The sequence below is a fragment of the Oxalobacteraceae sp. CFBP 8761 genome (assembly GCA_014841595.1).
GTDB lineage: Bacteria > Pseudomonadota > Gammaproteobacteria > Burkholderiales > Burkholderiaceae_D > Telluria.
The window spans coordinates 1205610-1263280 of record JACYUE010000001.1; the positions used below are offsets into that span (position 1 = coordinate 1205610).

General features: G+C 64.4%; 50 protein-coding genes (2 of these 50 cut by a window edge). 28 read left to right on the forward strand and 22 right to left on the reverse strand.

Features of this window, described 5'->3' with window-relative positions; all coding sequences use genetic code 11:
• The 7 genes from IFU00_05285 to IFU00_05315 form a co-directional block, all read right to left on the reverse strand.
• On the reverse strand, window positions 1-1064 hold the 5' portion of the coding sequence (locus IFU00_05285) for a response regulator (GenBank protein MBD8541698.1). 1045 nt of this gene lie to the left of the window's left edge; the window shows 1064 of its 2109 coding nt (coding positions 1-1064); it begins with the start codon at window positions 1062-1064; its stop codon lies beyond the left edge, outside the window.
• 210 nt (window positions 1065-1274) lie between these two features.
• Entirely contained in the window at window positions 1275-1826 is a 552-nt protein-coding gene (locus tag IFU00_05290) for a response regulator (protein ID MBD8541699.1), read from the reverse strand.
• A 154-nt stretch (window positions 1827-1980) separates the two neighbouring features.
• Window positions 1981-2526: a GNAT family N-acetyltransferase gene (locus tag IFU00_05295; GenBank protein MBD8541700.1), complete on the reverse strand. Its 546-nt coding sequence runs from the start codon at window positions 2524-2526 to the stop codon at window positions 1981-1983.
• Between the two features lie 51 nt (window positions 2527-2577).
• On the reverse strand, window positions 2578-3696 hold the full coding sequence (locus tag IFU00_05300; GenBank protein MBD8541701.1) for a HAMP domain-containing histidine kinase: 1119 nt from the start codon (window positions 3694-3696) through the stop codon (window positions 2578-2580).
• A 145-nt stretch (window positions 3697-3841) separates the two neighbouring features.
• Window positions 3842-6673, reverse strand: a complete 2832-nt coding sequence (locus IFU00_05305) for a PAS domain S-box protein (protein ID MBD8541702.1) — start codon at window positions 6671-6673, stop codon at window positions 3842-3844.
• 89 nt (window positions 6674-6762) lie between these two features.
• Complete coding sequence (locus tag IFU00_05310; GenBank protein MBD8541703.1) at window positions 6763-7737, reverse strand: IS1595 family transposase; 975 nt, start codon at window positions 7735-7737, stop codon at window positions 6763-6765.
• Window positions 7738-7827: 90 nt separating this feature from the next.
• Window positions 7828-8886: a transporter gene (locus IFU00_05315; GenBank protein ID MBD8541704.1), complete on the reverse strand. Its 1059-nt coding sequence runs from the start codon at window positions 8884-8886 to the stop codon at window positions 7828-7830.
• A gap of 231 nt (window positions 8887-9117) precedes the next feature.
• Between IFU00_05315 and IFU00_05320 the strand changes: the two genes are divergently transcribed.
• A complete protein-coding gene (locus IFU00_05320; GenBank protein ID MBD8541705.1) occupies window positions 9118-9357 on the forward strand; it encodes a hypothetical protein in 240 nt (79 codons plus the stop codon).
• A 30-nt stretch (window positions 9358-9387) separates the two neighbouring features.
• On the opposite strand, the gene cadR is transcribed toward IFU00_05320, so the two are convergent.
• Window positions 9388-9789 carry a Cd(II)/Pb(II)-responsive transcriptional regulator gene (gene cadR / locus IFU00_05325; GenBank protein MBD8541706.1) on the reverse strand — a complete coding sequence of 134 codons (402 nt, stop codon included), beginning with the start codon at window positions 9787-9789 and terminating at the stop codon, window positions 9388-9390.
• Between the two features lie 73 nt (window positions 9790-9862).
• Here cadR and IFU00_05330 point away from each other — a divergent pair, with 73 nt between their 5' ends.
• Window positions 9863-10504: a cation transporter gene (locus tag IFU00_05330; protein MBD8541707.1), complete on the forward strand. Its 642-nt coding sequence runs from the start codon at window positions 9863-9865 to the stop codon at window positions 10502-10504.
• On the opposite strand, the gene IFU00_05335 is transcribed toward IFU00_05330, so the two are convergent.
• The 3 genes from IFU00_05335 to IFU00_05345 all read right to left on the reverse strand — a co-directional run bounded on the left by IFU00_05335 (window position 10501) and on the right by IFU00_05345 (window position 12744).
• A complete protein-coding gene (locus tag IFU00_05335; protein MBD8541708.1) occupies window positions 10501-11064 on the reverse strand; it encodes an HAD family hydrolase in 564 nt (187 codons plus the stop codon). The two genes, IFU00_05330 and IFU00_05335, sit on opposite strands and share 4 nt — an antisense overlap.
• Before the next feature lie 28 nt (window positions 11065-11092).
• Complete coding sequence (locus tag IFU00_05340; GenBank protein ID MBD8541709.1) at window positions 11093-11686, reverse strand: hypothetical protein; 594 nt, start codon at window positions 11684-11686, stop codon at window positions 11093-11095.
• 233 nt (window positions 11687-11919) lie between these two features.
• Window positions 11920-12744 (reverse strand): hypothetical protein, encoded by an 825-nt coding sequence (locus IFU00_05345; GenBank protein ID MBD8541710.1) that lies wholly within the window; start codon window positions 12742-12744, stop codon window positions 11920-11922.
• A gap of 334 nt (window positions 12745-13078) precedes the next feature.
• On the opposite strand from IFU00_05345, the gene IFU00_05350 reads away from it, so the two are divergent.
• The 6 genes from IFU00_05350 (at window position 13079) to glf (ending at window position 18264) form a co-directional block, all read left to right on the forward strand.
• Window positions 13079-13393: a hypothetical protein gene (locus tag IFU00_05350; GenBank protein MBD8541711.1), complete on the forward strand. Its 315-nt coding sequence runs from the start codon at window positions 13079-13081 to the stop codon at window positions 13391-13393.
• 191 nt (window positions 13394-13584) lie between these two features.
• The gene (locus IFU00_05355) at window positions 13585-13950 is read left to right on the forward strand and encodes a hypothetical protein (protein ID MBD8541712.1); all 366 of its coding nucleotides are present in this window, start codon (window positions 13585-13587) and stop codon (window positions 13948-13950) included.
• Between the two features lie 90 nt (window positions 13951-14040).
• Window positions 14041-15162 (forward strand): hypothetical protein, encoded by a 1122-nt coding sequence (locus tag IFU00_05360; protein MBD8541713.1) that lies wholly within the window; start codon window positions 14041-14043, stop codon window positions 15160-15162.
• Between the two features lie 4 nt (window positions 15163-15166).
• Window positions 15167-15646: a CYTH domain-containing protein gene (locus IFU00_05365; GenBank protein MBD8541714.1), complete on the forward strand. Its 480-nt coding sequence runs from the start codon at window positions 15167-15169 to the stop codon at window positions 15644-15646.
• Window positions 15643-16800: a serine hydrolase gene (locus tag IFU00_05370; GenBank protein ID MBD8541715.1), complete on the forward strand. Its 1158-nt coding sequence runs from the start codon at window positions 15643-15645 to the stop codon at window positions 16798-16800. The genes IFU00_05365 and IFU00_05370 overlap by 4 nt, the downstream gene beginning before the upstream one ends.
• A 309-nt stretch (window positions 16801-17109) precedes the next feature.
• Window positions 17110-18264: a UDP-galactopyranose mutase gene (gene glf / locus IFU00_05375; GenBank protein ID MBD8541716.1), complete on the forward strand. Its 1155-nt coding sequence runs from the start codon at window positions 17110-17112 to the stop codon at window positions 18262-18264.
• A 359-nt stretch (window positions 18265-18623) separates the two neighbouring features.
• Here glf and IFU00_05380 read toward each other — a convergent pair whose 3' ends face one another.
• Complete coding sequence (locus IFU00_05380; GenBank protein MBD8541717.1) at window positions 18624-19877, reverse strand: DUF2863 family protein; 1254 nt, start codon at window positions 19875-19877, stop codon at window positions 18624-18626.
• Window positions 19878-20289: 412 nt separating this feature from the next.
• On the opposite strand from IFU00_05380, the gene IFU00_05385 reads away from it, so the two are divergent.
• Window positions 20290-20973 carry a Fe2+-dependent dioxygenase gene (locus tag IFU00_05385; protein ID MBD8541718.1) on the forward strand — a complete coding sequence of 228 codons (684 nt, stop codon included), beginning with the start codon at window positions 20290-20292 and terminating at the stop codon, window positions 20971-20973.
• Between the two features lie 141 nt (window positions 20974-21114).
• Here IFU00_05385 and acnA read toward each other — a convergent pair whose 3' ends face one another.
• From acnA to IFU00_05405, 4 genes are all read right to left on the reverse strand, one after another.
• Window positions 21115-23820, reverse strand: a complete 2706-nt coding sequence (gene acnA / locus IFU00_05390) for an aconitate hydratase AcnA (GenBank protein MBD8541719.1) — start codon at window positions 23818-23820, stop codon at window positions 21115-21117.
• A gap of 107 nt (window positions 23821-23927) precedes the next feature.
• On the reverse strand, window positions 23928-24479 hold the full coding sequence (locus tag IFU00_05395; GenBank protein ID MBD8541720.1) for a hypothetical protein: 552 nt from the start codon (window positions 24477-24479) through the stop codon (window positions 23928-23930).
• Between the two features lie 8 nt (window positions 24480-24487).
• The gene (locus IFU00_05400; protein ID MBD8541721.1) at window positions 24488-25477 is read right to left on the reverse strand and encodes a CoA ester lyase; all 990 of its coding nucleotides are present in this window, start codon (window positions 25475-25477) and stop codon (window positions 24488-24490) included.
• Between the two features lie 93 nt (window positions 25478-25570).
• The gene (locus IFU00_05405; protein MBD8541722.1) at window positions 25571-26560 is read right to left on the reverse strand and encodes a malate dehydrogenase; all 990 of its coding nucleotides are present in this window, start codon (window positions 26558-26560) and stop codon (window positions 25571-25573) included.
• 314 nt (window positions 26561-26874) lie between these two features.
• Here IFU00_05405 and IFU00_05410 point away from each other — a divergent pair, with 314 nt between their 5' ends.
• The 10 genes from IFU00_05410 to gluQRS all read left to right on the forward strand — a co-directional run bounded on the left by IFU00_05410 (window position 26875) and on the right by gluQRS (window position 35237).
• Window positions 26875-27639, forward strand: coding sequence for a GntR family transcriptional regulator (locus IFU00_05410; protein ID MBD8541723.1), 765 nt, complete (start codon window positions 26875-26877; stop codon window positions 27637-27639).
• Between the two features lie 228 nt (window positions 27640-27867).
• Window positions 27868-28293, forward strand: a complete 426-nt coding sequence (gene sdhC, locus IFU00_05415) for a succinate dehydrogenase, cytochrome b556 subunit (protein MBD8541724.1) — start codon at window positions 27868-27870, stop codon at window positions 28291-28293.
• 2 nt (window positions 28294-28295) lie between these two features.
• A complete protein-coding gene (sdhD, locus tag IFU00_05420) occupies window positions 28296-28664 on the forward strand; it encodes a succinate dehydrogenase, hydrophobic membrane anchor protein (GenBank protein ID MBD8541725.1) in 369 nt (122 codons plus the stop codon).
• Between the two features lie 2 nt (window positions 28665-28666).
• Window positions 28667-30445, forward strand: coding sequence for a succinate dehydrogenase flavoprotein subunit (locus IFU00_05425; protein MBD8541726.1), 1779 nt, complete (start codon window positions 28667-28669; stop codon window positions 30443-30445).
• A gap of 58 nt (window positions 30446-30503) precedes the next feature.
• Entirely contained in the window at window positions 30504-31214 is a 711-nt protein-coding gene (locus tag IFU00_05430) for a succinate dehydrogenase iron-sulfur subunit (protein ID MBD8541727.1), read from the forward strand.
• A 162-nt stretch (window positions 31215-31376) separates the two neighbouring features.
• Complete coding sequence (locus tag IFU00_05435) at window positions 31377-31643, forward strand: succinate dehydrogenase assembly factor 2 (protein MBD8541728.1); 267 nt, start codon at window positions 31377-31379, stop codon at window positions 31641-31643.
• 96 nt (window positions 31644-31739) lie between these two features.
• Complete coding sequence (gene gltA, locus IFU00_05440) at window positions 31740-33041, forward strand: citrate (Si)-synthase (protein MBD8541729.1); 1302 nt, start codon at window positions 31740-31742, stop codon at window positions 33039-33041.
• A 319-nt stretch (window positions 33042-33360) separates the two neighbouring features.
• A complete protein-coding gene (rnk, locus tag IFU00_05445; GenBank protein ID MBD8541730.1) occupies window positions 33361-33756 on the forward strand; it encodes a nucleoside diphosphate kinase regulator in 396 nt (131 codons plus the stop codon).
• Window positions 33757-33820: 64 nt separating this feature from the next.
• Complete coding sequence (locus tag IFU00_05450; protein MBD8541731.1) at window positions 33821-34324, forward strand: nuclear transport factor 2 family protein; 504 nt, start codon at window positions 33821-33823, stop codon at window positions 34322-34324.
• Window positions 34263-35237: a tRNA glutamyl-Q(34) synthetase GluQRS gene (gluQRS, locus tag IFU00_05455; GenBank protein ID MBD8541732.1), complete on the forward strand. Its 975-nt coding sequence runs from the start codon at window positions 34263-34265 to the stop codon at window positions 35235-35237. Before IFU00_05450 ends, gluQRS begins: the two co-directional genes overlap by 62 nt.
• Window position 35238: 1 nt before the next feature.
• Here the strand turns inward: gluQRS and IFU00_05460 are convergent, their stop codons facing one another.
• The 3 genes from IFU00_05460 to IFU00_05470 all read right to left on the reverse strand — a co-directional run bounded on the left by IFU00_05460 (window position 35239) and on the right by IFU00_05470 (window position 37904).
• On the reverse strand, window positions 35239-35703 hold the full coding sequence (locus IFU00_05460; GenBank protein MBD8541733.1) for a DUF421 domain-containing protein: 465 nt from the start codon (window positions 35701-35703) through the stop codon (window positions 35239-35241).
• 79 nt (window positions 35704-35782) lie between these two features.
• The gene (locus tag IFU00_05465) at window positions 35783-37273 is read right to left on the reverse strand and encodes a SulP family inorganic anion transporter (GenBank protein ID MBD8541734.1); all 1491 of its coding nucleotides are present in this window, start codon (window positions 37271-37273) and stop codon (window positions 35783-35785) included.
• A gap of 376 nt (window positions 37274-37649) precedes the next feature.
• Complete coding sequence (locus tag IFU00_05470) at window positions 37650-37904, reverse strand: hypothetical protein (GenBank protein MBD8541735.1); 255 nt, start codon at window positions 37902-37904, stop codon at window positions 37650-37652.
• Window positions 37905-38538: 634 nt separating this feature from the next.
• On the opposite strand from IFU00_05470, the gene IFU00_05475 reads away from it, so the two are divergent.
• The 8 genes from IFU00_05475 (at window position 38539) to IFU00_05510 (ending at window position 54871) form a co-directional block, all read left to right on the forward strand.
• Window positions 38539-41637 (forward strand): TonB-dependent receptor, encoded by a 3099-nt coding sequence (locus tag IFU00_05475; GenBank protein ID MBD8541736.1) that lies wholly within the window; start codon window positions 38539-38541, stop codon window positions 41635-41637.
• 61 nt (window positions 41638-41698) lie between these two features.
• Window positions 41699-44398, forward strand: a complete 2700-nt coding sequence (locus tag IFU00_05480; protein MBD8541737.1) for a glycoside hydrolase family 2 protein — start codon at window positions 41699-41701, stop codon at window positions 44396-44398.
• A complete protein-coding gene (locus IFU00_05485; GenBank protein ID MBD8541738.1) occupies window positions 44395-47712 on the forward strand; it encodes a GH92 family glycosyl hydrolase in 3318 nt (1105 codons plus the stop codon). Before IFU00_05480 ends, IFU00_05485 begins: the two co-directional genes overlap by 4 nt.
• Window positions 47713-47946: 234 nt before the next feature.
• Window positions 47947-48978: a LacI family DNA-binding transcriptional regulator gene (locus tag IFU00_05490; GenBank protein MBD8541739.1), complete on the forward strand. Its 1032-nt coding sequence runs from the start codon at window positions 47947-47949 to the stop codon at window positions 48976-48978.
• A 22-nt stretch (window positions 48979-49000) separates the two neighbouring features.
• Entirely contained in the window at window positions 49001-50218 is a 1218-nt protein-coding gene (locus tag IFU00_05495; protein MBD8541740.1) for an AGE family epimerase/isomerase, read from the forward strand.
• A complete protein-coding gene (locus IFU00_05500; protein ID MBD8541741.1) occupies window positions 50211-51134 on the forward strand; it encodes a carbohydrate kinase in 924 nt (307 codons plus the stop codon). Before IFU00_05495 ends, IFU00_05500 begins: the two co-directional genes overlap by 8 nt.
• Window positions 51134-53557, forward strand: a complete 2424-nt coding sequence (locus IFU00_05505; GenBank protein ID MBD8541742.1) for a GH92 family glycosyl hydrolase — start codon at window positions 51134-51136, stop codon at window positions 53555-53557. The genes IFU00_05500 and IFU00_05505 overlap by 1 nt, the downstream gene beginning before the upstream one ends.
• 36 nt (window positions 53558-53593) lie before the next feature.
• Window positions 53594-54871 carry a sugar MFS transporter gene (locus tag IFU00_05510; protein ID MBD8541743.1) on the forward strand — a complete coding sequence of 426 codons (1278 nt, stop codon included), beginning with the start codon at window positions 53594-53596 and terminating at the stop codon, window positions 54869-54871.
• Window positions 54872-54874: 3 nt separating this feature from the next.
• On the opposite strand, the gene IFU00_05515 is transcribed toward IFU00_05510, so the two are convergent.
• Both IFU00_05515 and IFU00_05520 read right to left on the reverse strand, forming a co-directional pair.
• The gene (locus IFU00_05515; GenBank protein ID MBD8541744.1) at window positions 54875-55540 is read right to left on the reverse strand and encodes a response regulator; all 666 of its coding nucleotides are present in this window, start codon (window positions 55538-55540) and stop codon (window positions 54875-54877) included.
• Window positions 55537-57099 carry a HAMP domain-containing protein gene (locus IFU00_05520; GenBank protein ID MBD8541745.1) on the reverse strand — a complete coding sequence of 521 codons (1563 nt, stop codon included), beginning with the start codon at window positions 57097-57099 and terminating at the stop codon, window positions 55537-55539. The genes IFU00_05515 and IFU00_05520 overlap by 4 nt, the downstream gene beginning before the upstream one ends.
• A gap of 161 nt (window positions 57100-57260) precedes the next feature.
• Here IFU00_05520 and IFU00_05525 point away from each other — a divergent pair, with 161 nt between their 5' ends.
• Window positions 57261-57542: a DUF427 domain-containing protein gene (locus tag IFU00_05525; protein MBD8541746.1), complete on the forward strand. Its 282-nt coding sequence runs from the start codon at window positions 57261-57263 to the stop codon at window positions 57540-57542.
• Window positions 57543-57608: 66 nt separating this feature from the next.
• Here IFU00_05525 and IFU00_05530 read toward each other — a convergent pair whose 3' ends face one another.
• Window positions 57609-57671 carry the 3' end of a LysR family transcriptional regulator gene (locus IFU00_05530; protein MBD8541747.1) on the reverse strand. It continues 834 nt past the right edge of the window, so only the last 63 of its 897 coding nucleotides appear in the window; its start codon lies beyond the right edge, outside the window — the gene reads right to left on this strand; the stop codon is at window positions 57609-57611.

Here is a 57671-nt window from a genome sequence, read left to right on the forward strand (position 1 = left end):
GCGCCGAACAGCAGTTCGGACATGCCGACAATCCCGTTCATCGGGGTGCGGATCTCGTGGCTCATCATCGCCAGGAAACGCGACTTGGCCTGGTTGGCCGCATCGGCTTGGGCCTTGAGCGCAAGCGCCTCAACTGCATCGCGCTCGCGCTGGCGCACGATGCGCAGCACCGTGCCAAAGGCCAGCGCCACGCCCAGCATGCCGGTCATCGCAATGGCGCCCAGCGGACGCAGATTGCGCCACCAGTCGCTGGTCAACAACGCTTCGGGCACGGATGCCTCGATCACCAGCGGATGGTTGCGTACGGGACGCTGCGCCACCATGCGCGCCTCGGCATCCGTGGCAGCGGCTGCTGGCGGCCGGCCGATGGCGGCGTCACGCTGCGGCCAGGAGGCCAGCAGAACCTGGTCGCTCGACAACAGCGAGATCGCCGCCTGCTGCCCGGGGCTGACGGAACGGAAGAAGTCGGTGAACGAGGCGCACGAGATGCCTACCACCGCCACGCCCGCGAAGCGGCCATCGGGCGTTTCGCGACGGCGGCTCAGGTAGAACGTCCAGGCCCCGTTGATCTTGTTGCGTACCGGACGGCTGACGTAGGGGGCGGGGTCGCGGTGCGCGCGGTGATAGACGAAATAATCGCGCTCGGCCAGGTTGATGACCGGCGTTGGCCAGGCGCGTGTGGAACTGAGCAGCGCGCCGTCGGCGCCGATGATGCTGGCCACGGCCACCTGGGGCAGGCCGCTGATCTTGTCGCTCATGGTGCGATAGAGCGCTTCGCTCCCCAGCGCCGGATCGCCGTCGTCGGCCGGCAGCGCGGCCAGGATGCTGTCGAGCGCCAGGCTGGACGAGGCCATCGATTGCGCGGTGCTCTCGGCCAGCGCCAGCGTCAGGTTGTCGAGATCGCTGGCCCAATCGTCGATTTCGCGAAAGTGCAATACCCAGGCTGAACCGGCCAGCGCGAGTGTGAGCAGCAGAACCAGGCCCGCGCAGATCATGGCGCTGACGGTACGTGTGTCCAGGCGCTGCAGTCGCTGCAGGCGCCCCCACCGTGGCACGTCGTTCATTGATGTGTCCGCACTCACCCATGCCCTCCGTCGGAATTGGTCGGCAGCCTGCGCGGGGTTCAGCGTGTGGCATGGAAAACGGCGGATCACGCGCTCGTGCCGGCTCGCCTGACAGACAACGAGTCTACATCAAAACCTTAAAATTCGTTAATTTAATTTATTTGAATTTAAAGTAATGAATATGGGGATTGCGAGGCGGGCGGGTGTCCTTTACACCGGCGCCGGCTTGCGGACGCGCTGCGCGACGTTCGCGCGCAGATAGCCGCGCAGCTCGTCGTAATTGATTGGTTTGGGGAAGAACACGCCGCCTGCCGGGACGCCGCCGCGGGCTGCAAGCTCGTCGGCAGGCAGCCCGGACAGGATGGCAATGCTGACGTCGGCCAGTTCCGGGTCGGTCATGACGGTGCGCACCACTTCGAAGCCGTCGATGCCCTCCATGACGATGTCGGCCAGCAGGATGTCGGGCGGGCGGCGGGCGATCTGCAGGAGCGCCTGGTAGCCGTTTTCGCAGAAGATGAAATCCGCTGGCAAGTCCCAGGCCGTAAACTGACGCTGGTACAGGGCGCGTTGGATGGCGTTATCCTCGATCACGAGAATGGTCGCGCGCCCGCTGGCTTCGCGCCCCATGCTTCCGGCCAGCTTGTTCTTGTAGTCCAGTACTGCCTTGAGTGGAATCCGGCGGTGCCCGCCCTGGGTCTTCCAGGCATCCAGCACGCCTGTTTCCACCAGCTGCTGCACTAGCGACACCGAGATACCGAGCATCTGCGCCGCCACCTGCGTGGTGCATACCTCGTCGGACGTTACCGCACTTTGCTTAGTTGCCACCTGAACCGCTCCCGCACTATCCGTTGCTTCAATGAGAATTCATTGAATTCGTTTTAATTGCTTGTATTGTATCGTACCGGCGCATGACCCATCAGCGCCCAAGTGCACTGGCAGGCGCGCAGTGCTTATAGAAGAAGGTCGTTGCACACAGCGGGCCGTCGGGCAGACAGGCGAAGTCAGGGACGCTGCCGGCGCGCTGCCAGCCCGACCGTGCATACAGGCGTTCGGCGGTGCTGTCAGCCGTGTCGAGTACCAGCACGCTGCGCCCTTGCGTACGCGCGGCTTCTTCGACTGCCTCCATCAACCGTCGGCCGATGCCTGCGCCACGTGCCTGGCGCCGCACCAGCAGCTTGGCCACATCCGCCCGATGTTGCTGATTGTCCGGCATGGCGGTAATCAGCTGGACGGTGCCGAGAATGCCAGCCTTGTCCTGCGCCACGATCAGCGTGCGCTCGCCGCGCTCCACGCCGCCTGCGATGTCGTGCCAGTAGTCCAGCGCCGTCGTGCGCGACAGCGGCAGCATGAAGCTGACCGATGCGCCGCCTTCGACGCAGTCGATCAGGACATCGGCCAGTTGCTCGCTGCAGGCGTGGGCGTCGGCATGTGAAAGGGTGCGCAGCGTGATGTCATGGGGCATGAGGGTTCTCCTGGAGATCGTTGTGATGTGCCGGCCAGGTCCGGCAGTGATTCAGTCGATCGTTGTCGCTCCCGGCGCCTGCCCGGCAACCAGTGTACGTGACCCGGCATGGGGACGGCCATCAATCGGGATATTGATGAAGAACGTCGTCCCGCGGTCGCTGTTGCTGTCGAGGCCGATACTGCCGCCGTGGCTTTCGGCCACAGCGCGCACATAGGGCAGGCCGATCCCCCAGCCTTGCGGATCGCCGCGCTGGGCCAGTTCGGCGCGGCGGTACATCTGGAAGATGCATTCCTGCTCGTGCGGCGGAATCGGCGGGCCGTCGTTGTGCACCGACACGAGCAGGCGTTCGTGGAGCTGGTCGACCTTGACGCTGATCGGCGTGGCAGGCGCCCCGTATTTCACGGCGTTGGAGACCAGATTCTCGAGCGCCCGCTTGAATACCTGACGATCCCACCAGCCATCGACAGGATGCGCATGCAGCTCGAAACGGGACCCGTGCGCGGTGCGTGCGTCGGCCAGCACCTCGGCCACGAGTTCGTCCATCGGAAAGGTCGTGATGGTCAGCGGAATGCTTTCGCCACTGTGAAACGCCATCGTATCGAGCAATTCGTCGACCATGCTGCTCATGCGCCGGGTATTGGCCAGCGCTCTGGCGGCCACCTTCTTGATCTGGTCCGGGTCATCGCTGCGCAGAATGAGTTCGAGTGCACTGACCGTGGCGCCCAGCGGGCCGCGCATATCGTGCGTGAGTGCTGCGGCGAAGCGTTCCCGGAAGCCGCTGTGCACGAGAGAGAACGCTTCGACGGCCTCTTGAATGCCGGAATCGATCGATGAGTGGATCGTGTGGACTTCACGGTGATCGAGCACGACTTGTTCGCGGTGCAGCACATCGAAGATGGCCCAGCGGAAGATCTGGTACTCCTCGATCAGCGCATTGTGATCGTACGACGTGATGCGCGCGCGCTCGCCGCCATGCTCGGCCGCGACCGTGGTGCCGTCGACGGCGGAGGTACGCGGATAGTCGGGGCTGATGCTCTGGACGATATTGTCGTAGAACACCGGCAGCGTATCGATCAGGATCGGATGCTGGACATTGCGCGCCTGCGCAACGCGTTCGCGCACGCGTGCTTCCCATGTCGCGAAAACCGCCCCGCGCAGGCCCAGCATCCGCTGTGCATTGGCCGAGAGATGCTCGGAACCGGCTTGCTGGTCGGTGGCGAAACTCACTGGATGCTGTCCCTTCCATGGTGGCGTGCGTCTTGACGTCCGGCCATCTTACGCCGGGGCACGGACACATGCCGTACGATTGTGGTCAAGCCGGCATGGCTCCCGGGTCCGGCGCGAGTGTGTCGAGCAGCGCCAGCAAATAGGGAATGTCGACCGGCTTGACCAGGTGGCGCGAAAACCCGGCGGCCTGCGAGGCGGCCACGTCCTGCGGCTGTCCATAGCCGCTGAGCGCCACCATGACCGCGCCCGCCAGACGCGGCGCGGCGCGCAGCCGGCGCGCAAGCTGGTAGCCGTCCATGTCGGGCAGGCCGATATCGAGCAGGCAGACATCGAACGCCTCGGATTCGGCCCGCAGCAGCGCGCCATGGGGCGACTCCTCGACCTGCACTGTGTGGCCCACGGCCGCGAGCACCATGCCCAGCGACTCGGCGGCGTCGCGGTTGTCGTCGACGATCAGGATGCGCAGCGCCGTGTGCGAAGCCAGTGCGCTGTCATCGTGCGTGGCGGCCACGGGACCGGCCCCGCCCGGGCCCACCGGCAAGGTAACGGCAAAGCAGCTGCCGCGGCCAGGACCGTCGCTGTGCGCCTCGACCCTGCCGCCGTGCAGCGTCACCATGCTGCGCACCAGGGCCAGCCCCAGGCCCAGGCCGCCCTGTGCCCGGTCCGGCGTGCGCCGGGCTTGCGTGAACAGATCGAAGATGTCGGGCAGCAGGCTGGCGTCGATGCCGATGCCGTTGTCCCTGACCGAGAGGGTCACGCAGTCGGTAGCGGCGTCGGCCTGGGCAAACACGGTGATCTCGCCGCCATCTGGCGTGTACTTGGCCGCGTTGCCCAGCAGGTTGGTCATCACCTGCACCAGCCGCTTGCGGTCGCCCGTGACGGTGACATTGGCCTCACCCAGGCGTGTGGCGAGCGTGTGGCCCTTTTTTTCGATGAGCGGGCGCGCCTGCTCGATGGCGCTGTGGATGACAGTCTTGAGATCGACCGGCAGGCGCTCGAGTTCGACCAGGCCGCGCGTGACGCGTGAGACGTCGAGCAGATCGTCCACCAGCTCGACCATGTGCCGCACCTGGCGGCCGATCACGTCGGCCGCATGCGCGGTGCGCTTCGGATCGAGGCTTGAGAGCTTGAGCATCTGGGCAGCGGTGCTGATCGGGGCCAGCGGATTGCGCAGCTCATGCGCGAGCATCGCCAGGAATTCATCCTTGCGCGCACTGGCGGCCTTGAGCTCTTCGGCGGCCAGCCGGTGGTCGTGCATGTCGGTGACCGTGCCCATCCAGCGGATGATGGCCCCGGCCTCGTCGCGCACCGGCAGCGCGCGGTTGAGCACCCAGCGGTAGTCGCCGCTGTGGTGGCGCAGCCGGTGCTCGATCTCGAACAGCGCGCCGCTGGCCAGGCTGGCCATCCACTGCGTCCGCAGCGCCGACAAGTCATCGGGATGGATGGCGCGGGTCCAGCCGCTGCCGGCCAGCGCCTGGCCCGACATTCCCGTGAATTCGCACCAGCGCCGGTTGGCGTAATCGTTGGTGCCATCGGGCAGGCCCGACCACACCATCTGCGGCATCGCTTCGGTCATCGTGCGGAACTTGTTTTCGCTCTCGCGCAGCGCGCGCTGCACCTGCACCTGCGCCGTCATGTCCATCGACGCGGCCACGGCGCCGGTGATATTGCCGGCATCGTCACGGATCGGTGCGGCCCGGGTGAGCAGGGTATGCCGCTCATGCGGCCGGCCGAATGGTTCGATCTCGACGAGGTCGGCGTCGACCTGCTCGCCGCGCAGCGCGCGCACCAGCGACCAGTCGCGGGCCTGGACTTGCTGGCCATGGCGCGGCGAACCGTCGGCCCACCAGCCGCGCCAGTCGCCATAGCCTTCGGGACTGGTGGTCATGGGATGCTCGCCCCACAGCACGTGCATCATCGGATTGGCCGACGAGAGCGCACCGTGGGCGTCGGCGTAGACGATGCCCACGGGTGCCGAACTGAGCAGGGCATCGAGACGCCGCCGGTCGGCCTCGGCCTGGGCGAGGGCGGCGCGCGCGGCCGCTTCGCTCGCCTGCAGGGCGCGCTCGGCATTCTTCTGGTTGCTGATGTCGGTAAATAGCAGCGCCACACGGCGCCGGGTCGGGTGCGCGATGCGGCTGGCGTAGACGGTGAACCAGCGCTCCATTGCTTCGGAGCCTTGCTCAAAGCGGCGTGGCACGCCGCTGCGGGCAATATCGTCATAGATGTCGATCCAGCTCTGTTCGATGCCGGGTACCAGCGCGCGCGCCGTCTGGCCGACACTGTCGACCAGACCGGTGTGGCGCGCAAAGGCGGGGTTGGCTTCGACGAACAGATAATCGACTGCCTTGCCGTTGGCATCGTCGATCATCTCGATCATGCCGAAGCCTTCGTCCATCGTGTCGAACAGCGCGTGGTGGGTTTGCTCGAGGCGCTGGCGCAGCAGGTGGTTGTGCGTGACGTCGTTGACGATGGCGAGCACGCCGCGCACGCCGCCTTCGTCCTCGATCGGGCTGTAGCCATAGGTCCACCAGATATCTTCACGCCGGCCATGGCGCGTGAGCGGGATCAGCCGGTCGTCATGCCAGGCTGCGGGGCCACCAGCCATGATGCGCTCGATCTCAGGGCCGATCAGGTCCCAGGCTTCTGCCCAGCAGATCCGGCCAGGCTGAGCCAGCGCGGATGGATGGCGTTCGGGGCCGAGGGTCTGGCGGTAGCTGTCGTTGTAGAACTGGATCAGCTCGTCGCCCCACCAGATGAACATCGGGTGATTGCTCGACAACATGACGCGGACCATGGTCTTGAGCGCCATGGGCCAGGTGTCGGGCGGCCCCAGCGGGGTCGTCTGCCAGTCGTGAGCGCGCATCAGGGTGCCCATCTCGCCGCCGCCGGCCAGGAAGCTGAAAGGTGAATTCAAGGGGTTCGATGGTGGCATGTACGAACAGACAAGATACGGGCTGGCTGCGCAATCCGCAATGCCAATGGCGCGCGGCAATCATGGCGCAGTCAACGTAATCTGTTGATGACGCCGATAGCAATGCTTAGCAATTGTTCTGCGGAACTAATTCGCCCGCCGTCCAATGCCCAGCGCCAACCCAGATAATTGGGCAAATAGCGTGACGCAACACCATGAAAGCCCGATAGCCAGTCCTTGAAGCGCTGGTGATAGGCATTCACGTTCTGGACGTGGATGGCGCGGCTGCCCGAATGCCTGACCCTGACGCCGGCGCGCAGGTTGACCGCCTCGTGTGCAATCTGGTGCTTGCGTGCAAAGGCGCGATAGGCAGCATGGCTGTCGCTGACCAGCAGCGCTTGCGGATCGAGCCTGGGGAGCAAATCGCGCTCGAGTTGGGCGGCGGTCAGTGCACCGCGGCCGGTGACGGCATCGATTGTGCGGCCATTGCGATCGCGCGCTACCAGGATGCAATCGAGCTGCGTTGAAATGCCACGCTGGGTGGCGTGGCTGCCGCGCCGGCGTGGCGGGCGATCGAGCGTGCGCGATCCTTTTTGTGATTCGAGCAGGAACGTCTCGTCAGCCTCAACGATGCCATTCAGGGATGCGGGCCGGTCGAACTTGACCCAGTCGAGGAAGCGGTGGCGCCACCGGAAGGCGGTATTGCGGTGCACGCCAACCCGGTCTGCACCCTTGCGCACCGACAGTGAGTCGAGCAGCACCTGGGAATACGCGAGCCACTTGGCCTTGAGCCTGAGCCGTGCCAGCGGTGTGCCGCTCAGGTCGTTGAATGTGCGCCCGCAAGCGCAGCAGCGAAAGCGCTGCAGATCGTTGGCGAAGCCATGCCGGTGGCAGCGCCCGTTGCCACAGCTGGGACAGCAGCGGCCAGGCGCTCTGGCCTGGGCGATCAGCGCCACCACCTGGGCGAGGCCGGCCGCAGGATGCAAGGCGTCGAGCACTCGCCGGCGCTGTGGCTGGTTCAGCGATGGCAGCCTGGCGAACCAGCGTTTGAAACGTGGCGCTTTCATGATCGACTCCTGGCGTTGGGAACAGGAGTTCGACCACCGGGCTGCTCATCAGTTCAAAGCTCCCCTCTATTTAACGTTGACTGCGCCCAATCATGTGGTGCGTTGAAGGCGCAGCAGCAACCACGCCGCCACCGTTGTGAAGGTCGCAATCAGACCGCACACGATCCAGAAGCCATGGCCGTTTTCAGCCAGCGGCACGCCGCCCACGTTCATGCCGAGCAGACCCGCGATCAGGTTGATCGGCAGCGCCATCACCGTCACGATCGTGAGCAGGTACAGGCTGCGCGCATTGTCTTCGTTGACGCGCGCGGCGATTTCTTCCTGCAGCAGCTTGATGCGTTCCTGCAGTGCAGCCAGGTCGCTCAGCACCACGGTGAATTCTTCGGTGGCCTGGCGCAGGTCTTGCCGGTCGTCGCCATCGACCCAGACCGGCGGGCGCTGCAGCAGCCGGAACAGCGCGGCCGGTTCCGGCGCCAGCAGGCGCTGCAGCCGTACCAGCACGCGCCGCAAGGTGCCCAGGTCTTCGCGCTGGCGTGTCAGGCGTCCGGCCAGCAGGCGGTCTTCGATGGTGTCGACGCGCGTCACTGCATCGCGCACGATGTTCACCAGCACGTCGGCCTGGTCGCGCAGCAGGTGCACCAGCAACTCGCTCGACGAGCGCAGCGGCGCGCCCTGCAAGACATCCTGGCGCAGGCGCTCGATCGAGGCCAGCGGCTTGCGGCGCGCGCTGATGACGGCATGCGGCGTGACGTGGGCCCACAGGGTCGAGATCTCGGCGCTGTCGAGCGAAAAGCCGTGCAGCACATCATTGACGACGGCGATCAGCGCGTTATCGGCGATCTCGATGCGCGTCGAGCGCGAGCCCTGGTGCAGCGTGGCGAAGAACTCGTCGGCCAGGCCGGCATGCTGGCGCAGCCACCGTTCGCTGGCCGTGTTCGACAGGTTGAAGTGCAGCCAGATGAACTGGCCAGGCTGCGGCGCGGCCATCCAGCGCAGGGCGTCGGCTGCGCCGATGGGGATGGCGGTGGGCGCGGCGGCAGGCACGGCGGCAGGCACGGCGGTTGCGCCCGGGTCGATCAGGAATCCCCACACCAGGCCCGAGTTGTCGGAGCCGTAATTGAAGCCAGATACCGCGTCAGATACCGCCATCTGCTGTCCAGGTTGAATCAACAATGGGCAATTGTAGAGCCATCGGCGTGCGCCATGTGCAACATCCGACGCCATGCGGGCCCGGTGCTGCGATGTCATCAAGCTGAAATACAGGGTCGCTAAGATCGGCGCTGTGTCTCTCTCTCGCGTGATCCCGAAGGATTTTGCGTTGTTCCGTCGGCGTAGGTGTCGACGGAGTTTTTTGTGCTGGTGCCCAACGAAAGAAATCAGATGCAAGCTTCAAAGATTGATCGCCGCTATGCGGGCCTGCCGTACATGCAGTCGAACCCCTACGCGGACGCCACCCACATCGTGCGCCAGGGCATGCAGATCCAGGCCAGCCTGGGCACACTCAGTGCCGTCGAATTTCTCAAGCAGCACGGCGTGCATGGCGCCGTGATCCACCGCGTGCTGATGGGCGAGCACGTGCGCATGGACGACCAGCTCGTGATCGAGGATCCACGCATGTAATTGATGGACGGTGGCGACTGCCGCGCGCTCTCACGCGGGGTCGGTCAGCTCGCGCAGGATTGCGCACTGGCCAGCGGTCTGCACCGAGTCGCAACGTGCGCGCACGGTCGACAGGGCGGTGCGCAGCTGCTGCAGCTCGGTGATCTGGCGATCGATTTCGGATAGCTGATGGTCGACCAGCGCGTTGACGCCGCTGCATGAGCGCTCCGGCTGGTCCTGGTAGCCCAGCAGCGTGGCGATTTCTGCCAGAGACATGCCCAGCGCCCGGCAGCGCCGGATGAAATGCAGCCGCTCGGCGTGGCTCGCATCGTAGACCCGGTAGTTCGCCTGCGAACGCACCGGTGGCGGCAACAGCCCCTTCAGTTCATAGAACCGCACCGTTTCAGACTGACACCCCGTCAGTTTCGCCAGTTCACCAATTCGCATCTTCATCCACCTTGACGTTTGCATTGACCTTGTAGTTACTACAGGGATTCTAATGCATCCATTGTCTTTGGAGGTGCGTATGTCGTCATGCTGTTCAGGATCGTGCAGTTCTGCTGCCCCGCCGCCCGACGGGCGCTACCGCAAGGTGCTGTGGGCGGCCCTTGTCATCAACTTCATCATGTTTGGCGTCGAGATCGTCAGCAGCCTGGCGGCCGGTTCGGTGTCGCTGCTGGCGGACTCCGTCGACTTTCTGGGCGATGCCGCCAACTACGGTGTTTCGCTGTTCGTGCTGGGGCTGGCGGTCGTGTGGCGCTCGCGCGCGGCGTATGCCAAGGGCCTCGTGATGGGCGCGTTTGGCCTCCTGGTGCTGGGCCGGGCATTGTGGCTCGGCACGGGTGGACAGGTGCCGCACGCCCAGACCATGGGCGTGGTCAGCGTGCTGGCGTTCGCGGCCAATGGCGCGGTGGCGGCATTGCTGTACGCGTTTCGGAACGGTGACGCGAACATGCGCTCGGTCTGGCTGTGCACGCGCAACGACATGATCGGCAACGTGGCTGTCATGCTCGCGGCCCTCGGTGTGTTCGGCACCGGGGCCGGCTGGCCCGACATCGCGGTGGCGTCGATCATGGCGCTGCTGGGGCTGCATGCGGCGCGCGACATCATCCTGCAGGCGCGGGGCGAGTTGCGCCAGGGCGCAGGCGCTGGTGTGCCCGCCCGCTAGCACGGGTCGCCATGCCCGGCGATCAGCATAGCCGCGTGGTACAGGTCGGGTGCGATGCGCGTGGGCAGCCGGCGCGGACCCAGGCGCCATTCGGTTTCGTTGCCGTTGTCGATCAACAGCGTGCGGCAACCGGCGCGGTTGCCGGCTTCGACATCGTGCAGGATGTCGCCGATCATCCACGATGCGCGCAGGTCGATGTCATGCTCGTGCGCGGCGCGCAGCAGCATGCCCGGCGACGGTTTGCGACAGGTGCAGGCATGGGCATAGTTGCTGACGGTGCCCAGCGGATGGTGCGGGCAATAATAAAAACCGTCGAGCGTGAGCTGCTCGCGAAACAGCAGGTCGCGCAAGCGGTCGGACATCGGCGTCATTGCGTCTTCGCCAAAGCAGCCGTGCGCAATGCCGGACTGGTTGGCAACGACGAACAGCCGGTAGTCCAGGCCGGCCAGCAGCCGCAGCGCGGGCCCGGCGCCGTTGACCAGGCGGATGCGGCGCGGCTCTGCAGCAAAGGGCATGTCGTCGACCAGCGTGCCGTCATTGTCGAGGAAGATGGCTTTCATGCGGGCGCCTTTCACGGTGCGGTGATGGTCATTGGAACGCCGGCTTGTGTAGCGTGGCCAAGTCAGCAAGGTGTGCGAGAGCGGCGTCAACCGTCACCAGCGCCAGGCGAGGAGAGCGTTGCAGCCGGGCCAGGCATGCCGCCAGCGCTTCGGCGTCATGTGGCGGGAGGATGGCGCCGGTAAGACCGTTGCATACCGCGCCGCGCCCGTTGCTGCCGGCGCTGCCGGCGCTCCCGGCATTTGCCGCGCGCCACGGCGTGCTGACCAGCACATTGGCCGCCGCATGGCAGTCGCGCAGGACGTTCATTGGCGCGGCAGTCAGAAAGCGCACATGCGGTTTCATGGCCAGTGCGCGCACCAATTCGCGTAGTCGGGCATGTTCGGCATCTGCTGCGGCATCGACATCGGCCACAGCGCCCGCGGCGACGAGCAGCATTACATCGACACCATGTCGCTGACGCAGCCTGGCAACGCCCAGGATCACGGTATCGATGCCGACGCAAGGTGTGAGGCGAGGCGCATCCAGCGTGAGGGCGAGCACAACAAAGCATGTCGGACCGATGGCCAACTGGCGCCGCGCGAGGTCGCGGCCCGTGTCGTTGTCAAAGGGATGCAGCGTCATGCGCGCGCCAACGAGTGGCGCGGCGGCAGGCAGGAAGCGTCGTGCATCGCTGACATGGCAGGTCTCCGCTGGTGATGCGCCACCGCGCAAGGGCGGCGATGGCGAGCGGTTCGACTGCTGTTTGAATGGTCCGGTTCCAGCGGGGCCGGGCGCATTGGAGCTGCGTCAAGCGCAATGCAAAACGGGGCACCGAAGGCGCCCCGTTGGGTTTTTATTGACCTGAACTTACGCGATTACTGTCGCGAAAAGCCCGTGTCGTCATCCATCTTGCGATCGCCTGCAAGCTTGTTGGCGCCGCCCGGGCTGCGCGGATAGCCGCCTGCTGCGTCGTTCGATTCATGTACCGGATTCGGTTCAGCGTTCATGCTGCCGCCGGTCTGGTAACCCTCGCCCTCGGTGCGCGGGCCGCTGTTGCCGCCACTGCGCGGCAGGCCACCGGCCAGATCGTTGGACTGGTGGAACTCATCAGCTGGCACCTCGCGGCGGGTCTCGCCCGTTTGCGAGCCTTGGCGGTCGGTGCTTTCCTGGATCTTGCTCGAGCTGGCGTCCTGGGTATCGGCGCGGTTTTCACCGTTGGCATTGTCCACGCTCTGGCGGTTGCCATAGATGTCGCCATGCTGCACACCGGGCACGCCGGCTTCGGTACCGCGGGCATGACGATCTTCGGTGCCAGTGCCGGGGACGATGCCGGTGTCCACGCCCGTGCCAATGGTGGTACCGCCGGCATGCGCTGGCTGGACCGACGCCGGTGCGTTCGGGTTATCGGTATTGCGCGTCTCTCCCTGGCGGTTGCCCACTGGCTCGTTCAACTGACCCCACTCAGCGGAATGCGCTTCCATCGCGCGCTGGTGGCTGTCGATCGTGCCCTGTTGCGCGCCGGTGGTGGCCAACTGGCCTTGCGATGCGCTCGGCAGGTCAGGTTGCGCCATGCCGGTGCCCGATGGGGTGCGCTGTTCGCTGGCACCGTCGCGCGTGTTGCCCTTGGCGTCCTGATTCCACTTTTCGTTGGCGCCATTGTTGGTCTGGTTATTCACTTCGCTACGCTGGTTCGCATCCATGGTCGTCTCCTGTGCATTGGTGAACTGGCAGGTCGGTGCCTGCCACATGCGTCTATCATGCGCGCATCGGGAGATGCACAGAATAGGAAGACGTAGGGGGTGCGTGTAGGACTGCTGCTGACCGTGAAATTTATTACCGAAACTTTAATTTCGTAACTGCACTAATTCTCACGTGTTGTCCTACAAAGTCATCTGGACTACTCCTATAGCGGTCGTCGGATTGCATGCCTATCATGGGATTTGGGCTCATCGTCGCCATTCTGGTGTCGGCAGGCCTCAGCCTGCCGCAGGACGCGGCGGTTTCCAACAGTGTACGTATGGGAGCAACCTCATCATGGCCTCAAACAATCAAGGGAACAAGCAATCGGGCGCGGCCGGCAATAGTCAGAGCGCCGGTGGCACGCGCAACCGTGGCTTCGCATCGATGGATCCGGCACGCCAGCGCGAAATCGCCAGCCAGGGTGGCAAGGCCGCCCATGCCAAGGGGACGGCGCATGAATTCACGTCCGAAGAAGCCCGCCGCGCAGGCAGCCTGAGCCATGGCAACCGCCAGTCGGCCAGCGCCAGCGACATGGTGCGCACGTCATCCACGGCCGGCAACCGCCAGAGCGTCGGGAGCGGCAGCCGCAGCGGCGGCGCCAAGGAATAATCTGCAGGTTGCCGCCGGCGCGCCGGCGCAGTCATCGACGGGGAGCCACATGCTCCCCGTTTTGCTGTCCGGTGGCGCAAACTGCCCAAAAGGCCGGGGGGATGCGGTAGAATCGCAGCGCCTTTTTCAACCTTCCCCCAAGGATCAACGTCGTGAAACCAGCGGTCATTCGTCAAGTCAAGAGCCTGTCCATGTCCTGCGACCGGGTTGGTAACCTGTTGCTGACCAAGTTCTCCACCATCGGTGCGAGCGATGTCGCCGTCCACATTCCGGCCAACGTCGTGTTCTGGCTGCTCAAGCACCTGCCGGTCAACCAGGATCCGCAACTCAAGGCGCCGCCGGCCGGCCCCGCGATCGGTGAGGCCGACTGGCAAAACCCGACCACGCCGCGCGTCCAGTACGTCAATTGCAAAGAGCTGCCAGGCATGATCCGCATGACCTTCGCCCTCGAGACCAAGCCGGACCTGACCGTCGTGCTCGATCGCGGCAATGTCGAGCTGATGCGTCAGATCATGGCGATGTACACGAAGGACCTGATCGACCTCGACGCGCAGTAAACAACCATCTGTCCGGGGGTCTTGCCGGGCTGGTGCCCGGCGCTCCGTCACCCAGCGCCGCCTTCCACGGCGGGCCATGAAAGGATCACCATGTCCATCAAGATCAGCACGATGTTCGACGCCGGATCGATCGATGTCGTCAACGCCGAGCATCCGTCCCGGATCGACCTGAACCTGCGCGCCGACTCGCACGCCGACATCCACCAGTGGTTTCATTTTCGCCTGCAGGGCGCGCGCGACCAGGCGGTGACGATGCGCTTTTTGAATGCCGGCCAGGCCACGTACCCAAAGGGGTTCGAGGATTACCAGGCGGTGGCCAGCTATGACCTCGACAACTGGTTCCGCGTGCCGACCACGTTCGATGGCCAGGTGATGACGATCGAGCACACGCCGGAAACGGACAGCATCTACTACGCCTACTTCGAGCCATACAGCTGGGAGCGCCATCTGCGCCTGCTGGGCGAAGTGGCCGAGAACCCGATCGCGCGCGTGGTCGACCTCGGCAGCACGGTCGAAGGGCGCGACATGAACCTGGTCGTGATCGGCAATCCGCAGGCCGAGAAAAAGATCTGGGTCATCGCGCGCCAGCACCCGGGAGAATCGATGGCCGAATGGTTCGTCGAAGGCATGATGGATGCGCTGCTCGACAGCGCCAACCCCGTCTCGCGCACGCTGCTGCAGCGCGCCGTGTTCTACATCGTGCCGAACATGAATCCGGACGGTTCGGTGCGCGGCAACCTGCGCACGAATGCCGCCGGCGCCAACCTGAATCGCGAGTGGATGAACCCGTCGCTCGAGCGCAGCCCCGAAGTATTGTGCGTGAAGCAGAAGATCGAAGAAGTCGGCATCGACATGTTCTTCGACATCCATGGCGACGAAGCGCTGCCGTACAACTTCGTGGCTGGCTGCGAAATGCTGGCCGACTTCACGGCCGAACGGGCAATGGAGCAAACCGCCTTCATCGACCGCTACATCGCCTGCAGCCCGGACTTCCAGAAAGAATTCGGTTACGCCGCCAGCAAGTACAACGACGAACTGCTCACGCTGGCGTCGAAGTATGTTGGCCACCACTACAAATGCCTGTCCCTGACGCTGGAAATGCCGTTCAAGGACAATGCCAACCTGCCCGACGCGCACACTGGCTGGAACGGCGCGCGCAGCGCGGGCCTGGGCGCCGCCATGCTGCAGCCAATCCTGCAAGCGCTGGGCTGACGCGATGGGTATCGAGATCGAACGCAAGTTCCTGCTGGCAGGCGACGGCTGGCGCACGCTGGGCACGGCCACGCTGCTGCGCCAGGGCTATCTGTGCGCCGATCCGACGCGCACGGTGCGCGTGCGCATCGAGGGCGAGCAGGGCGTCCTGACCATCAAGAGCAAGAGCGAGGGCGCCTCGCGCGGCGAGTGGGAATATCCGATCCCGCTGATTGAAGCCGCCGAACTGCTCGAGCGCCTGTGCGAGCGGCCCCTGGTCGAAAAGACCCGGCGCCGCATCGAACATGCTGGTTTTACCTGGGAAGTCGATGAATTCCTGGGCGAGAACGCGGGCCTGGTTGTGGCCGAAATCGAACTGCCGTCAGAGGACGCCGTGTTCGACAAGCCCGACTGGATCGGTCAGGAAGTCACTGGCGAAAAACGCTATTACAACTCGAGCCTGATCAAGGCGCCATATTCCACCTGGACCGATACCCCGACATGACCCATCGCGCGCGCCGCAGCGTTCTCGCACTCTCCATTGTCACCGCATTGAGCCTGGCGCTGCCGGCCACGCCGACGCTTGCAGCCGACGCCGCTTATTTCCCGCCCGCCGGGGAGTGGGCGCGCAAGGACCCCGCCGCGCTGGGCATGGATCCGGTGGCGCTGGCAGCTGCCATCGCGTTCGCACAATCGCGCGAGACCGAGCGGCCGCTCGACCTGTCCGACCAGGAAGCCATTTTCGGCACGCGCCTGGGTTCGATGCCGACCCGGCGCGCTGCGACCAATGGCGTGGTGATCTACAAGGGTTACGTCGTGGCCGAGTTCGGTGACACGCGCTTTGTCGATCCGACCTATTCGGTGGCCAAGAGCATGCTGGCCACGGTGGCGGGCGTGGCAGTGCGGGAAGGGCGCTTGCAGGTCGACGAGCCGGTGGCGCAGCGCGTCGCCGACGGCGGCTACGCGACGCCGCACAATGCGGCCGTGACGTGGAAACAGCATCTGCAGCAAGAGTCCGAATGGGACGGCGAGCTGTGGGGCAAGCACAGCAACTTCATCGGCAAGGCTGCCTTTGGCAAGGGTGAAAAGAAGCCGCGCGCCATCAAGACGCCCGGCACGTTCTACGAATACAACGACACGCGCGTGAACCGTCTGGCGCTGTCGCTGCTGCGCGTGTTTGGCCAGTCGGTGCCGGACGTGTTCCAGCAGCAGGTCATGGACCCGATCGGCGCCTCGTCGACTTGGAAATGGGTCCCGTACCACAACAGCTACGTCGAACTGAACGGCAAGCAGGTGGCCTCGGTCAGCGGTGGCACGCGCTGGGGTGGCGGCATGTGGATCGACAGCTGGGACATGGCGCGCTTCGGCTACTTGTGGCTGCGCCAGGGCAACTGGGCCGGCAAGCAGATCCTGCCGCCTGCCTACGTCACGGCGGCGCTCACGCCGAGCGCAAACGGTCCGGACTATGGTTACCTGTGGTGGCTCAATACCAAGGGCAAGAATCTGCCGGGCATGCCGGCCACGACGTTTGCTGCGCTGGGTGCGGGCAGCAACGATATCGTCGTCTCGCCCGAGCACGACCTGGTCATCGTCTGGCGCTGGCATGCAGGCAATGCCGCCGAATTCGCCACGCGCGTGGTGGGGGCGATCCGAAAATAGAGGTTTGCCCGGCTGCCGATCAGCATCAAAGCAGCATGAATTTAGTCGTGAATCCGTAGTAACCCAGCAGTAACCCGGCAGTCATGCGAAGGTCTTTCAACCGCGTGGCTGCATCCCTATTTTCGTACAAACACCGTTGTCCAATTGTGCGGGGCAAAAGGGGGTTTGAGTGATATTCTTTTGCCACTAAATACAATCGCGATGCGGCGACGCGTGTCCCGACTGTGATGTGAAGGTGATGATGTCATCTTCCCGTCCAGTCAAGCTCAAGCCTCCCCCCGGCATTGCCAATATCACCAGGACACAGGAATGAAAAAGAACATCGCCATCGTTGGCGCAGGCTTCTCCGGGGCAGTGATCGCCAACCAGCTGGCACAGGCCGGCTACACCGTCGACGTTTTCGAGTCGCGCCCGCACGTGGCCGGCAATTGCTATTCCGAGCGTGATGCCGAGACCGGCGTCATGGTCCACGTTTATGGCCCGCACATTTTCCACACCGACAATGAGCGCGCGTGGGAATTCGTCAACCGCTTCGCTGAATTCAAGCCATACGTCAATCGCGTCAAGGCCATCACCGACGGCAAAGTCTTCACCTTGCCGATCAACCTCTTGACTATCAACCAGTTCTTCAACAAGACCATGGGCCCGGCCGAAGCGCAGGAATTCCTCGCGAACCTGGGCGACAAGACCATCGAGAACCCGACCACCTTCGAAGAGCAGGCACTGCGCTTCGTGGGCCGCGACCTGTACGAAGCGTTCTTCAAGACGTACACGATCAAGCAGTGGGGCCTGGAGCCGAGTGAGCTGCCGGCGAGCATCCTCAAGCGCCTGCCAGTGCGTTTCAACTACGACGACAACTACTTCAACCACAAATACCAGGGCATGCCAGCCGAAGGCTACACGCAACTGGTGCAGAACATCATCGATACGCCAGGCGTGACGGTGCACCTGAACACCACGTTCGATCCGGCCACCAAGGGCGAGTACGAGCACGTGTTCTACAGCGGCCCGATCGATGCGTGGTTCAAGCACACCGAAGGCCGCCTGCCTTACCGCACGCTGGACTTCGAAGTCTTCCGCGCCGACGGCGACTTCCAGGGCAACGCTGTCATCAATTACTGCGACAACGAGAAGAAATACACCCGCATCACCGAGCACAAACACTTCTCGCCGTGGGAAAAGCACGAAAAGACGATCTGCTACGCCGAATACAGCCGCCAGTGCGAAGAAAAGGATATTCCGTACTATCCGATCCGCCAGAACCGCGAAAAAGCCATGCTCGAGCTCTACGTGAACAAGGCGCAAAACGAGCCAAACGTCACGTTCGTCGGCCGCCTCGGCACCTACCGCTACCTAGACATGGACGTCACGATCGCCGAAGCACTGGCCACGTCCGACAAGTTCCTGGAAAGCGCCCGCACCAACGCACGCATGCCAGCATTCACCATCGACCCGATGGCGTAATGCACTAACGCAGTCGTAAAAAAAGGCCGGCCACGATCAACGTGGCCGGCCTTTTTACATTAATGCGTAGCGCCCGTGAATATCCCACCGCCGTAAAAAAGCGGGGGTCATAAAAAAAGCGGGGGTCAGGTCTGACATTCGGACACGATCTCAACCAAAAAGCGAGGGTCAGGTCTGACATTCGGACACGATCTCGACAGTCGGGTAGTTGGAAGCAGGCATGCTAATGCTGAGCATGGCACCATTGGCGGTGGATAAGCCTGAGGTCGTGTCCGAATGTCAGACCTGACCCCGGCTGTGGAGGTGGCTAGGGCTGAGGTCGTGTCCGAATGTCAGACCTGACCCCCGGCTGTGGAAGTTCAGTGGAAGTGCTCGCTGCCTGTCGGCGTGTCGTCCGGCATTTCGGCATGCACCAGTTCGCCGGTGGGGTCGGCGAAGAGTGGGGAGCCGCAATCGTCGCAGTACTCGGCGGCGTAGCGTTCGTTGATGCGCTTGATGTGGGCGATGCCGGCTTCGTTCAGGTGCGCGACGATTTCGTTCAGCGGGCTGAGCGCATCGTGCGTGATGGCCAGCGGGCCTTCCACTGGCGTGCCGGACTCGTCTTCCTGGCCGTACAGCGGCCAGACGATGCCATACACGACATCGGCGCTCTGGCGCATCGTGAATGCCACGCGGTATTCGTCGATCTGGATGTCCGGTGCTTCTTCGCCAAAGCCGGCCACGACGGCGCGCAGGTCGGACGGTTCCACGCCCAGCGTGTTCGTCAGGTAGTGCACGGCGGCGCGGATCGAAATCGGGCGGATCAGCTTATCGGCTTCGCGGCAGGCCACGTAATACGCTTCCGGCAGCAGCAGCTCGATCCCGCAGCCGGGCATCAGGCGCGCGACGTTGGCGGTGGCTTGCGTGCGCCACTGTTCCAGGCTGCGCTCGCGCTCTTGCACGACGTGCAGCTGGTGCTGCGGCTCTTGCCAGCGGAACAGTGGATCGCCTGCCGGCGCGACGATGGCGATCAGCATGTAGCGCGTGTCGGCCAGGAACGGGGCGGTTTCCTCTAACTGCGGCGCAGGCTTGATGGTGCCGCCCTTGTGCGCGGCGGCGGCCAGCTTGTGCGTCAGCGCATAGGTTTCGGCGTGGGTGCGCGGCAGCTGGTCGATCGAGTACAGGGTCGGGGCGACGGCCATCTTCGTGCCGCCTGCGAGCAGGTGGGCCGAGAAGTGCGCGCCGAGCGTGGCCAGCAAATCGGCCGGGATCGCGCCGGTGGCGATCGAAAACCGGGTCCAGGCCAGGATCGGCGCAGCGATCAGGAGCGCCTGCCAGGTGACGTCGACGCCATCCTTCTGCTCGACCATCATGGCCGATTCGCTGACCGCTTCCACGGTGTCCATCAGGACGTCGTACGAGGCCAGATCGTCCCTGAACAGGGCGTTCAGGGCGCTGTCGATGCTGTCCTGGTGATTGGTCTTGAGCAGTTTTTGCAGTTGCGTGTCGAGCTGGCGTTCCCACGCCCGTTCTTCGGCACGGCTGGCAGCTTGCATGAGGGCTTGCGAGAGGCTGACGAGGCGCTGGCTTTCTGCGGAAAGTTTGGGTGTTGAATCTTTGGAAGGACGACGCATGGGGCGAGTGAGTCTCTTGTCAGTTAGTGAATCGAATGTCAGTGGAGCGACAGAGCGCGGCTGGCGTTGCGGAGATGAGCGTCCACAGTCCCGAGCCGGATAATGATGATAATCCCTTATCCCCGGTATTGTAGTTGATTCGGCCACAGCCCATGAAGAATGGGACCGGTGCGCTCGTTACAAACGGATTGCCGGAAGACGCTTGCCAAGTCTGCACCCAGCGGCCATAATGAGAACAATTCTCATTCAAACATCAATGAGAAGACGGAAGGAATGTTGGACCCTGCCGGCGACCGGGAAAGCGCTGGCAGATGCTCTTCACGGAGTACCACCCCCGCCGGGAGACCGGATTCGCCCCTCCTGGCTCTGCCAGGGGGGATTTTTTTGTTAACCGTACCCACCACAATTCATCATGATGCTGCATATCCCCGGCGTGCTGACGCCAGAACAGGTCTCGGCGATCCGTGCCCGTCTCGACCAGGCGCCGGAGTGGATCGACGGGCGTGAAAGCGTTGGCGCCCAGGGCGCGCAGGTCAAGCGCAATCGCCAGCTGGGCGAGGGCACGCCGCTGGCACTCGAGCTTGGGCAGGTCGTCAGCGGCGCGCTGATGGCCAACCCGCTGTTCTTCGCGGCCGTGCTGCCGCTGCGGGTGCTGGCGCCGTACTTCAATGCGTACGCCGGCGGCGAGCACTACGGACTGCACGTGGACGGCGCGATCCGGGCCCAGCGCGGTGGATTGCCGGCGGTGCGGGCCGATGTGTCGACGACCGTGTTCCTGAGCGAGCCCGACGAATACGACGGCGGCGAGCTGGAAGTGGTGGACCTGTATGGCACGCACGAGGTCAAGCTGGCGGCGGGTGATGCGATCGTGTATCCGTCCGGCAGCGTGCACCAAGTACGGCCCGTGACGCGTGGCGAGCGGGTGGCATCGTTCCTGTGGACGCAGAGCATGGTCAGGGATGACGGCAAGCGGGCGATGCTGTTTGACCTGGACACGCATATCCAGGCGCTGCGGGGAGAGCATGGGGATTCAGCCACTACCGTTGGGCTGACGGCGCATTATCACAATCTGCTCAGGATGTGGGCGGAGGTGTGATCCTTGAACGCGTGGGCGGCAGAGCCGTCCACCCTACGCCGATGCTACCTCCGATGACAATGTAAAAAGGGCTGGAACCCGCGAGGATTCCAGCCCTTTGTCGTTGGACGCAGCCCGCTTGCGCGGGCCTGACCAAACTGCTTATGCCAGCAGCTGGCGCAGCACGAACGGCAGAATACCGCCATGCTTGTAATAGTCGACTTCGATCGGCGTATCGATACGCAGCAGCACGCGCACTTCCTGCGACTCGCCGTTTTCACGGTGGATCACGAGCGTGGCCAGCTGTTGCGGCTTGATCTCGCCTTCCAGGCCTTTCAGGTCGTACGTCTCTTTGCCGGTGATGCCCAGGCTGTCGACGCTGTCGTTGCCGATGAATTGCAGTGGCAGCACGCCCATGCCGACCAGGTTCGAGCGGTGGATGCGTTCGAACGAGCGCACGATCACGGCCTTCACGCCCAGCAGCTGGGTGCCCTTGGCGGCCCAGTCACGCGACGAGCCCGTGCCGTATTCTTCGCCGCCGAAGATCATGGTCGGGGTGCCGTCGGCCACGTACTTCATGGCTGCGTCATAGATCGACATCTGTTCGCCGGTTGGCTGGAACTGCGTGATGCCGCCTTCGATGGCCGAGCCGTCCGGGCCGACCGGGATCATGCGGTTCTTGATCCGCACATTCGCGAAGGTGCCGCGCATCATGATTTCGTGGTTACCGCGACGCGAGCCGTACGAGTTGAAGTCGGCTTTCAGGACATTGTGTTCCTTGAGCCACTTGCCCGCTGGGCCGTCTTCCTTGATCGAACCGGCCGGGGAGATGTGGTCGGTGGTGATCGAGTCGCCGAACACGCCCAGTGCGCGTGCGCCGGTGATGCCGGTAGCGACCGCTTTCGGGGTCATCTCGAAGTCAGCGAAGAACGGTGGCTCGGCGATGTAGGTCGACTCAGGCCAGTTGTAGACTTGACCTTCGGTCGTCGTGACGCGTTCCCACAGCTCGCCCGGGTTGCCCTTGACGTCGGCGTAGTTCGACTTGAACACTTCCGAATTCATCGCAAAGCGCATCAGCTCACCGATCTCCTGCGAGGTCGGCCAGATGTCGCCCAGGTACACGTCCACGCCATTGCTGTCCTGGCCAACTGGCTCGGTCATCAGGTCGCGCGTCATGTTGCCGGCGATCGCGTAAGCGACGACCAGTGGTGGCGAGGCCAGGAAGTTCGAACGGATGTTCGGGTGGATCCGCGCTTCGAAGTTACGGTTGCCCGACAGGATGGCCGAGGCGACGATGTCGTTCTGCGTGATCGCGGCGTTCAGTTCCGGGGTCAGGTCACCGGCATTGCCGATGCAGGTCGTGCAGCCATAGGCAGTCACGCCGAAGCCCAGCTTTTCCAGGTACGGCAGCAGGCCGGCAGCGGTCAGGTAATTGGTGACCACGCGCGAGCCAGGGGCCAGCGACGACTTGATGTGCGGCGCCACGGTCAGGCCGCGCTCGACGGCTTTCTTGGCCAGGAGGCCCGCGGCCAGCAGCACGCTCGGGTTCGACGTGTTGGTGCACGACGTGATGGCGGCGATCAGGATGTCGCCGTTCTTCACGTTCACGCCGTTGGTCGTGGTGTACTGCTTGTTCAGGTCGTCCGGGTTCTTGTTGAAGCCGTTCTGCGTCGTTGGCTTGCTGAACAGTTCGGTGAAGTTGTTCTTCACGTTGCCCAGTTCGATACGGTCTTGCGGACGCTTCGGGCCTGCCAGCGATGGCGTGACGGTCGACAGATCCAGCTCGACGACGCGCGTGAAGTCGATCTCGCCTTCTTGCGGGATGCCGAACATGCCCTGGGCGCGATAGTAGCCTTCGAACGCAGCCAGTTCTTCTTCGGTACGGCCGGTGCCGCGGAAGTAATCGACCGTGGCTTCGTCGACAGGGAAGAAGCCCATCGTCGCGCCGTATTCAGGCGCCATATTGCCGATGGTCGCGCGGTCGGTAGTCGACAGCGAGCGGGTGCCGGCGCCGAAGAATTCGACGAACTTGCCGACGACTTTTTCTTTGCGCAGCAGTTCGGTGACGGTCAGCACCAGGTCGGTCGCGGTGCAGCCTTCGCGCAGCTTGCCTTTCAGGTTGACACCGATGACGTCCGGGGTCAGGAAGTACACTGGCTGGCCCAGCATGCCGGCTTCGGCTTCGATGCCGCCCACGCCCCAGCCGACGACGCCAACGCCGTTGATCATGGTGGTGTGCGAGTCGGTGCCGACCAGCGTGTCAGGGTAGTACACGTCGCCTTGCTTCATGACGCCGCGCGCCAGGTATTCCAAGTTGACCTGGTGGACGATGCCGAAGCCCGGTGGCACGACGCCGAAGGTGTCGAAGGCTTGCATGCCCCACTTCATGAACTGGTAGCGCTCGTTGTTGCGCGAGAATTCCAGCTTCATGTTCAGGTCGAGTGCATTTGGCTCGCGGAAGTGGTCGATCGTGACCGAGTGGTCGACGACCAGGTCGACCGGCACCAGTGGCTCGATCTTCTTCGGATCGGCGCCCATCTTGGCGGCGACGTTGCGCATCGCGGCCAGGTCGGCCAGCAGCGGCACGCCGGTGAAGTCTTGCAGCACGACGCGGGCCACGACGAACGGGATCTCGTCGGTACGCTCGGCGGTGGCTTTCCAGCCGGCGACCTGCTTGACGTGCTCTTCGGTGACCTTCTTGCCGTCGCAGTTACGCAGCACGGATTCCAGGACGATACGAATCGACACCGGCAGGCGCGACAGGTTCACACCCAGGGATTCAGCCAGCGCTGGCAGCGAGTGAAACTGGCCGCTCTGGCCTGCGCCGATCGGGAATTCCTTCAGTGTATTCAGGGTGTTGCGAGACATAATCTCTCCTTCAGTGGAATATTGTTATCAACAACGTTGTTATTTCAACAGTATCAAATAACATCAGGCGACAGGACGGTCTGGATCCGGGAAACCCAGGCCGCGGCTCAAGTCTTGCTCGCCTCCGGCGCCGCGGTCGCCACGATCGCGGACTGGGTGGCGTTCTTGCATTCATTGGCCAGCTGGCGGTTGAGCTTCGAGTCGAGCAGGATGCCCTTGGACGGAATGCCGATCCAGATCAGGCCATAGTGCGGATTTTCGAAGCGCAAAGCGCCGGTGGTGGTGCCGATGCGGGCCAGGCGGTGCAGCCGGTTCTTCCAGCGCAGCGCGATGTGGGCGGCATCGTTGTCGTTCGTGTAGATCGTGATCTTGTTGCCCAGCTCGCAGGCGTAATCGGTGGTCTTGTTGTCGGTGATGTCCGGCTCATCGACTTCTAGCGGGTTGGCAGCGACCACGGCAGCCGCAACAGCGGCAGTGGCGGCAGCGGCTTTCGCTTTCTTGCCAGGCTTCTTCGCCGGCTTTTTCGCCGCATCAGCGGCGAGCACGGCGGAGGCTTTCGGGTGCGCTACCGGAGTGGCGGCGTTGGCCGGCGCACAGGCGACGGCAGCGGCAAGCGCAATTGCGCAGGCAGCGATGACTGGGGAGAGGAGAGTGGCCATGGTCGGAATTATCGGGAGTCGGAGAGGTTGACGATGGCTGCAGCTGCCTCGGGCAGTGCGAGGCCGGCCAGCTTGGCCCGCTGCAACACCGACCAATAGTATCGGTAGCTCGCACGGTCATGCAAGCGCCCGTGTTGCGCAATCGGTCCCCAACCCGCGGCCATGGCTTCGGTCAGGATATTCGTTGCTTCATTGACTTCAGACAAACGCGGCGTGAACGCCTTCAGGATTGGCTTGATCTGATCCGGGTGGATGCTCCACATGCGGGTAAAGCCGAACTCGGCGCCGGCACGCTGGGCGTCGTTCGCCACCGTCGCGCTGTCCTTGATGTCGGTCGTAACATTATGCGACGCCACCTTGCCATGGGCATGGCAGGCTGCCACCATCTCGAGCTTCGCGCGCACCACCAGCGGATGCGTGAACTGGCCCGGCGTGCGCATCGCGCTGGCCGGAATCGCACCGTAGTGGGCCGAGACAAAATCCATGATGCCGAACGACAGGCACTCGACCTGCGGCAGCGCCGCGATCGCGTAGGCGTCGCGCAGCGCGCCATGGGTTTCGATCAGCACATGGACGGGCAGGGCGGCGCGGCCGGCAGCGAGCGCATATTTATTGATCAGCTCGATCGCGCCGCGCACTTCGTCGACGCCGTCGACCTTCGGCAGCACGACGTACGCCAGGCGCGCCGCAGCGCCGCCGACGATGAGGGCGACGTCGTTGGCAAAGTGCATGCTGGCCGGCTCGTGCAGGCGCGCGCCGACACGGTTGAAGCGGTTTTCTTCGCTGTTGACCAAGCTCGCCACCAGGACGGCGTGCTCGTGCTCGACGCCAGCCTGGGCGCCGTCTTCGCAGTCGAAGGTGATGTCAAACAAGGGACCAAGCTCTTGTTGCAGGGTCAGCGATTTGCGCATCAGTTTCTCTGAGCCGGCGTAGTGATCGCAGGCAGGGAGAAGCAGCGGCTGGCGTTTGCCCTGGAATAAAACCTCGGAAGGATGCATAGCTTTCAACGCTTGGTTGCATAAAACACCGCCGTGCCGGTTGAGCGGCACGGCGTGGTTGGCGCATGGCAATCGCCATGCGCCTTGTACTGATCAGCCCAGCAGGTGTGCGACGCCGGCTTTTTCTTCTTCCAGCTCTTTCAGGGTCAGGTTGATGCGCTCTTGCGAGAACGAATCGATGTCCAGACCTTGCACGATCGTGTATTCGCCATTCTCGGTCGTGACCGGGAAGCCGAACATGGTGCCTTCAGGGATGCCGTACGAACCGTCCGACGGGATACCCATCGTGGTCCACTTGCCGTTGGTGCCCAGGACCCAGTCACGGACGTGGTCGATGGCTGCATTGGCGGCCGATGCTGCCGACGACAGGCCGCGCGCTTCGATGATCGCAGCGCCGCGCTTGCCGACGGTTGGCAGGAAGGTGTTGGCGTTCCATTCCTGGTCGTTGATCAGGTCCTTGACCTGCTCGCTGCCAGCGGTGGCGAAGCGGTAGTCGGCGTACATCGTTGGCGAGTGGTTGCCCCACACGACCATTTTTTCGATGTCCTTGACTGCTTTACCGGTCTTGGCGGCCACTTGCGACAGCGCGCGGTTGTGGTCCAGACGCAGCATCGCAGTGAAGTTTTTCGCTGGCAGGTTCGGTGCCGATTTCATGGCGATGTAGGCGTTGGTGTTGGCTGGATTGCCGACCACCAGGACCTTGACGTTGCGCGAAGCGACGGCGTCGAGTGCCTTGCCCTGCACGGTGAAGATCTGGGCATTGGCTTCGAGCAGGTCCTTGCGTTCCATGCCCGGGCCACGTGGACGTGCGCCGACCAGCAGGGCGACGTCGACGTCCTTGAACGCGGTCATTGGATCCGAGTGCGCGGTCATGCCTTCGAGCAGCGGGAATGCGCAGTCGTCGATTTCCATCATGACGCCCTTGAGCGCCTTCTGTGCTTTTTCGTTGTCGATTTCGAGCAGCTGAAGGATGACCGGCTGGTCCTTGCCGAGCATGTCGCCGTTGGCGATGCGGAACAGCAGGGAATAGCCGATCTGGCCGGCAGCGCCGGTCACAGCGACGCGCATTGGGGTTTTAGCCATGATGAATCTCCAAAAGTGGGAATGAAAACGGTTTGCACCGAGGTCGACGCCGAGCATACGCTTGTAGGGCTCAGCTGCAATCAGACTTTAATCAGACTGCAATGATAACAAAAAGCGTCGGCCGGGCTATTCAAAAGTCAATCGCGGGTGTCGCGCGCGTACTCTGGCAAGAGTGCCACCGACTCCCGGTCGGGCATGAGTGTATGCCTGCGTCATCAGGGCTGTCAATTCATATCTTATGTCTTATATAAGACAGATATCTGAATGCCTCAAAAGCTGGACGGTATGTCACTTTTGTGGTGAAATCCCGGTCTATGAATTCCACCTCGTCCAATCCGGCTGCCGACCCTGCCGCCAGCGGCTCGCCGTCCTTCCGGCCGCTGTACCAGCAGATCAAGGCCCTGATCACCAAAAGCCTGCAGGCTGGCGAGTGGAAACCGGGCGAAATGATGCCAAGCGAGGTCGAGCTGGCCGGCCGTTTCAAGGTCAGCCAGGGCACCGTGCGCAAGGCCATCGATGAGCTGGCGGCCGAGAACCTGGTCGTGCGCCGCCAGGGCAAGGGCACGTTTGTGGCCAGCCACGCCGAGGAGCGCGCGCATTTTCGCTTCCTGCGCCTGCGCCCCGACGAGGGCTTGCCGCACCATCCCGAAAACCGCTTCCTCGAAGTCAAGCGCATCCGGGCCCCAGCCGAGGTGGCGCGCCTGCTCGACCTGAAAGCGGGTGACGCCGTCGTCTACATCAAGCGCGTGCAGTCGTTTGAGGGCAAGCCGACCATTCTCGAAGAGCTGTGGTTGCCGGGCCAGTTGTTCAAGGGCCTGAGCGCCGAACGCCTCGTGGAATACAAGGGCCCGATGTACGGCCTGTTCGAAACGGAATTCGGTACCCGCATGATCCGCGCGACGGAAAAGATCCGCGCGGTCGCGGCCGATGCCGCTACGGCAGATTATTTGAAGGTGCCCGAGGGCACGCCGCTGCTGTGCGGCGAGCGTGTTTCGTTCACCTACGGCGACAAGGCAGTCGAGCTGCGCCGCGGGATGTACTTGACGGAACAACATCACTATCAGAACGAGCTGTCCTGATAACTAACTCAGCAGTAAGGAAATACTTTGCAGCGGTAAATTTTGGCTGCAGCGAAACTCGGCAAGAGCGACTAAAATAACTTGGTTTTGGGTGCGCGGCGGACATGACCCGGTCCTTCGCTCGCTGTCCCGCCCACCTGGCTTCGCGAGAACGGACCAGGACAGGGAAATCAGCGAAAATCCAAAGGGTTCATATAAAAATTGTTGTCATAAGGGAGGTGTACCATCATGTCCGAAGCCGTGAGAGAAGCAAAGCAGAAGGGGCGGCCGGAGTTCCGCAATATCGGCATCACCGATATCACCAGCAAGTATCGCATGCCGCCATCGGCCATCGTGTCGATCCTGCACCGTGTCAGTGGCGCCGGCATGTTCCTGGCCTTGCCTTTCCTGTTGTACCTGTTCCAGCAAAGCCTGCTGTCGGAATCGTCGTTTGGCTACTTTGCCAGCATCGTTTCGCACCCGCTCGCCAAACTCGTTCTGTTGGGCCTGTCGTGGGCTTACCTGCACCACTTCACCGCCGGCATTCGTCACCTGATCATGGACAATCACATCGGCCTGGACAAGGACACGTCGCAAAAGACCGCGCGCGTCGTACTGGTGATCAGCCTGCTGCTGACCGCACTGGTCGGCCTGAAACTGTTCGGAGTGTTTTAATTATGGCAACCAAGAATAATATCGGCACGCGCCGCGTCGTCGTCGGCGCACACTACGGCGTCAAGGACTGGCTGGCGCAGCGCGTCACCGCCATCGTCATGGCGGTCTACACGGTCATCCTGCTGGTCGCTTTCCTGACCGGGCAGAATTTCACGTACGAAGGCTGGGCAGGCTTGTTCTCCCGCCAGTGGTTCAAGCTGTTCTCGCTGGTGACCTTCCTCGCGCTGTACTACCACGCCTGGGTCGGCATCCGCGACATCTGGATGGACTATGTTAAATCGGCAGGCCTGCGTCTGTTCCTGATGCTGGCAACGATCTTCTGGCTGCTCGCTTGCGCCGCCTGGACCGTGCAAATTCTCTGGAGTGTGTAATCGTGGCAGCTATCAAAACTGCAATTCCTACCCGTCGTTTTGACGCGGTCATCGTGGGCGCCGGCGGTTCCGGCATGCGCGCTTCCCTGCAACTGGCCGAAGCCGGCCTGAACGTTGCTGTCCTGTCGAAAGTTTTCCCGACCCGCTCGCACACCGTGGCAGCGCAGGGCGGCATCGGCGCTTCGCTCGGCAATATGAGCGAGGACGACTGGTACTGGCACATGTTCGACACCGTCAAGGGTGGCGACTACCTGGGCGACCAGGATGCGATCGAATTCATGTGCCGCGAGGCACCGAAGGTCGTGTACGAGCTGGAACACTTCGGCATGCCGTTCGACCGTAACCCTGACGGCACGATTTACCAGCGTCCGTTCGGCGGCCACACGGCCAATTTCGGCGAAAAGCCGGTCCAGCGCGCCTGCGCCGCGGCCGACCGTACCGGTCACGCGCTGCTGCACACGCTGTATCAGCGTAACGTCCGTGCCCGCACCCACTTCTTCGTCGAATGGATGGCGCTGGACGTGATCCGCGACGCCGAAGGCGACGTGGTCGGCGTGATGGCCCTGGAAATGGAAACCGGCGACGTGATGATCCTGGAAGCGAAGACCACCATCTTCGCTACCGGCGGCGCAGGCCGTATCTTCGCTGCATCGACCAATGCCTTCATCAACACCGGTGACGGCATGGGCATGGCGGCGCGTGCCGGCCTGCCGCTGCAGGACATGGAGTTCTGGCAGTTCCACCCGACCGGTGTGGCGGGCGCTGGCGTCCTGATCACCGAAGGCGTGCGCGGCGAGGGCGGTATCCTGATCAACAGCAACGGCGAACGCTTCATGGAGCGCTACGCGCCAACGCTGAAGGATCTGGCGCCACGCGACTTCGTGTCGCGCTCGATGGACCAAGAGATCAAGGAAGGCCGCGGCTGCGGACCGAACAAGGATCACGTGCTGCTGGACCTGCGTCACATCGGCGCCGACACCATCAAGAAGCGCCTGCCTTCGATCCTTGAAATCGGCCACAAGTTCGCCAACGTCGATGCGACCAAGGAACCGATTCCTGTCGTGCCGACGATTCACTACCAGATGGGCGGCATCCCGACCAATATCCATGGTCAGGTCGTGGCACCGGATGGTACGGGCGGCCAGAAGATCGTCAATGGTCTGTACGCGATCGGCGAGTGCGCCTGCGTCTCGGTCCACGGCGCGAACCGCCTGGGCACGAACTCGCTGCTCGACCTGATCGTGTTCGGCCGCGCGGCCGGCAACCACGTCGTCGCGTCCGACCTGAAGAAGAAAGTCGCCAAGCCGATGCCGGCTGACGCTGCCGACTTCGCGCTGGATCGCCTGAACCGCCTCGAAACGTCGACCGGCACCGAAAAAGTGCAGCACGTCGCCAACGATATCCGCGCCACGATGCAGAAGTACTGCGGCGTGTTCCGCACTGACCAGCTGCTAACGCAGGGCGTCAAGGAAATCATGGTGCTCGACGAGCGTCGCAAGAACGTGTCGTTCAAGGACAAGTCGAAGGTGTTCAACACGGCCCGCGTCGAAGCGCTCGAGCTGGATAACCTGATCGAGACCGCGAAAGCGACCATCGTGTCGGCCCAGGCCCGCAAGGAATCGCGCGGCGCCCACGCCCACAGCGATTACGAAACACGTGACGACGCGAACTGGATGAAGCACACGCTGTTCTTCTCCGAAGGCAACCGCCTCGAGTACAAGGGCGTTGTGCAAAAGCCGCTGACGGTCGAGACCTTCAAGCCGAAAGCACGCACTTTCTAAATATTTTGTGGCTACCGGGCGATTGTCGCCCGGCGGCTGTGATGAGATAGGTAAAAACATGGCACGCACTGTCCAACTGAAGATTTACCGCTACGATCCGGACAAGGATTCGAAGCCTTACATGCAAGACGTTTCGGTCGAGCTGCAAGACACCGACAAGATGCTGCTGGACGTCCTGCAGCGCATCAAGGCGGATGTCGATGACTCGCTGGCGCTGCGCCGCTCGTGCCGTGAAGGCGTGTGCGGTTCGGACGCAATGAACATCAACGGCAAGAACGGCCTGGCCTGCACGACCAACCTGAATGAGCTGACCCAGCCGATCGTGCTGCGTCCTCTGCCAGGGCTGCCGGTGGTGCGCGACTTGATCGTCGACATGACCAACTTCTTCAAGCAGTATCACTCGGTCAAGCCGTACCTGATCAACGAGTCGATCCGCCCTGAAAAAGAACGTCTGCAGTCGCCTGAAGAGCGCGAAGAGCTCGACGGTCTGTACGAGTGCATCCTGTGCGCCTGCTGCTCGACCTCGTGCCCGTCGTTCTGGTGGAATCCGGACAAGTTCGTCGGTCCAGCTGGCCTGCTGCAAGCGTACCGTTTCATCGCCGACTCGCGCGACGAAGCGACCAACGATCGCCTGGACAACCTGGAAGATCCGTACCGCCTGTTCCGCTGCCACTCGATCATGAACTGTACGGACGTGTGCCCGAAGGGCCTCAATCCGAACAAGGCGATTGGCAAGATCAAGGAACTGCTGGTACGTCGCGCGATTTAAGCGATGCAATGCGTGTGGCGCCGCAAAAGGCGTCGCACGCGTTCCGGTGTCCAGACGTGCGTCGAGCGTTGCGCTCGACGAATGTGTGCATTACCGTAAAAGTACCGTACTGCCGAATCATGGCAGCCGGAGTATGATGTCGAACCAACAACGGATTTTAATGTGATTACACATCAAGCCGATCCTGCCAACCGTTCGCGCCTGCGCTGGCGTGCACGTCGTGGCCTGCTCGAGAACGATCTGATCCTGACGCGCTTTCTCGATGCGCACGAACAGGACCTGACCGACGACGAGGTCGATGCGCTGACGCGCCTGCTTGATCTGGCTGACAACCCGTTGCTGGACCTGCTGCTGGGGCGCAATGAGCCCTCCGGCGAGCTCGACCTGCCGCACGTGCACGCCTTGCTGGCGAAGCTGCGGCTAGCGTAAGCGAACTATGGGCATCCGATTCGCCAACGCGGCACGTTGCGGCGCCCCCCGGTTTCGTTTTATTTTGTAGACCCACTCCCACAAGAAGGAAGTGCCATGAACATCTCTGATACCAAAGCCACCCTGTCGTTCTCGGACGGCAGCCCGTCGATCGACATGCCGATCTACAAAGGCACCATCGGCCCGGACGTCGTCGACATCCGCAAGCTGTACGGCGCGACCGGCAAGTTCACGTACGATCCTGGCTTCATGTCGACCGCCGCCTGTAACTCGAGCATCACCTACATTGACGGTGACAAGGGCGAGCTGCTGTACCGCGGTTACCCGATCGAGCAACTGGCCGTCAACTGCGACTTCCTGGAAACCTGCTATCTGCTGCTGAACGGCGAACTGCCGAACGCAGAGCAAAAAGAAGTGTTCACCGACACCGTGACCAAGCACACGATGATCCATGAGCAGATGAACTTCTTCTTCCGTGGCTTCCGCCGCGACGCGCACCCGATGTCGGTGCTGGTCGGCACGGTCGGCGCGCTGGCGTCGTTCTACCATGACTCGCTGGACATCAACGATGCCAAGCAGCGCGAAATCTCGGCAATCCGCCTGATCGCCAAGCTGCCGACCCTGGTCGCAATGGCCTACAAGTACAACGTCGGCCAGCCGTTCGTGTACCCACGCAACGACCTGTCGTACAGCGCCAACTTCATGTACATGATGTTCGCGAACCCGTGCGAAGAGTACAAGGTCAACGACGTGCTGGTGCGCGCCCTGGACCGTATCCTGATCCTGCACGCGGACCACGAGCAGAACGCATCGACCTCGACCGTCCGTCTGGCCGGTTCGTCGGGCGCCAACCCGTTTGCGTGTATCGCAGCCGGCATCGCCTGCCTGTGGGGCCCTGCCCACGGCGGCGCGAACGAAGCAGCGCTGAACATGCTGAAGGAAATCGGCAGCGTCGAGAACATCCCGGCCTTCATCGAGAAGGTCAAGGACAAGAACTCGGGCGTCAAGCTGATGGGCTTCGGTCACCGTGTGTACAAGAACTTCGACCCGCGTGCCAAGCTGATGCGCGAAACCTGCCACGAAGTGCTGGAAGAACTGGGCCTGCAGGACGACCCACTGTTCAAGCTGGCAATGGAACTGGAACGCATCGCCCTCGAAGACGAATACTTCGTGTCGCGCAAGCTGTATCCGAACGTCGACTTCTACTCGGGCATCGTGCAATCGGCACTGGGTATCCCGGTCACCATGTTCACCGGCATCTTCGCGATGGCCCGTACCATCGGCTGGATCGCGCAGTGGAACGAAATGATCGCCGATCCAGAGCAGAAGATCGGCCGTCCACGTCAGCTGTTCGTCGGCTCGCCGGCGCGTGACGTGCCGGAAATCGACAAGCGCTAATCCGCCCGTTCGATCGCTAAAAAAGCGGGCTGCGGCCCGCTTTTTTCATGGGCGCATGCAGCAAAATTATTCATTTGCCGACCCCTGGCGTTGTGGCAAAAGCGGTCTATACTGAGCTCATCAGTATCAATTGCCACTATGAAACATTTTATGTCGTCCCGATCAGGCGAACCCCTTGGTGCACGCACGCTGGCACGGCTGGGATTACTCCGCGCAGCCCATGGCCGAGCGGCTTACGGCATCAGTTCGTAGCGCCGCAGCCAGGCACCGCCATCGTAGCGGCAAGCCGGCTCTTTCAACGCTGATCGTGGAGACTGAAATGAGTGATTCAATGGTTGTTTCCTGGCTGGACCTCGAGCGCCTCGAGCGCGTACTCGACCGGCTTTCGCCAGCGCAGGCCAGAGCGCGTGACGCGCTGCTGGGTGAACTCGAACATGCGCAACTGGTCGAACCGTGGGAGTTGCCGCCCGACGTCGTGACCATGAATTCGCGCGTGCGCTTTCGCGTGGCCGGTGCCAGCGAAGAAGAAACGATGACGCTGAGTTACCCGAACGATATGCAGGACACTGCCGAACGGTTATCAGTGCTCACACCGGCCGGTATGGCGCTCCTGGGCGCGCGCGTGGGCGGGCGGATGTCATGGCAGCAGCCGGATGGCCCGCATGAGGCCACGGTGCTCGGCATCGAGCATCAACCCGAACCGGCGAAGCGGTAGTGCCACGGCCTGTCGCTTGCATGTGTAGAATGTTTCCCTCATGACCGCCATCGAGGGAACCACCATGCCACGCTTTTTCGCCGCCTGCTGTCTGTGCCTTTCCTTGTCGCTGGGCTTGGGCGGCGCCGCACACGCCGCCACCGATGCGACCCTCACGCGCGAAGTCAACGCCTTCGTCGACGGCTGGCACGATGACGCCGCCAACGCACGCACGGCGTACTTCGACAAGATCGCCAGGGATGGCGTGTACATCGGCACCGACCGCACCGAGCTATGGACGCGCGACGCCTTCAAGGCGTGGTCGAAGAAGTACTTCGATGCCAAGTCGGCCTGGACCTTCAAGGCCACGCGCCGCAATGTCTATGCGTCGGCCGACAAATCGCTGATCTGGTTCGACGAGCTGCTCGATACCAAAAACATGGGGCCGGCGATGGCCAGTGGCGTGCTGCGCAAGACCAAGGCAGGCTTCGAGATCGTCCACTACCAGCTCTCGATGGCAGTGCCCAATGCCGTCAACGGCCAGGTCGCCGGCATCATCGCCGCCCACGAAAAGCAACCGAAGAAATAAGCCGCCTGCAGTGAACAAGCCTTACATCGGCCGCTTTGCGCCGTCGCCTTCCGGGCCGTTGCACGCAGGCTCTCTGGTCGCGGCGATGGCCAGCCACCTCGACGCCCGCTGGCATGGCGGCACCTGGCTGATCCGCATCGAAGACATCGATGAAGGCCGCAGCGTACCCGGCGCGGCCGAAGGCATCCTGCAGTTGCTGGCCGCGCTGGGCATGCAGCATGACGGCGAGATCGTCTGGCAAAGCCGGCGCAAGCATCTATATGCGGCTGCTGCCGCGCGCATCGAGCGTGCCACCTATCCGTGCGGCTGCAACCGGCGCGAGATCGCCGATTCTCGTATCGGCGTGGCGCCCGACGGCAGCGCCATCTATCCCGGCACCTGCCGCCATGGCCTCGGTCCGGGTCGCACGATGCGCAGCCTGCGCGTACGCGTGCCGGCGGCGGGCGAGGATGCCATCACCTTTGTTGACCGTTTCGCCGGACCCGTCACGCAGCATCTGGCCCGTGATGCCGGCGACTTCGTGCTGAAACGCGCGGACGGGTTCTGGGCCTATCAACTGGCCGTCGTGGTGGACGATATCGAGCAGGGCGTGACCGACATCGTGCGCGGCGCAGATCTGCTCGAATCGACGCCGCGCCAGATCCATCTGCAGCGGCTGCTCGGTGCACCGACGCCGCGCTACCTGCACGTGCCGGTGGTACGCAACAGCAATGGGGAGAAGTTGTCGAAGCAGACGGGCGCGCTTGCCGTCACGGCAGGCGATGCGCCTGCCGCAATCAGCGTGCTGATGGAGACTGCGGCGTTGTTGGGGCTTGCTCTCGACGGGCCAGCGCCAGATTCCATCGAGGCATTCTGGCGCGCCGCGATTCCAGCCTGGGGCCGCCTGCTGGCAGAACGGGCCGCAGCGATCTGATTCACTTCGGATTCTGCATGATGCTGATGGAGCCGTTCACTTCAAGGAACGCGCATTTCATCTTCGGGCGCGGGCAGTCGGCGCCGCGCAGCGCTTCTTCGACATCGTCCTGCGACAGACGGCAGCGCTTCATCACATCCTTGAAGAACACGCCATCGCGCCCGATCAGCACGGGGCTGCCTTCGATGATTGACTCGAACTTGCGGCTGCGCGATGTCAGGAAGGCGACCAGCACCGTCAGTGCCACCAGTGTCGCAGCGATGACCAGCCCGCCAAGCAGCGATTCGTCACCACCGGTCATGGAATTGGACACGGATTCGGACAACAGCATCACCACCAGCAGGTCGAACGGCTTGAATTGCCCGACTGTGCGGCGCCCCGACACGCGCATCATCGCGAGCAGGGCGCAGTAGACGATCGCGCCGCGCGCGATCAGCTCCCACAAGGGTAGATCGAAGTCGAACATGGCGCCTCCAGGGCATGAAATAGTGGGCGATTGTAATCAATCTGCCAACCTCATGACGCCCGGCTGCGCCGATGCCGGATCAGTGCCCGGCCAGCATGTCTTCGGCGCCGTCTTTGTCGTGGATGGCAAACCGGGTCATCAAGGTGGCGCTGGCCTCGTTCAGGCCATGCACGACCACCTGCGCACCGGCGCGGCGCAGTTTCAGCACGACCTTGTCAAGCGCGCCAATCGCAGTGATGTCCCAGAAATGCGCGTCGCTCAGGTCGATGTGCACGGTGGCGCGCGTCGGGCTGTAGTCGAATGCATGGACGAGCTGGTCGGACGACACGAAGAACACGTGACCGCTGACCAGGTAGTGACGGAGTTCGCCGCCATCCGTGCCAGTCTCCACGCGCGACGTCACGCCCAGCATCCGGCTGACTTTCTGCGCAAAGAACACGCCCGACAGCAGCACGCCTGCCAGCACGCCCTTGGCCAGATCGTGCGTGGCCACGGTGACGACGACGGTGGCGAGCATGACGATGCTGGAGCTGGTCGGATGCGCGCGCAGGTTGCTGATCGAGCTCCAGCTGAACGTGCCGATGGCCACCATGATCATCACGGCGACCAGCGCCGCCATCGGAATCTGGCGCACCCAGTCGCCCAGGAACACGACCATGAGCAGCAGCACGACACCGGCCATCAGTGTCGACAGGCGGGTGCGTCCGCCAGACTTGATGTTGATCACCGATTGGCCGATCATCGCGCAGCCGGCCATGCCGCCAATGAAGCCGGTGGCGATGTTGGCGATGCCCTGGCCGACGCATTCACGGTTCTTGTCGCTGCGGGTATCGGTCAGGTCGTCGACGATCGTGGCGGTCATCAGGGATTCCAGCAGGCCCACGAGCATCAGCGTGGCCGAGTACGGCAAGATGATCTGCAGGGTCTCGAGACTGAACGGCACGTTCGGAATCAGGAACGACGGCAGGCTGTCCGGCAGCTCGCCCATGTCGCCGACGGTGCGGATGTCCAGGCCCAGTGCGATGGACGCGCCGGTCATCACGACAATCGCGACCAGTGGCGAGGGCACGGCGCGCGTCAGGTACGGCAAGCCGTAGATGATGGCCAGCGCGGCCGCGGTGACGGCGTACACGTGCCAGGTGACGTTCGTCAGTTCGGGTAACTGGGCGAGGAAAATCAGGATCGCCAGTGCGTTGACGAAGCCCGTGATCACCGAGCGCGAGACGAAGCGCATCAGGCGGCCCAGCTTGATCCAGCCGGCGATGATCTGCAGCATGCCGGTCAGGATGGTGGCGGCCAGCAGGTAATCGAGGCCGTGCTCCTTGACGAGCGAGACCATGATCAGCGCCATGGCGCCGGTGGCAGCGGAAATCATGCCTGGCCGCCCGCCGAAAAAGGCGATCAGTGTCGCGATCGAGAACGACGCGTACAGGCCGACCTTCGGGTCGACGCCGGCAATGATGGAGAACGCAATCGCCTCAGGGATGAGGGCGAGAGCGACGACGATACCTGCAAGCAGGTCGCCACGGACGTTGGAAAACCAGTCCTGGCGGATGTGTTGAAATACCATGAGGATACCTTCCCGGGCTGTAACAGCCGAGTGCAAGAAATGGGAGCGCCGTGCACGAAGCAGGGCGCAGCAAGACGAACGACAACGCACCGGTGTCGTAATGACGGCGGTGCATGGTCGTGCAATGGGGAAGGGGTATTACGGAGGTGTTACTGAGCAAAAATAACCGCGTGGCAGTCCGCATCCCGGGAAGGATGCCGCAGCCAGCCGCATCACGGCGCGACGCGTGCTGTGAGCACGTTGGGCGCGGCGGAGCTGGGTGGTGGGGAGGGACAATACGGTCATAGCCAGCTATTTTGCACCGCAACATAACATCAGTCAAGTCGCATGCTGCGGTGCGTCCGGTTACCTTGCGACCGGTTTGATGGCAGGTCCATCAGCCGGTGCGGGCGGCGGAACGTCGGGCATCCCGGCTGCTGGCGGTGGTGGCGGCGGCGGTGCGATCCGCTTGGGGTGTGCCGGTGGTGCCGGTGGCGCTGGTGGTACTGGCATGTCCTTCAGGGCGCGAGCACCCCGTGCTGGTGGTGGCGGTGGTGGCGGCGCACCAACCGGCGGTGCCGGCGGCGCCACTGGTGCCATTGCACCCACTGGCGGTGCCGGTGGCGCAGGCGGCGGTGGTGGCGGTGCACATTTGCTGCTGGTGCCACGGCAGTCGGGTTGTTCGGCGGCGTGCGCCAGGCTGGCTGACAGTGGCAGGGTGATGGCAAGGCCGAGGGCCAGGCTGGATCGGATGATGCGGTTCATGGTGTTCTCCTTGGTGGGCATGAAACACATCGTGCGCCCACAATGTGGAGAAATCATGGAGACGCTAGAGGGCGTGTACGCGCCATGAAAAATTCCTGGAAGCAAATTGTGCAGTTGTCGTTTACTAAACGGCACTAAACTTCACGCAAACCGCCAAAGTTTGTTGAGGCTTCACACACTACTTGTATAAATTTGCGGTACCGGTTTGCACGACCCCTGCGACATGCAGAAGAGATGCCCGCCGTTTAGTAAATCTGCGACAGGCCGGCAGGCGACACGCTGAGAACGTGTCGCGCTGGCGATGACATCGGGACGCTTCACGTTGCGGTGCGCAAAGGCTGCCGGTTGACGGCCGCCCGGACCAGCTGCCGCCATAAAAGATAGCCCATACAGGGCACGACCAGGAGACACACATGCATTCACACACCCACCGCGCTTCACGGCAGCGCTGCAGCGTCACGCCCATCGCCATGGCCGTCAGCCTTGCGCTGCTGTCGCTGTCGACCGTGCACGCCCAGACCATGCCGGCCGACCAGCCGGCCCAGCCGCCGGCCGCCCAGCCAGGCGCAGTGCAGACGGCCCCGGCCGCAACTGCAGTTGCAACTGCTGCCACCGAGGCGCCGTCCGCCGACCAGCCTGCTGCTGCAGGCCCGTCGACGGTGGTGGTGACGGGCTTCCGCTACTCCATCGAGAAAAGCCTCGACCAGAAGCGCGAGGCCAATTCCATCGTCGAGGTGGTGACCGCCGAAGACGTGGGCAAATTCCCGGACAAGAACGTGGCCGATGCGCTCCAACGCGTGCCGGGCGTGGTTGTCACCCGCAGTGGCGGCGAAGGCAAGAATGTCAGCGTGCGTGGCCTGTCGTCCGACCTGACCCTGACGCAACTGAACGGCAACTACGTCGCCACCGCCGAATCGAATGGCGATCCGTCGCGCTCGTTCAACTACATGCTGATGCCGTCGAACATGCTGGCCAGCGCCGAGCTGTACAAGACGTCGGAAGCGCGCTTCGACGAAGGCGGCATCGGCGGCACAGTGATCCTGCGCACGCGCCGGCCGCTCGACGTCAAGTCGGGTTCGGGCTTCGTCAATGCCGAAGGTACCTGGGCCGATACCACCAAGAAGACCGACCCGCAATTCTCCGGCCAGTACGCCTGGCACGACGAGAGCAACCGCTTCGGCGTGCTGGTCGGCTACACACAGCAAAAGCGCACCACGCGCACGATGGGCGCGAGCACCGAAAACTGGCAATGGTATGCCGACGACTACAAGGCGCAGCCGCCGGTGGGCGCCGATGGCCAGCCATCCAAACTCAATTCGTTCTGGTGGGGCCAGTCGGGCTTCTACGACCAGGCGGGCAAGTACTACACCAAGTTCGCGATGCCGACCGCCGTCGCGCTGGACGTGCGCACCACCGAGCGCGAGCGCAAGGGCGGGCAGGTCACGCTGCAGTTCAAGCCGCTGCGTAACCTGAACATGACGGCCAATTATTTCCGCTTCGACCTGCAGCAGAATTCGCAGCTGAACCAGCTGAAGGTTCCGGAGTGGAATATCGCGCGCTTCGACGGCGACGGCAACTGGCCGGGCGGACGCCTGCTCGACGGCCTCACGTTCGACCCGAGCGGCACCGTTGTCACGGGCGCGCAGTACAGCGTGCGTCCGGGCAAGGCGTACTACTGCAACAGCGCGCAGGCTGGCGCCGCCGGCCTGACCAACACCGGCGGCTTCGGTCCGGACGATTGCACGATCCCGACCCCGCAGATCACCGGCGGCTACAGCCGCGAGAAAGCGCTGTCGCAGACGGCTGACTTCGAAGTCGAATGGAAGGGCGAGTCCGTCGACGCCACCTTCAAGGCCGGCCGCACCTGGGCCAAGGGCGGCCCGGAACTGCAGTTCGGCATGCCGATCAAGCCGCGCCGGCAGAATGCCGACGGCAGCTGGTCGCTCGGCAACACGGCCACGTCGTGGGACGTCAGCGGCAAGCCGACGATGACGTTTGCACCGGAACTGATGCAGAACCTGCGCAACGGCATCGGTGAGATCGACCTGGGCTCGACTTCGTCGTCCTGGACCCGCAACAGCACCGAACAGAACTACGCGCAGGCCGACCTGACCTGGCATGCCGACAGCAACTGGCTCGACTCGGTCCAGTTCGGCGCCAAGTACCGCGACGGCGGCACCAGCCGCAGCACCGGCAATAACTACTGGGTCTGCAAGGGCGCCAATCCAGGCGACTACGACAGCCGCTACCAGAACGGGTGCGATTCGTCGGCCAACCAGTTCCGTCCTGAGTTCCTGTACGACGAATCGCTGGGCAACCTGACGGGCGGCCTGAAAGCCAGCGCTTTCCCCGGCATCAACTATCCGGCATATATCTCGTACCTGAACCAGACGTATGGCGAGATGCAGACCCGCAACGAAGAAAACTTCATCTACAACGTGGATGAAAAGATCACGTCAATGTACTTGCAGGGCAATTTCAAGACCGACCGCCTGCGCGGCAATCTGGGTGTGCGCGTCGTGCGTACCCGCCAGCATGCCGATTCGACCGACAAGGTGGACTACTACAACGACTACTTCTTCGACGGTCCCGACGGCACGCCGGCGCCATGCCTGGCCGGTGGCCTGCCAGCCGCTGGGGCACCTGCCGGCTCGGGTTGCACGAGCGGCTTCACGGTCGTGCCGGACAGCGAAACCAATCCGGCCACGGGCCACGTGTCGACCTATGTCGTCAGCGCGCTCGACCGCACCTACACCGATGTGCTGCCAAGCCTGAACGTCGCGTACGACCTGACGGACACGCTGCTGCTGCGCGGCGCTGCCTCGAAGGTCGTGGCACGCCCGAGCTACAACGATATCGGTGCACCGGGCGCCCTGAGCAACTACAGCCAGGAATACGTCAACGATCGCCGCCTGATCGGCGGGGGCGACCGCCAGGGCTGGTTCGGCTCGGGCAGCAACAAGGATCTCGAGCCGTACCAGGCCACGCAGTATGACCTGGGCCTGGAGTGGTACTTCCACCGTGGCTCGGTGCTCGGCGCGGGCATCTTCCGCAAGAACGTCAAGAACTTCGCGGTACCGGTCGTGCGTGACGTCAACCTGAACATCGGTGGCGAGTCGATCGCGGTGCAGAACTACTCGACCAGTGCCGGCGGGCGCGACGCGGTGTCGAAAGGCATCGAGTTGTACGGCCAGCACACGTTCGACAACGGCATCGGCTTCCAGGTCAACTACACGTACAACAAGACCAACCAGGCTGCCATCACACTGGCGGACGGCACCGAGATCGGGACCTCGCCGCTCGTGGGCAGCGCCAAGAACCAGGCCAACGTGACGGTGTTCTACTCGACCGACCGGCTCATGCTGCGCGCGTCGTACAACCGCCGCGGCCTGGTGGTCAACGGTCTGATGAACGGCTTGAACGTGTATGAGGCGCCGTACAGCCAGGTCGACCTGAACGCGTCGTACAACTTCACACCGGAGCTGAGCCTGACCGCGTCGGTCCTGAACGCCACCGAGGAAGAGTCGCGCTCGTACCTGGGCAACGACACCAAGTCGCGCTTCTACAGCAACAACTACGCTGGTCGTGTGGCGTATATGGGCCTGAACTACAAGTTCTGAGTCCGTATCAACCCTCCCCGCCACTCTGGCGGGGAGGGTGTCTTCTTTCCAGGATCACGCCATGAACGACCGGATCAACACGATCTCGACGGCCGGCGGCGGCTGGCGCGCTCTGTGCGCCGGCCTGCTTCTTTTCTTTTGCGCAGGCCTTGCCCTGGCCAGCCCGTCCGACAAGCTCGTCATCGACGGGGGCTGGCGCTTCCACCTGCTGCCGGGCGACGCACGCGAAGCGGCGCATCCCGACCTCATGCCATGGCGCGCGGCCACGGTGCCGGGCACCGTGCACACCGACCTGCTGGCCCACGGCCTGATCCCCGATCCGTATGTCGGCGCGCCCGAAGCGGGCCTTCAGTGGATCGGCTTGGCCGACTGGGAATACCGCACCGCCTTCGACGTGCCGCGCGCCGTGCTGCAACGCGCGCGCAGCGAGCTGGTGTTCGCCGGGCTCGACACGTTCGCCGAGGTCTGGCTCAACGGCGTCAAGCTGCTCGACGCGAACAATGCGTTTCGCACCTGGCGCGTGCCAGTGGCGGGCCGGCTGCGCGAGCACGGCAACATCCTGCGCGTCGTGTTCCGTTCACCGATCAATACGATGCTGCCGCAGGTCGCCGCGATGCCGCACAAGATCGCCGGCAACTACGCGTCGCCTTACGGCGATGAACCCAAGGATGTGCTGAGCGCGAACTTCGTGCGCAAACCCGGCTACCACTATGGCTGGGACTGGGGCCCGCGCTACGTCACGGCCGGCATCGGCAAACCCGTCGTGCTGCAAAGCTGGGATGCTGTGCGCATCGACGACCTGCAACTGCGCCAGGACCGCGTCGACGCCGCGCGCGCCGATGTCGCCGCCATCGCTTCGCTCGACGTGCTGCACGCCGGGCGCTTCACGCTGCGCCTGTGGCAGACGGCGCCGGGCGGCCAGCGCACGCTTGCCGCAACGCGGCGCGTCGATCTGCGCGCCGGCGTCAACCGCATTGAACTGCCGGTGCGGATCGACGACCCGCAGCGCTGGTTCCCGAATGGCTATGGAAAACAGCCGCTGTACCGCTACCAGCTTGAGGTCGGCCATGGCAACAATACGCTTGCGACGCACGCTGCCCGCACGGGCCTGCGCAGCGTCGAACTGCGGCGCGACCATGATGCCGCCGGCCAGGGCTTCTATTTCGTCATCAATGGCATTCCCGTGTTCGCCAAGGGCGCCAACACGATCCCGTTCGACATGTTCCAGCCGCGCGTGCGCCGCGAGGGGTTGCGGCGCGTGCTGCAGTCGGCCGCCGACGCCAACATGAACATGCTGCGCAGCTGGGGCGGCGGCTATTACGAGGACGAAGATTTCTATGATCTGGCCGATGAACTGGGCCTGATGGTCTGGCAGGATTTCATGTTCGGCGGCGGGATGCAGCCGGCGTACGATCCGGCGTTTCGCGCGAACGTCGTCCACGAGGCGCGCGACCAGGTGCGGCGCCTGCGCAACCGTCCGAGCGTCGTGCTCTGGTGCGGTAACAACGAGCAGGAGATCGCCTGGAAAAACTGGGGTCACCGCAAGACGCTCGAGCGCGCCGATCCGGTGTTTGCCAGCCAGGTCTGGGACGGGTATGTCGCGCTGTTCGGTGTCGACCTGCGCCGCGTGGTGGCAGAAGAAGCCGGCGGCATCGGCTACTGGTCGAGCTCGCCCGGCAACGATTTGCAGGAAACCGCCAACACCCCAGGCAGTGGCGACATGCACTACTGGGAAGTGTGGGGCAATCCGGCGCATCCGGTCTCGAACTACCTCGACATCACGCCGCGCTTCATGTCCGAGTACGGGCTGCAGGCCTGGCCCGTGCAGCGCACGATCGACGCGTTCGCCACGCGCGCCGAACAGGGCGTGGCCACGCCCGTCATCGAAGCGCATCAGAAATTCATGGCCGGCAAGGGCAATGAGCGCCTGATGAAGTACGTGCAGGAGCAGTTCGGCGAGCCGGTCGATTTCCCGGCGTTTGCCTATCTGAGCCAGGTGATGCAGGCCGACGGCATCGAGCTGGCCGCGCTGCACCATCGCCGCAGCCGCCCGCATACGATGGGTTCCCTGTACTGGCAGCTCAACGATGTGTGGCCGGGCGCGTCGTGGTCGAGCATCGACTGGTTCGGTCAGCTAAAAGCGCTGCAGTTTCATGCGCGCCGCTTCTTTGCGCCGGTCGCCGTCGCGGCATTGCGCGATGCCCGCGGCGCTACGCGCGTCAGCCTGCTCAACGACCGCACGCATGCCGTGCAGGGGACGCTCCGCACGCGCGTGATGTCGCTCGATGGAACCGTGCTGCGTGACACAAGCCAGACCATTGATATTGCGCCGCTGTCGGCGCGCGACGTGGGCGCGTATGCTGACGCCGACCTGCTGGCCGGCGCCGATCCGGCATCGACCGTTGCCGTGTTCACGCTGCAGGTGGAGGGCGAGCCGGCATCGACTGGCGTCGTCTACTTCGTGCCGGCGAAGGACGTCGCCTGGCGCGATCCCGGCCTGCACACGACCGTGCGCCGGGACGGTGACGGCTACCGCATCGAGATCACGGCAGCGACACTGGCACGCGGCGTCTGGCTCGATGCCGGCGACGTCGATGCGCAGTTCCACGACAATGCCCTGACCGTGCTGCCGGGTGAACCCGTCACCGTGCACGTAACGTCCACCGCCAGCGACAGCGTGCTGCGCGCCGCCCTCCATGCCCGTTCGCTGCGTGATGCCATGCGCGCGACCAACCCAACTTCCTGGAAGATCACCCCATGAACAAGACCCATATCATCGGCGCCGCCGTGGCCATGCTGCTGGCCAGCATGGCCAATGCCGCCGACCCCCGCACTGCAACCGGTTTTGCCACGTCGTTCGAAGCGAACGAACCCGTTCCTGCCACCGGCATGGGCGAAGGCATCCGGGTCACGCCGGGTAGTGGCCCCGACAAGCCGTATGCGGCCAAGGCGAAGACCGGCTACACCGGTTTGCGCGCGCTGCAATATCGCGCGGACGGCAAGGGCGGGCGCTTGCCGCTGTTCGCGGTCGATCTGGCGATCACCGCCGACACGGTCCTGTCATGGAAGGTGCTGCCCGAGATCGTCGATGGCGACATCGCCACCTCGACCGGCGTGGCGCTGGACCTGGTGCTGGACGACGGCCGCCGCATCTCGAGCCTGGACCTGCGCGACAACCACGGTGTGCGCATCGACGCGGCGGCGCAGGCCAGGTCGAACACGCTGTATCCGCAGCAGTGGGCGCACAAGTCGGTGCGCCTGGGCAGCCTGGCGGGGCGACGTATCAAGTCAATTGAGCTGGCGCTGCAGCCTACTACCGCCGCCGGCGCCAGCGGCTGGCTCGATGATATCGTCATCGGCGAGCAGGTCCAGGGCGGCATCAAGCGATTGACCGACCACGTGCTGACGACGCGCGGCACGCAAGCCAACGGCACCTTCTCGCGCGGGAACAATATCCCGGCCACGGCGATGCCGCACGGTTTCAACTTCTGGACGCCGGCCACCGACGCCAGCACCCTGAGCTGGCTGTATCGCTGGAACGAGCAGAACGACGAGAACAACCGGCCGCGCCTGCAGGCGCTGTCGCTGAGCCACCAGCCAAGCCCCTGGATGGGCGACCGCCAGACCTTCCAGATCATGCCGTCGAACGCGACCGGCCAGCCCGATCCCGACCGCAAGCGCCGCGCACTGTCGTTCTCGCACGAGAACGAAGTCGCGCGTGCGCACACGTACCGCGTGGACTTCGACAACGGCATCCGCGCCGAGATCGCACCGAGCGAGCGGGCGGCGATCTTCCGCTTCCGCTTCCCGCAAGGGGGCGACGCCAACCTGCTGTTCGATAACGTCGATGCACGCGGCGGCCTGCGCCTGGACGCGGCCACGCAGACGCTGCGCGGCTACACCGACACGCGCAGCGGCCTGTCGAACGGCGCGACACGCATGTTCGTGTTCGCCCGTTTCGACCAGCGCTGGCAGGCCAGCGGCCCACTGGAGACGGGCCGCCCGACCGGCTACATCAAGTTCAACGCCGACGGCGGCGAAGTGCGCATGCGCATCGCGACCTCGCTGATCTCGGTCGAGCAGGCGCAGAAAAACCTCGCGCTGGAAATCGGCGACGCCGGTTTCCACACCGTTCGCGAGCGCGCGCAGGCGGCGTGGGACAAGGAACTGGGCCGTGTAAAGGTGGACGGCGCCAGCGACGACCAGCTGACGACGGTCTACTCGAACCTGTACCGCCTGTTCCTGTACCCGAACGTCGGCCACGAAAACGTCGGCAGCGCGCAGCAGCCCGATTGGCGCCACGCCGACCAGAGCGGCTGGTCGCAGGCCAAGACCGGGGGCGACGATGACAAGACCTCGGCGCCCGTCGTCGCCGGCAAGGTGTATGTCAACAACGGCTTCTGGGATACCTTCCGCACCACCTGGCCGGCGTACGCGCTGCTGGCGCCGACCCGCGCCGGCGAGATGGTCGACGGCTTCCTGCAGCAGTACCGCGACGGCGGTTGGGTGGCGCGCTGGTCGTCGCCGGGCTACGCGGACCTGATGGTCGGCACCAGTTCCGACGTCGCTTTCGCCGATGCGTGGCTCAAGGGCGTGCGCGGCTTCGATGCGCATCAGGCGTATGAGGCGGCGCTGAAGAACGCGACCGTCGTGCCGCCCGTGTCGAACGTCGGGCGCAAGGGCCTGGGCAAGTCGATGTATCGCGGCTATGCCGATGCGTCGGTCCATGAAGGCATGTCGTGGACGCTCGAAGGTGCACTGAACGACTTCGGCCTGGCGCAGATGGCCACCGCGCTGGCCAGTGGGGAGGGCGACACGTCGCGCGGTCGCCGCTACCGCGAAGAAGCCGCGTACTTCGGTGCCCGCGCCACCGACTACGTCCACCTGTACGACCCGGCCACGGGGTTCTTCCGCGGCCGCGACGCCAAGGGCGCTTGGCGCGAACCGGCCAAGGCGTTCGACCCGCGCCGCTGGGGTGGCGACTACACGGAAGCGAATGCCTGGAACTTCGCGTTCACCGTGCCGCACGACGCCGAAGGATTGGCCAGCCTGATGGGCGGGCGCGCGGCGCTGGGCAAGCGCCTCGACACCTTCTTCGCCACGCCCGAAACGGCGCAGGCAGCGTTCTCGGGCAGCTACCGCCAGGTGATCCACGAAATGACCGAAGCGCGCGACGTGCGCATGGGGATGTACGCCCACAGCAACCAGCCGTCGCACCACATTCCATGGATGTACGCGGCCGCCGGCCAGCCGGCCAAGACGCAGAAGATCACGCGCGACATCCTGGCGCGCCTGTACCTGGGCAGCGAGATCGGGCAAGGCTATGCGGGGGACGAGGACAATGGCGAGATGTCGGCCTGGTACACCTTCGCGATGATGGGCCTGTATCCGCTGCGGATGGGGTCCCCGGAATACGTAATCGGCTCGCCGGCGTTCGCGCGCACCGACGTGCGCCTGGAAAATGGCCGCACGCTGTCCGTGATCGCGCATAACAACAGCACGGAGAACGTCTACGTGCAGTCGCTTAACGTCAACGGCAAGCCGTGGACCAAACCATGGATCCGCCACGACGACATCGCCGGCGGCGCGACGCTGGAATTCACGATGGGCAGCACGCCATCGACCTGGGGCACCGGCGCTGGCGCCTTGCCGGCGTCGCTGACGCCAGCCGGCAAACGGCCTGCAGGCCTGGTCGACCGCAGCAAGGGCGCCACGTTGACCCTAGACAGCAAGCGTGCCCCGGCACCGCTGACCGATGACGACGCGGCGACGGCCGTGGAGGTACCGGCAGCAGCCAACCTCGGTATCACGCTCGCAAAGAGCGCGCGCATCAGCCACTACACGCTCACCGGCGGCAAGGCGCCGCTGGGCAAGGTGTCGTGGACGCTGGAAGGGCGCGACGCCAAGGGCGGCTGGGTCGCACTCGACACGCGCGAGAATGAAGTCTTTGCCTGGGAGCGTCAGCTGCGCCCGTTCGGCATCGCCAAGCCGGGCGTGTACAAGGCGTACCGTTTGCGCTTTGCACAAGAAGCGGCGTTCGAGCTGGCCGAAGTGGAGCTGCTCGAGGCACGGTAAACACACTGCACTCTGGGGCGCTGCTTGTTTACTAAAACGCGATAAAACACGGGCAGTTCAGTCTGCCCGCGTTGACGCCTCGGAGGAGCGGCTGTTATAAAACACACTTGAAAAACGCTCACCGGATGCTTTTTCGGACGACGCAAAAAACGCCCACAGAGGCGTTTATTAAACCAACGATTGGAGACCGATCATGTCCATGATCACGATGCCCGGCATGCCGGCGATGCGGCCGTGACCCAGGTCACGCTGCGCCACATCGCCAGCGCCACCGGGCTGTCCATTGGCACCGTCTCGCGCGCGCTGAAGAACCAGGGCGGCATGACGGAGGCCACGCGCACGGCCGTGCGCGATGCGGCGCTGCGGCTGGGTTACGACTTTTCGCTGCTCAAGAAAGGCCGGATCCGCCGCATCGCGTTCCTGCTGCACAGCCAGCACAACACCCTCACGTCCAGCCCCTTCTTCACGCCCGTGCTGCACGGGGCCGAAGAAGCGTGCCGGCGCGAGGGGATCGCGCTGTCGCTGATCGTCGTCGGACCGGCCGAACCGGTGCTGGAACAGATCCGCCTGCACCAGCCCGACGCGATCCTGTGCGCCGGCTTTTTTGAGCCGGAAATCCTCACCGCCCTGCAGCAGACCGGCAAGCCGATGGTGCTGGTCGACATGCACCGGCGCGGTTTCACGTCGATCAACCCGGACAATATCAGCGGCGGCTACCTCGCCACGCAGCACCTGCTGCGCGTCGGGCGCAAGCGCATCGCGATGCTGTCGGGGTCCCTGGCCCACTACAGCATCGGGCAGCGCAACCGCGGCTTTCGCCAGGCGCTGTTCGACGCGAAGATGCATGCCGATCCGAACCTCGAAGTGAGCGTGCCCACCATGGGTGAGGGTGACGACGGCGTCATCGAGGCGATGCGCAGCCTGCTGGCGCTGCCGAAGCGGCCCGACGCACTGTTCTGCTACAACGACAGCACGGCGCTGGTCGCGATGAAGTACTGCCTGGGCGAGGGGCTCAAGATTCCCTACGACCTCGCCATCGTCGGCTTCGACGACATCGCCGCGGCGGCTGCCGCCATCCCGCCACTGAGCACTGTGCGCGTGGACAAGGAAGCGCTGGGTCGCGCCGGCGTTGATGCGCTGCTCGCCAAGCCCGAGCTTCAACAAACTAACCTGCAACAGCCCGGCCTCCAGCAGAGCGACGTGGACGCCACCCAGATAACCCTGCCAGTCGAGATGATCGTGCGCGAGAGCAGCTACGACGACTAGCGAACAACCACCATCCCCCACCATGACCACGTTCCCGAACTTTCGCAGCCCGGACCTGCTGCTCGACCACGCACGCCACACGATGCGCTTCTACCACCCGCGCGCGATCGATCCCGCCGGCGGCATGTTCCATTATTTCAAGGATGACGGCGCCGTCTACGACCCGCGCCACCGGCACCTGGTGAGCAGCACGCGCTTCGTGTTCACCTACGCGATGGCGTACCGCCAGTTCGGCGATCCGGCCTACCTGGACGGCCTGCAGCACGCGGTGCGCTTCCTGCGCGACGCGCACCGCGCACCGGACGGCAGCGGCTACGCCTGGATGCTGGACGGGCGCGACGTCGAAGACGGCACCCAGCATGCCTATGGCCAGGCCTTCGTGCTGCTGGCGTATTCGCACGCGACGATGGCCGGGCTGGAAGAGACGCGCGCCTGGATCGGCGAGACGTTCGAGCTGATGGAAGCGCGCTTCTGGAGCGCGGCCGATGGCCTGTACGCCGACGAGGCAAGCCAGGACTGGAGCACGCTGTCGACGTACCGCGGCCAGAACGCCAACATGCATGCGGTCGAAGCGCTGCTGGCGGCGCATCAGGCCACGGGCGAAGCGCGCTACCTCGAGCGCGCCTATCTGGTGGCCAGCAACATCACGCAGCGCCAGGCCGCGCGCTGCGGTGGCCTGATCTGGGAACACTACGACGAAGCGTGGCAGCCGGACTGGAAGTTCAACATCGACGACCCGGAAAACCTGTTCCGCCCGTGGGGCTACCAGCCAGGCCACTTCACCGAATGGGCCAAGCTGCTGGTGCAGCTCGAAGCGCGCGCCCCGGGCGTTCTGACGGATGATCTGAGCTGGCTGCTGCCAACCGCCGAGCGCCTGTTCAAGGTGGCGGTGGAGAAGGGCTGGGACAACGAATTCGGCGGCGTCGCGTATTCGCTCGCGCCCGACCTGACCGTCTGCGACAGCCACAAGTACTTCTGGGTGCAGGCCGAAAGCGCCGCCGCAGCGGCGCTCTTGGGCACGCGCACCGGCAACGACGCCTACTGGACCTGGTACGAACGACTGTGGCAATACAGCTGGAGCCACTTCGTCGACCACGAGCACGGCGCCTGGTACCGCATCCTCGACCGCGAGAACCGCAAGCTCAGTGACGAGAAAAGCCCGGCCGGCAAGGTCGATTACCACACGATGGGCGCGGTCTACGACATCGTCGCCGCGATGAAAGGACCCCGCCATGGTTGATGCGCCGTTCATGCTATGCGCCGGCGAAGCGCTGACCGACATGATCCACCAGGGCGATGAGCGCTGGGTCAGCCGCGTGGGCGGGTCCACCTGGAACGTGGCGCGCGCGCTGGCGGTGCTGGGCGAGCCGACGGCGTTTGCCGGCGCGATCAGCCGCGACCGTTTTGGCGACGCGCTGTGGGCGGCCAGCGAAACGGCCGGCCTTGATATGCGCCTGCTGCAGCGCGTGGAGCGCGCGCCGCTGCTGGCCGTGGTCGAGGGCGGCGAGCCGCCGCGCTACTTCTTCATCGGCGACGACAGCGCCGACCTGCATTTCGATCCGGCGGCGCTGCCGGCCGGCGCCTTCGACGGCCTGCGCTGGGCGCATTTCGGTGGCATCAGCCTGGCGCGCGAGCCGCTGGCCGCCACGCTGGTGGCGCTGGCGCGCACGCTGAAGGAGCGCGGCGTGTCGATCAGTTTTGATCCGAACTACCGCAATCTGATGGATGCGCGCTACACGCCGACGCTCGAAGCGATGGCATCCCTGGCCGACTTGATCAAGGTGTCGGACGACGATCTGCGCGGCCTGTTTCCCGGCCTGGGGCTGGACGATGCACTGGCGCGCCTGCGGGCATTCAACCCCGCAGCCTACTGCCTGCTCACGCGCGGCGGTCAGGGCGCAAGCCTGTTCCATGGCGACGAGCGCTGCCACGCGCTGGCGCCGAAAGTGGCGGTCGTGGACACGGTGGGCGCGGGCGACGCCAGCGCCGCTGGCCTGTTGCACAGCCTTGCACGCCATCCGCAGCGCCGCTTGCAGGCGCACCTGCACGCCGCCCTGGCAGCCGGCTCCGCTGCCTGCCTGCAGGCTGGCGCCACCCCACCGCCACCGGCGGCCATGCACCAACTGTTCGAACTGCTCGAAGGAGAAGCATCGTGATGCCGCATTTCCGTACCCGTTTCAGTGTCCCCACGCTGGTGCTGGCCTGCCTGCTGCCACTGGGCGCACAGGTCGCGCTGGCGGCCGACAGCATGCCGGTCAACACGTTCATCGGCACCCAGGATGAAGGCAATACCTTCCCTGGTGCCTCCGCGCCGTTCGGCATGATCCAGGTCAGCCCGATCGCCGACCACTACGCCGGCTACCGCTACAGCGACAAGCGGATCCGTGGTTTCGGCCACTCGTTCCTGTCCGGCGCCGGCTGCTGGGAGCAGGGCGGGCAGCTGTCGGTGCTGCCGGTCACCGGCACCATCGGCCCGGGCGGGGATTTCGACACCGCCAAGAAAGGCACGTTCGACCACAAGCGCTACGCCGCCGACTACACGCATGACGGCGAAGTCGGCCAGGCCGGCTACTACAAGGTCAAGCTGACCAGCTACGGCGGCATCACGGCCGAAGCGACCGCGCTGACCCGCGCCGCCGCCGAACGCTATACCTATGCGCCCGGCACCAAGACCGGCCACGTGCTGCTCAACGTCGCCCAGGCCAACGAGCGCCATGGCGTCATCGGCAGCGAAGTGCAGGTCGTCGGCGAGCGCGCCGTCGAAGGCAAGATCGTCACCCGCAGTTTCTGCGGCGGCGCCAAGTACACGACCTGGTTCCGCATGGAGTTCGACCAGCCGATCGCCGCCAAGGGCGTCTGGGACGATCGTGGCGGCTGGCCTGGCGCCGCCGGCCCGAGCCAGCAGGGCGAGGCCAAGCCGCATGGCGTGTGGCTGACCTTTGACCTGAAAAACGGCCAGGCCGTCACCGCGGTCAGCGCGATCTCGCACGTCGATGCAGAAGGTGCGCGCATCAACCTCGCCGCCGACGGCAAGGCCGGCGACAACCCCTTGAGCTTCGACGCCATGAAGACGAAAGCGCAGGCCACCTGGCAGCGTGAACTCAAGAGCGTGCGCATCAAGGGCGGCAGCACGGATGACCGCACCGTGTTCTACACGGCGCTGTACCACGCGCTGCTGCAGCCGCTGACGGGCAACGACGCCGACGGCCGCTATCGCGGCTACGACGATGCGATTCATACCGCCAAGGACTGGACCTACTACGAATTCTTCTCGCTGTGGGACACCTACCGCGCGCAGAACCAGTTGCTGGCGCTGATCCGGCCCGAGCGCGCGCGCGATATCGCGACCTCGGTGCTGGCGATCCGCGACCAGGGCGGCTGGCTGCCACGCTGGGGCTACGCGAACTTCGAGACCAATATCATGACGGGTGACCCGGTCACGCCGTTCCTCGTCGATCTGTGGCGCTTCGGCGCGCTGAAGGGCCGTGAAGCCCAGGCTTACACAGCGCTGCGCGAGAACGCATTCGGCGTGCCGGCCCATGGCATACGTCCGCAAGGCCGCTCGGGCAATCCGAACTACATGAAGCAGGGTTTTGTGCAGTACGACCGCAGTTTTGTGTCGAAAGGGATGGACACCGATCCGCACCACGGTGCCTCGGCGACGCTCGAATACGCGCTGGCCGATGGCGCGCTGGCCGAGATGGCCAAGGCGCTTGGCCACGAGGACGATGCCCGCGTGCTGGCGCAGCGCGCGCTGAACTGGAAAGCCGTCTGGGATGCAAATGCCGTCGACGAACCGACCGGCCAGCGCGGTTTCCCGCGCCCACGCCTGATCGACGGCAGCTGGTTCGCCGATGTCGGCAGCGGGTTCGACCCGCGCGGCGACCATGGTTTCCATGAAGGCACTGCGTGGCAATACCAGTGGCTGGCGCCGCAGGACGTGCCGGGCCTGGCGGCAGCGATGGGCGGGCAGGCGCCGGCTCTCGGTCGCCTCGACCAGTTCTTCGACTACCCGGCCGTGCTGGCCGACCCGAACGCCGTGCGCAAGTCGTGGGTGGTGGGGCCATACAGCTACTACGCCCAGTTCCGCTACAACCCGAACAACGAGCCGGACCTGCACGCACCGTGGATGTACACGCTGATGGGTCAGCCGTGGAAGACGACCACCGTGCTGCGGGCTGCCGAAACGCTGTTCACCAACGGTCCGGGCGGCGTGACGGGCAACGATGACCTGGGCACGATGTCGGCCTGGTACCTGTTCAGCGCACTGGGCATCTATCCGGACATGCCGGGCAGCGGCCGCTTCCTGCTGCACGCGCCGCGCTTTGCCGGCGCCGAGATCGACCTGGCGCAGGGCCGCACGCTGCGCATCGACGCTTCGGGCGCCAAGCCGGGCCAGCGCGGCTTCGTCAAGTCGGTCAATTACGGTGGACGCGCGGTGGAGCGCGTCTGGCTCGACTGGGAGCAACTGCAGTCGGGCGGCGCGCTGAAGTACCAGCTGGCGCCGCAGCCGGACGCGCAGGGCTGGGGCACCCGTGCCCGCGACCTGCCACGTCCGCCCGCCGGCATGGCCCGCTAAGTAACCCGACCACAACAATAATCATCAGGAGACAGCATGGCCAATATGGCAACGGGCGCGACACCAGTCGCGCGGCAGGACGGTCCCCCCGGGACGCAACAAGGCAGTAACACTGGGGCGCTCGTCATCGTCACTATCCTGTTTTTCATGTGGGGCCTGATCACGTCACTCAACGACGTCTTGATTCCGCACCTGAAGGCGGTCTACACGCTGACGTATGTGCAGGCGATGCTGGTGCAGTTCTGCTTCTTCGGCGCGTATGCAATCGTGTCGCTGCCGGCCGGCGTGCTGATTCGCCGCATCGGTTACCAGAAGGGCGCCGTGACGGGCCTCCTGGTGGCCGCCGGCGGCTGCACGCTGTTCTATCCGGCCGCTTCCGGTGGCTACGGGATGTTCCTGCTGGCGCTGTTCGTGCTGGCATCGGGCATCACGGTGCTGCAGGTCGCGGCCAATCCGTATGTGGCCGTGCTGGGCCCGGCGCGCACCGCGTCGAGCCGCCTGACGCTGACGCAGGCGTTCAATTCGCTGGGTACCACGATCGGGCCGGCCGTGGGCGGGGTGTTGATCCTGTCGGCGGCGGGTGCTGCCGCCGTCGCTGGGACGGATGCGGCTGCGGAAGCGGCCAGCGTGCGCGGGCCGTACCTGATGCTGGCTGGCCTGCTGGTCGTATTGGCCGTGATGTTCCTGGCCGCGAAGCTGCCAACGATCGTCGCCTCCGATGACGATGGTGCGCCGGTGGCAGCAGGTGGCTCGGTGCTGGCGCACCGCCACCTGGTGCTGGGGGCGATCGGCATCTTCCTGTACGTGGGCGCCGAAGTGAGCATCGGCAGCTTCCTGATCAACTTCATCGGCGAGCCGCAGATCGCCGGCCTGGCGCACGCGGACGCTGCCCATTACGTCAGCATCTACTGGGGCGGCGCGATGGTGGGGCGCTTCATCGGCTTTGCCGTGATGCGCGTCGTCAGCCCCGGCAAGACGCTGGCGTTCAATTCGGTGGCGGCAATCGTGCTGGTGCTGATCGGCACGTTCGCGCAGGGCGATATCGCGATGTGGGCGATCCTGGCGGTTGGTCTGTGCAACTCGATCATGTTCCCGACGATCTTCAGCATGGCGCTGCACGGCCTGGGCAAGCACACGGGCCAGGGTTCCGGCATCCTGTGCATGGCCATCGTCGGCGGTGCGCTGGTGCCGTTTGCGCAGGGCGCGCTGGCCGATAGCCTGGGCGTGCAGATCTCGTTCCTGCTGCCGGCCGCGTGCTATGCGTTCATCCTGTACTTCGGTGCCCGTTACGCGTCGATGTATGCGCCGAAGTAAGCTTCACGCGTCGTAGCGGTAGCCGAGACCGTAGATCGAGCGGATCGGCTCCATCCCCGGCGCCGCCCCGTCGATCTTGCGCCGCAGGTTCTTGACGTGGCTGTCGATCGCGCGGTCGGTGGCGTCGAGATTGTCGGCGCGGGCCGCGTCGAGCAGCTGGGCGCGTGACAGCACCTGGCCCGGCCGGCGCGCCAGCGCGGCCAGGATCGCGTACTCGCTCGGCGTCAGGTCGAGCGCGCGGCCGTGGACCTTGACGCTGCGCGCGGCCTCGTCCAGCAGCAGGGCCGCCGGCGCGACGTCGCCACTTCCGGCGCGGCGCAGGATCGCCTTGATGCGCGCCATCAGTTCACGTGGGCTGAACGGCTTGCACAGGTAATCGTCGGCGCCCAGTTCCAGACCCAGCAAGCGGTCGATTTCTTCGACCCGCGCCGTCACCATCACGATCGGCACCTCCGAAAACGCGCGCACCGCGCGGCACAGCGCCAGACCATCCAGGCCAGGCAGCATCAGGTCGAGCACGATCAGATCCGGCGGCGCCGTGCGGATCGCGACCAGGGCCTGCGCGCCGTCGCCATGCACGGTCGGGATATAGCCGGCTGCGCGTGCGTAGTCGGCGATCACGGCGGCCAGTTCCGGTTCGTCCTCGACGATCATGATGCTGCTGCTCATGGTGTGTCCTTTTTCAGCAGCGGCAGCGACACGGTCACGCGCAGGCCGCCCAGTGGTGAATGGGCAAACACCAGTGCGCCGCCTTGCGCGGCAAGCAGGCGCCGGCTCAAGGCCAGACCCAGGCCGGCGCCGCCATGCGCGCGGCTGCGCGATGCATCGACGCGGTAGAAGCGCTCGGCCAGCCGCGCCAGCGCGACATCAGGCACGCCGGGCGCGCTGTCGTCGAGCGTCAGGTGCAACTGGCCGTCGTGCACCTGCGCGCTTAGCCGTACCGCGCCGCCGGGCGCCGTGTAGCGCAGGCTGTTTTCGAACAGGTTGGCCAGCACCTGGCGCAGGCGGTCCGGGTCGCCCAGCACCTGTGATTGTGCTGGCGCCGCGCCGGTCTCGAACGTCAGGCCGGCGGCCTGGAAGCGCGCGCCGAATGCCTGTGCTTCAGCGGTCGCTAGTTGCCACAGATCGAGCGGCACGCGCTGGCACGCCAGTTCGCCGACATCGGCCCGTGCCAGCGCATACAGTTCGTCGATCAGCTTCGTCAGCGCATGCACCTGCAGCACCATCGCATCGACGGTGGCTGGTGTGGCCTGGCGCACGCCATCTTGGATCGCTTCGAGCTGTGCGCGCAGCACGGCCAGCGGCGTGCGCAGTTCGTGCGACGTGTCGGCCACCCACTGACGGCGCGCCGCTTCGGCCTGATCGAGCCGCTCGGCCAGTGCATTGAAGTGGCGCGCCAGGTCGCCCAGTTCATCGCTGCGCTGAACCGGCAGGCGCACGGCGTAGTCGCCTGCGGCCAGTGCGCCGGCGCCGCGCGCGAGGCGGTCGATCGGGCGCCGGAAGTGACGCGCCAGGCCGATCGCGGCCAGTGCGCTGAGCACAAGGGCAAGTCCGCCGATCAGCCACAGGCTGCGTTGCAACTGGTCGAGAAACGCAAACGCCATCGCGTCGCTGGGCCGTGCGCTGCGTGCGACGCCGAGATAGCCGATCGTGCGGTCATCGACGGTGATGGCGCGCCGGGCCAGTGGCAGGTTGTCCGGCGGGCGGCCGGCGAGATAACCGCCATTCACATCGAGCAGCGTGATGCGCGTGTGCAGATCGGCGATCACGCCGGGTGGGGCGGGTGGGGGCGGTGGCAGTGGTGGCATGGGCGGACCTGCTCGCGTGTGCATCGCGGCGGCGGGCGACGCCGGCGCAGCCGGGGCGACGGGGTCCACCGGCGCTACTGGACCAACTGGTCCGACCGGTGGCGCCGGCTTCCCGCGCACGGACTGCAGGCGCGTCAGTTCGCCGCCGATCCAGTCGCGCCGGTTGTCACCAGACGGCAGGAACGTCCAGTCGCCATGCTGGCTATACTGGCGCGCGACGGCGCCGGAGAGTTCATCGAGGCGATCCAGTTCGATCGCCACCGCGTAGTCGCCGAAACTGCCCAGCACATTCTGGCGCAGCAGCAGGACGGCGGCGGCGGCCACCGTCAGCATGGCAAGGAGCACGGAGGCAAAGAGGCGGTGACCGATGGCGATTTTCACGGGCGGGTAAGAAAGTGGTGACAGTGCATGGTAAGCCATCAGCATCGCGACGCGGAAGGTTGAGTGCGCACGAGGTTTGGCGACTACCTGGCCCAACGCCGTTCCGCGAGCACTCGTCGCACAAACATCCGCATCAACTTTCCCACGCAACCGGTGTAGACTGGTCCGCGCTTCAGATCCGAAGCGCTACCGGAGTGCATATGAAAGCAATATGGAATGGTGAAGTGCTGGCGCAGTCGAACGATACGGTCGTCGTCGAAGGGAACCATTATTTCCCCCCCGCCTCTTTAAACCGCCAGTTCTTCAGCGACTCGAGTACAACAACCAACTGTCCCTGGAAGGGCACAGCGAGCTACTACAATATCGAGGTGAACGGCAAGGTCAACAAGGATGCGGCGTGGGTGTATGCCACACCAAAATCCGCCGCGTCAAATATTACTGGCCACATCGCGTTCTGGAAGGGTGTGGATGTGACGCCCTGACGCGATTCATCCGTCGCATCGTTCGGCAAGGCATCGCAGACTGTTTCAATAGGCAACGGTCGATCCTTAGCAGGTGTCGGTAAACAGTTCTGCTGTCCAATCGGCAAACGCACGCATCGCTGGAGAGAG

Excerpts from the sequence above, each read along its gene's own strand:
- IFU00_05290 (MBD8541699.1), bottom strand. The coding sequence starts at position 1,826 with ATGCTCGGTATCTCGGTGTCGCTAGTGCAGCAGCTGGTGGAAACAGGC.
- IFU00_05295 (MBD8541700.1), bottom strand. The coding sequence starts at position 2,526 with ATGCCCCATGACATCACGCTGCGCACCCTTTCACATGCCGACGCCCAC.
- IFU00_05300 (MBD8541701.1), bottom strand. The coding sequence starts at position 3,696 with ATGCTGGGCCTGCGCGGGGCGGTTTTCGCGACATGGGAAGCACGCGTG.
- IFU00_05310 (MBD8541703.1), bottom strand. The coding sequence starts at position 7,737 with ATGAAAGCGCCACGTTTCAAACGCTGGTTCGCCAGGCTGCCATCGCTG.
- IFU00_05315 (MBD8541704.1), bottom strand. The coding sequence starts at position 8,886 with ATGGCGGTATCTGACGCGGTATCTGGCTTCAATTACGGCTCCGACAAC.
- IFU00_05320 (MBD8541705.1), top strand. The coding sequence starts at position 9,118 with ATGCAAGCTTCAAAGATTGATCGCCGCTATGCGGGCCTGCCGTACATG.
- cadR (MBD8541706.1), bottom strand. The coding sequence starts at position 9,789 with ATGAAGATGCGAATTGGTGAACTGGCGAAACTGACGGGGTGTCAGTCT.
- IFU00_05330 (MBD8541707.1), top strand. The coding sequence starts at position 9,863 with ATGTCGTCATGCTGTTCAGGATCGTGCAGTTCTGCTGCCCCGCCGCCC.
- IFU00_05335 (MBD8541708.1), bottom strand. The coding sequence starts at position 11,064 with ATGAAAGCCATCTTCCTCGACAATGACGGCACGCTGGTCGACGACATG.
- IFU00_05340 (MBD8541709.1), bottom strand. The coding sequence starts at position 11,686 with ATGACGCTGCATCCCTTTGACAACGACACGGGCCGCGACCTCGCGCGG.
- IFU00_05345 (MBD8541710.1), bottom strand. The coding sequence starts at position 12,744 with ATGGATGCGAACCAGCGTAGCGAAGTGAATAACCAGACCAACAATGGC.
- IFU00_05350 (MBD8541711.1), top strand. The coding sequence starts at position 13,079 with ATGGCCTCAAACAATCAAGGGAACAAGCAATCGGGCGCGGCCGGCAAT.
- IFU00_05355 (MBD8541712.1), top strand. The coding sequence starts at position 13,585 with ATGTCCTGCGACCGGGTTGGTAACCTGTTGCTGACCAAGTTCTCCACC.
- IFU00_05360 (MBD8541713.1), top strand. The coding sequence starts at position 14,041 with ATGTCCATCAAGATCAGCACGATGTTCGACGCCGGATCGATCGATGTC.
- IFU00_05365 (MBD8541714.1), top strand. The coding sequence starts at position 15,167 with ATGGGTATCGAGATCGAACGCAAGTTCCTGCTGGCAGGCGACGGCTGG.
- IFU00_05370 (MBD8541715.1), top strand. The coding sequence starts at position 15,643 with ATGACCCATCGCGCGCGCCGCAGCGTTCTCGCACTCTCCATTGTCACC.
- glf (MBD8541716.1), top strand. The coding sequence starts at position 17,110 with ATGAAAAAGAACATCGCCATCGTTGGCGCAGGCTTCTCCGGGGCAGTG.
- IFU00_05380 (MBD8541717.1), bottom strand. The coding sequence starts at position 19,877 with ATGCGTCGTCCTTCCAAAGATTCAACACCCAAACTTTCCGCAGAAAGC.
- IFU00_05385 (MBD8541718.1), top strand. The coding sequence starts at position 20,290 with ATGATGCTGCATATCCCCGGCGTGCTGACGCCAGAACAGGTCTCGGCG.
- acnA (MBD8541719.1), bottom strand. The coding sequence starts at position 23,820 with ATGTCTCGCAACACCCTGAATACACTGAAGGAATTCCCGATCGGCGCA.
- IFU00_05395 (MBD8541720.1), bottom strand. The coding sequence starts at position 24,479 with ATGGCCACTCTCCTCTCCCCAGTCATCGCTGCCTGCGCAATTGCGCTT.
- IFU00_05400 (MBD8541721.1), bottom strand. The coding sequence starts at position 25,477 with ATGCATCCTTCCGAGGTTTTATTCCAGGGCAAACGCCAGCCGCTGCTT.
- IFU00_05405 (MBD8541722.1), bottom strand. The coding sequence starts at position 26,560 with ATGGCTAAAACCCCAATGCGCGTCGCTGTGACCGGCGCTGCCGGCCAG.
- IFU00_05410 (MBD8541723.1), top strand. The coding sequence starts at position 26,875 with ATGAATTCCACCTCGTCCAATCCGGCTGCCGACCCTGCCGCCAGCGGC.
- sdhC (MBD8541724.1), top strand. The coding sequence starts at position 27,868 with ATGTCCGAAGCCGTGAGAGAAGCAAAGCAGAAGGGGCGGCCGGAGTTC.
- sdhD (MBD8541725.1), top strand. The coding sequence starts at position 28,296 with ATGGCAACCAAGAATAATATCGGCACGCGCCGCGTCGTCGTCGGCGCA.
- IFU00_05430 (MBD8541727.1), top strand. The coding sequence starts at position 30,504 with ATGGCACGCACTGTCCAACTGAAGATTTACCGCTACGATCCGGACAAG.
- gltA (MBD8541729.1), top strand. The coding sequence starts at position 31,740 with ATGAACATCTCTGATACCAAAGCCACCCTGTCGTTCTCGGACGGCAGC.
- rnk (MBD8541730.1), top strand. The coding sequence starts at position 33,361 with ATGAGTGATTCAATGGTTGTTTCCTGGCTGGACCTCGAGCGCCTCGAG.
- IFU00_05450 (MBD8541731.1), top strand. The coding sequence starts at position 33,821 with ATGCCACGCTTTTTCGCCGCCTGCTGTCTGTGCCTTTCCTTGTCGCTG.
- gluQRS (MBD8541732.1), top strand. The coding sequence starts at position 34,263 with ATGCCGTCAACGGCCAGGTCGCCGGCATCATCGCCGCCCACGAAAAGC.
- IFU00_05460 (MBD8541733.1), bottom strand. The coding sequence starts at position 35,703 with ATGTTCGACTTCGATCTACCCTTGTGGGAGCTGATCGCGCGCGGCGCG.
- IFU00_05465 (MBD8541734.1), bottom strand. The coding sequence starts at position 37,273 with ATGGTATTTCAACACATCCGCCAGGACTGGTTTTCCAACGTCCGTGGC.
- IFU00_05470 (MBD8541735.1), bottom strand. The coding sequence starts at position 37,904 with ATGTGCACCGCCACCACCGCCGCCTGCGCCACCGGCACCGCCAGTGGG.
- IFU00_05475 (MBD8541736.1), top strand. The coding sequence starts at position 38,539 with ATGCCGGCCGACCAGCCGGCCCAGCCGCCGGCCGCCCAGCCAGGCGCA.
- IFU00_05480 (MBD8541737.1), top strand. The coding sequence starts at position 41,699 with ATGAACGACCGGATCAACACGATCTCGACGGCCGGCGGCGGCTGGCGC.
- IFU00_05485 (MBD8541738.1), top strand. The coding sequence starts at position 44,395 with ATGAACAAGACCCATATCATCGGCGCCGCCGTGGCCATGCTGCTGGCC.
- IFU00_05495 (MBD8541740.1), top strand. The coding sequence starts at position 49,001 with ATGACCACGTTCCCGAACTTTCGCAGCCCGGACCTGCTGCTCGACCAC.
- IFU00_05500 (MBD8541741.1), top strand. The coding sequence starts at position 50,211 with ATGGTTGATGCGCCGTTCATGCTATGCGCCGGCGAAGCGCTGACCGAC.
- IFU00_05505 (MBD8541742.1), top strand. The coding sequence starts at position 51,134 with ATGCCGCATTTCCGTACCCGTTTCAGTGTCCCCACGCTGGTGCTGGCC.
- IFU00_05510 (MBD8541743.1), top strand. The coding sequence starts at position 53,594 with ATGGCCAATATGGCAACGGGCGCGACACCAGTCGCGCGGCAGGACGGT.
- IFU00_05515 (MBD8541744.1), bottom strand. The coding sequence starts at position 55,540 with ATGAGCAGCAGCATCATGATCGTCGAGGACGAACCGGAACTGGCCGCC.
- IFU00_05520 (MBD8541745.1), bottom strand. The coding sequence starts at position 57,099 with ATGGCTTACCATGCACTGTCACCACTTTCTTACCCGCCCGTGAAAATC.
- IFU00_05525 (MBD8541746.1), top strand. The coding sequence starts at position 57,261 with ATGAAAGCAATATGGAATGGTGAAGTGCTGGCGCAGTCGAACGATACG.